General features: G+C 47.5%; 58 protein-coding genes (1 of these 58 cut by a window edge). 31 read left to right on the forward strand and 27 right to left on the reverse strand.

The genetic code is table 11. The features are described 5' to 3' along the window. Nucleotides 1-26 precede the first annotated feature (26 nt). Nucleotides 27-983, forward strand: coding sequence for an IS110 family RNA-guided transposase (locus HMPREF2865_RS05360; protein ID WP_070646175.1), 957 nt, complete (start codon nt 27-29; stop codon nt 981-983). Nucleotides 984-1137: 154 nt separating this feature from the next. Here the strand turns inward: HMPREF2865_RS05360 and hemN are convergent, their stop codons facing one another. Further along, on the reverse strand, nt 1138-2559 hold the full coding sequence (hemN, locus tag HMPREF2865_RS05365; RefSeq protein ID WP_070646177.1) for an oxygen-independent coproporphyrinogen III oxidase: 1422 nt from the start codon (nt 2557-2559) through the stop codon (nt 1138-1140). Between the two features lie 162 nt (nt 2560-2721). Between hemN and fnr the strand changes: the two genes are divergently transcribed. Next, entirely contained in the window at nt 2722-3456 is a 735-nt protein-coding gene (gene fnr, locus HMPREF2865_RS05370; RefSeq protein WP_039862092.1) for a fumarate/nitrate reduction transcriptional regulator Fnr, read from the forward strand. A gap of 86 nt (nt 3457-3542) precedes the next feature. Here the strand turns inward: fnr and HMPREF2865_RS05375 are convergent, their stop codons facing one another. Then, nucleotides 3543-4493 (reverse strand): CysB family HTH-type transcriptional regulator, encoded by a 951-nt coding sequence (locus HMPREF2865_RS05375; protein WP_070503716.1) that lies wholly within the window; start codon nt 4491-4493, stop codon nt 3543-3545. A 442-nt stretch (nt 4494-4935) separates the two neighbouring features. Between HMPREF2865_RS05375 and HMPREF2865_RS05380 the strand changes: the two genes are divergently transcribed. Next, complete coding sequence (locus HMPREF2865_RS05380; RefSeq protein ID WP_070646180.1) at nt 4936-5697, forward strand: OmpA family protein; 762 nt, start codon at nt 4936-4938, stop codon at nt 5695-5697. Between the two features lie 135 nt (nt 5698-5832). Here HMPREF2865_RS05380 and HMPREF2865_RS05385 read toward each other — a convergent pair whose 3' ends face one another. After that, nucleotides 5833-6261 (reverse strand): DUF4149 domain-containing protein, encoded by a 429-nt coding sequence (locus HMPREF2865_RS05385; RefSeq protein ID WP_070646183.1) that lies wholly within the window; start codon nt 6259-6261, stop codon nt 5833-5835. A gap of 98 nt (nt 6262-6359) precedes the next feature. Then, nucleotides 6360-6836: a transcription elongation factor GreA gene (gene greA, locus HMPREF2865_RS05390; protein WP_003684304.1), complete on the reverse strand. Its 477-nt coding sequence runs from the start codon at nt 6834-6836 to the stop codon at nt 6360-6362. 344 nt (nt 6837-7180) lie between these two features. Between greA and HMPREF2865_RS05395 the strand changes: the two genes are divergently transcribed. Next, the gene (locus tag HMPREF2865_RS05395) at nt 7181-8590 is read left to right on the forward strand and encodes a PepSY-associated TM helix domain-containing protein (RefSeq protein ID WP_070646185.1); all 1410 of its coding nucleotides are present in this window, start codon (nt 7181-7183) and stop codon (nt 8588-8590) included. A gap of 212 nt (nt 8591-8802) precedes the next feature. Here the strand turns inward: HMPREF2865_RS05395 and rplS are convergent, their stop codons facing one another. From rplS to HMPREF2865_RS05445, 9 genes are all read right to left on the reverse strand, one after another. Then, a complete protein-coding gene (gene rplS, locus HMPREF2865_RS05405; protein ID WP_003679470.1) occupies nt 8803-9168 on the reverse strand; it encodes a 50S ribosomal protein L19 in 366 nt (121 codons plus the stop codon). Between the two features lie 14 nt (nt 9169-9182). Further along, entirely contained in the window at nt 9183-9932 is a 750-nt protein-coding gene (trmD, locus tag HMPREF2865_RS05410; RefSeq protein ID WP_070646191.1) for a tRNA (guanosine(37)-N1)-methyltransferase TrmD, read from the reverse strand. Next, the gene (gene rimM, locus HMPREF2865_RS05415) at nt 9932-10441 is read right to left on the reverse strand and encodes a ribosome maturation factor RimM (protein ID WP_049329569.1); all 510 of its coding nucleotides are present in this window, start codon (nt 10439-10441) and stop codon (nt 9932-9934) included. The genes trmD and rimM overlap by 1 nt, the downstream gene beginning before the upstream one ends. A 15-nt stretch (nt 10442-10456) precedes the next feature. Next, nucleotides 10457-10705, reverse strand: a complete 249-nt coding sequence (gene rpsP / locus HMPREF2865_RS05420; RefSeq protein ID WP_003684452.1) for a 30S ribosomal protein S16 — start codon at nt 10703-10705, stop codon at nt 10457-10459. A 75-nt stretch (nt 10706-10780) separates the two neighbouring features. After that, nucleotides 10781-13171 (reverse strand): bifunctional acetate--CoA ligase family protein/GNAT family N-acetyltransferase, encoded by a 2391-nt coding sequence (locus tag HMPREF2865_RS05425; protein ID WP_070646194.1) that lies wholly within the window; start codon nt 13169-13171, stop codon nt 10781-10783. Nucleotides 13172-13226: 55 nt separating this feature from the next. Then, nucleotides 13227-14624, reverse strand: a complete 1398-nt coding sequence (locus HMPREF2865_RS05430) for a HAMP domain-containing sensor histidine kinase (RefSeq protein WP_049331159.1) — start codon at nt 14622-14624, stop codon at nt 13227-13229. Nucleotides 14625-14639: 15 nt separating this feature from the next. After that, on the reverse strand, nt 14640-15317 hold the full coding sequence (gene misR, locus HMPREF2865_RS05435; RefSeq protein WP_003748666.1) for a two-component system response regulator MisR: 678 nt from the start codon (nt 15315-15317) through the stop codon (nt 14640-14642). Nucleotides 15318-15523: 206 nt separating this feature from the next. Then, nucleotides 15524-17356 (reverse strand): PglL family O-oligosaccharyltransferase, encoded by a 1833-nt coding sequence (locus HMPREF2865_RS05440; RefSeq protein ID WP_070646197.1) that lies wholly within the window; start codon nt 17354-17356, stop codon nt 15524-15526. Further along, nucleotides 17353-17709, reverse strand: coding sequence for a DUF2069 domain-containing protein (locus HMPREF2865_RS05445; protein WP_049336736.1), 357 nt, complete (start codon nt 17707-17709; stop codon nt 17353-17355). Before HMPREF2865_RS05445 ends, HMPREF2865_RS05440 begins: the two co-directional genes overlap by 4 nt. Nucleotides 17710-17925: 216 nt before the next feature. On the opposite strand from HMPREF2865_RS05445, the gene hisC reads away from it, so the two are divergent. The 15 genes from hisC (at nt 17926) to HMPREF2865_RS05520 (ending at nt 28398) form a co-directional block, all read left to right on the forward strand. Further along, nucleotides 17926-19011: a histidinol-phosphate transaminase gene (gene hisC, locus HMPREF2865_RS05450; RefSeq protein ID WP_070646200.1), complete on the forward strand. Its 1086-nt coding sequence runs from the start codon at nt 17926-17928 to the stop codon at nt 19009-19011. Between the two features lie 19 nt (nt 19012-19030). Further along, nucleotides 19031-19984, forward strand: a complete 954-nt coding sequence (gene hisB / locus HMPREF2865_RS05455) for an imidazoleglycerol-phosphate dehydratase HisB (protein ID WP_070646203.1) — start codon at nt 19031-19033, stop codon at nt 19982-19984. A 169-nt stretch (nt 19985-20153) separates the two neighbouring features. Next, nucleotides 20154-20798, forward strand: a complete 645-nt coding sequence (gene hisH / locus HMPREF2865_RS05460; protein ID WP_049331165.1) for an imidazole glycerol phosphate synthase subunit HisH — start codon at nt 20154-20156, stop codon at nt 20796-20798. A gap of 73 nt (nt 20799-20871) precedes the next feature. Next, nucleotides 20872-21609 carry a 1-(5-phosphoribosyl)-5-[(5-phosphoribosylamino)methylideneamino]imidazole-4-carboxamide isomerase gene (gene hisA / locus HMPREF2865_RS05465; RefSeq protein ID WP_070460189.1) on the forward strand — a complete coding sequence of 246 codons (738 nt, stop codon included), beginning with the start codon at nt 20872-20874 and terminating at the stop codon, nt 21607-21609. Between the two features lie 164 nt (nt 21610-21773). Continuing rightward, complete coding sequence (locus HMPREF2865_RS05470; RefSeq protein ID WP_070460191.1) at nt 21774-22091, forward strand: multidrug transporter MatE; 318 nt, start codon at nt 21774-21776, stop codon at nt 22089-22091. Between the two features lie 40 nt (nt 22092-22131). Then, complete coding sequence (gene hisF / locus HMPREF2865_RS05475) at nt 22132-22899, forward strand: imidazole glycerol phosphate synthase subunit HisF (RefSeq protein WP_070460193.1); 768 nt, start codon at nt 22132-22134, stop codon at nt 22897-22899. A gap of 52 nt (nt 22900-22951) precedes the next feature. Then, nucleotides 22952-23350 carry a phosphoribosyl-AMP cyclohydrolase gene (gene hisI, locus HMPREF2865_RS05480; protein ID WP_107724171.1) on the forward strand — a complete coding sequence of 133 codons (399 nt, stop codon included), beginning with the start codon at nt 22952-22954 and terminating at the stop codon, nt 23348-23350. 32 nt (nt 23351-23382) lie between these two features. Beyond that, entirely contained in the window at nt 23383-23706 is a 324-nt protein-coding gene (locus HMPREF2865_RS05485) for a phosphoribosyl-ATP diphosphatase (protein ID WP_070646209.1), read from the forward strand. A 117-nt stretch (nt 23707-23823) separates the two neighbouring features. Further along, nucleotides 23824-24147, forward strand: coding sequence for a histidine triad nucleotide-binding protein (locus HMPREF2865_RS05490; protein ID WP_070646212.1), 324 nt, complete (start codon nt 23824-23826; stop codon nt 24145-24147). 35 nt (nt 24148-24182) lie between these two features. After that, on the forward strand, nt 24183-24386 hold the full coding sequence (gene tatA, locus HMPREF2865_RS05495) for a Sec-independent protein translocase subunit TatA (protein WP_003679438.1): 204 nt from the start codon (nt 24183-24185) through the stop codon (nt 24384-24386). A gap of 3 nt (nt 24387-24389) precedes the next feature. Further along, a complete protein-coding gene (tatB, locus tag HMPREF2865_RS05500; protein WP_070646215.1) occupies nt 24390-25052 on the forward strand; it encodes a Sec-independent protein translocase protein TatB in 663 nt (220 codons plus the stop codon). A 15-nt stretch (nt 25053-25067) separates the two neighbouring features. Continuing rightward, complete coding sequence (gene tatC / locus HMPREF2865_RS05505) at nt 25068-25844, forward strand: twin-arginine translocase subunit TatC (protein ID WP_070646218.1); 777 nt, start codon at nt 25068-25070, stop codon at nt 25842-25844. A gap of 43 nt (nt 25845-25887) precedes the next feature. Then, nucleotides 25888-26109 carry a hypothetical protein gene (locus HMPREF2865_RS05510; protein ID WP_070646221.1) on the forward strand — a complete coding sequence of 74 codons (222 nt, stop codon included), beginning with the start codon at nt 25888-25890 and terminating at the stop codon, nt 26107-26109. A 293-nt stretch (nt 26110-26402) separates the two neighbouring features. Then, the gene (locus tag HMPREF2865_RS05515) at nt 26403-27788 is read left to right on the forward strand and encodes a GntP family permease (RefSeq protein WP_070646224.1); all 1386 of its coding nucleotides are present in this window, start codon (nt 26403-26405) and stop codon (nt 27786-27788) included. 91 nt (nt 27789-27879) lie between these two features. Continuing rightward, nucleotides 27880-28398 carry a gluconokinase, GntK/IdnK-type gene (locus HMPREF2865_RS05520; RefSeq protein ID WP_004519659.1) on the forward strand — a complete coding sequence of 173 codons (519 nt, stop codon included), beginning with the start codon at nt 27880-27882 and terminating at the stop codon, nt 28396-28398. Nucleotides 28399-28457: 59 nt separating this feature from the next. On the opposite strand, the gene dtd is transcribed toward HMPREF2865_RS05520, so the two are convergent. The 6 genes from dtd to HMPREF2865_RS05550 all read right to left on the reverse strand — a co-directional run bounded on the left by dtd (nt 28458) and on the right by HMPREF2865_RS05550 (nt 31859). Beyond that, the gene (dtd, locus tag HMPREF2865_RS05525) at nt 28458-28919 is read right to left on the reverse strand and encodes a D-aminoacyl-tRNA deacylase (RefSeq protein ID WP_070646227.1); all 462 of its coding nucleotides are present in this window, start codon (nt 28917-28919) and stop codon (nt 28458-28460) included. Nucleotides 28920-29015: 96 nt separating this feature from the next. Then, complete coding sequence (locus HMPREF2865_RS05530) at nt 29016-29780, reverse strand: peptidyl-prolyl cis-trans isomerase (RefSeq protein WP_070646230.1); 765 nt, start codon at nt 29778-29780, stop codon at nt 29016-29018. Between the two features lie 44 nt (nt 29781-29824). Beyond that, entirely contained in the window at nt 29825-30697 is an 873-nt protein-coding gene (locus HMPREF2865_RS05535; protein WP_070646233.1) for a peptidylprolyl isomerase, read from the reverse strand. 69 nt (nt 30698-30766) lie between these two features. Continuing rightward, nucleotides 30767-31039: a BolA family protein gene (locus HMPREF2865_RS05540; protein WP_070646235.1), complete on the reverse strand. Its 273-nt coding sequence runs from the start codon at nt 31037-31039 to the stop codon at nt 30767-30769. Next, on the reverse strand, nt 31036-31326 hold the full coding sequence (locus HMPREF2865_RS05545) for a YciI family protein (RefSeq protein WP_004519663.1): 291 nt from the start codon (nt 31324-31326) through the stop codon (nt 31036-31038). The genes HMPREF2865_RS05540 and HMPREF2865_RS05545 overlap by 4 nt, the downstream gene beginning before the upstream one ends. Continuing rightward, nucleotides 31326-31859, reverse strand: coding sequence for a septation protein A (locus HMPREF2865_RS05550; protein ID WP_070646238.1), 534 nt, complete (start codon nt 31857-31859; stop codon nt 31326-31328). Before HMPREF2865_RS05550 ends, HMPREF2865_RS05545 begins: the two co-directional genes overlap by 1 nt. A gap of 353 nt (nt 31860-32212) precedes the next feature. Between HMPREF2865_RS05550 and HMPREF2865_RS05555 the strand changes: the two genes are divergently transcribed. The 10 genes from HMPREF2865_RS05555 to HMPREF2865_RS05600 all read left to right on the forward strand — a co-directional run bounded on the left by HMPREF2865_RS05555 (nt 32213) and on the right by HMPREF2865_RS05600 (nt 46495). Further along, nucleotides 32213-34198 (forward strand): FimV/HubP family polar landmark protein, encoded by a 1986-nt coding sequence (locus HMPREF2865_RS05555; RefSeq protein ID WP_083309568.1) that lies wholly within the window; start codon nt 32213-32215, stop codon nt 34196-34198. Nucleotides 34199-34423: 225 nt separating this feature from the next. Beyond that, nucleotides 34424-35269, forward strand: coding sequence for a tRNA pseudouridine(38-40) synthase TruA (gene truA / locus HMPREF2865_RS05560; protein ID WP_070646244.1), 846 nt, complete (start codon nt 34424-34426; stop codon nt 35267-35269). Between the two features lie 313 nt (nt 35270-35582). Continuing rightward, on the forward strand, nt 35583-36659 hold the full coding sequence (gene porB, locus HMPREF2865_RS05565) for a trimeric porin PorB (RefSeq protein WP_070646247.1): 1077 nt from the start codon (nt 35583-35585) through the stop codon (nt 36657-36659). A 414-nt stretch (nt 36660-37073) separates the two neighbouring features. Beyond that, on the forward strand, nt 37074-39422 hold the full coding sequence (locus HMPREF2865_RS05570; protein WP_168163632.1) for a NosR/NirI family protein: 2349 nt from the start codon (nt 37074-37076) through the stop codon (nt 39420-39422). Between the two features lie 108 nt (nt 39423-39530). Next, nucleotides 39531-41498, forward strand: coding sequence for a TAT-dependent nitrous-oxide reductase (nosZ, locus tag HMPREF2865_RS05575; RefSeq protein WP_070646250.1), 1968 nt, complete (start codon nt 39531-39533; stop codon nt 41496-41498). Between the two features lie 192 nt (nt 41499-41690). Further along, nucleotides 41691-43076, forward strand: coding sequence for a nitrous oxide reductase family maturation protein NosD (locus HMPREF2865_RS05580; protein ID WP_070646252.1), 1386 nt, complete (start codon nt 41691-41693; stop codon nt 43074-43076). Nucleotides 43077-43132: 56 nt separating this feature from the next. Beyond that, nucleotides 43133-44032 carry an ABC transporter ATP-binding protein gene (locus tag HMPREF2865_RS05585; protein WP_070646255.1) on the forward strand — a complete coding sequence of 300 codons (900 nt, stop codon included), beginning with the start codon at nt 43133-43135 and terminating at the stop codon, nt 44030-44032. Beyond that, entirely contained in the window at nt 44029-44859 is an 831-nt protein-coding gene (locus HMPREF2865_RS05590) for an ABC transporter permease (protein WP_070646258.1), read from the forward strand. The genes HMPREF2865_RS05585 and HMPREF2865_RS05590 overlap by 4 nt, the downstream gene beginning before the upstream one ends. Further along, nucleotides 44856-45350, forward strand: a complete 495-nt coding sequence (locus HMPREF2865_RS05595) for a nitrous oxide reductase accessory protein NosL (protein WP_070646263.1) — start codon at nt 44856-44858, stop codon at nt 45348-45350. Before HMPREF2865_RS05590 ends, HMPREF2865_RS05595 begins: the two co-directional genes overlap by 4 nt. A 119-nt stretch (nt 45351-45469) precedes the next feature. Further along, entirely contained in the window at nt 45470-46495 is a 1026-nt protein-coding gene (locus HMPREF2865_RS05600) for an FAD:protein FMN transferase (protein ID WP_070646266.1), read from the forward strand. A gap of 591 nt (nt 46496-47086) precedes the next feature. Here HMPREF2865_RS05600 and HMPREF2865_RS05605 read toward each other — a convergent pair. The 5 genes from HMPREF2865_RS05605 to ybeY form a co-directional block, all read right to left on the reverse strand. Continuing rightward, complete coding sequence (locus HMPREF2865_RS05605) at nt 47087-47998, reverse strand: MetQ/NlpA family ABC transporter substrate-binding protein (protein WP_003684378.1); 912 nt, start codon at nt 47996-47998, stop codon at nt 47087-47089. A 198-nt stretch (nt 47999-48196) separates the two neighbouring features. Continuing rightward, complete coding sequence (locus HMPREF2865_RS05610) at nt 48197-48883, reverse strand: methionine ABC transporter permease (protein WP_070587440.1); 687 nt, start codon at nt 48881-48883, stop codon at nt 48197-48199. A 1-nt stretch (nt 48884) separates the two neighbouring features. Then, nucleotides 48885-49622, reverse strand: coding sequence for a methionine ABC transporter ATP-binding protein (locus HMPREF2865_RS05615; protein WP_070646269.1), 738 nt, complete (start codon nt 49620-49622; stop codon nt 48885-48887). Further along, on the reverse strand, nt 49619-50461 hold the full coding sequence (locus HMPREF2865_RS05620) for an HlyC/CorC family transporter (protein WP_070646272.1): 843 nt from the start codon (nt 50459-50461) through the stop codon (nt 49619-49621). Before HMPREF2865_RS05620 ends, HMPREF2865_RS05615 begins: the two co-directional genes overlap by 4 nt. Nucleotide 50462: 1 nt before the next feature. Further along, nucleotides 50463-50978 carry an rRNA maturation RNase YbeY gene (gene ybeY / locus HMPREF2865_RS05625; protein WP_070646276.1) on the reverse strand — a complete coding sequence of 172 codons (516 nt, stop codon included), beginning with the start codon at nt 50976-50978 and terminating at the stop codon, nt 50463-50465. Nucleotides 50979-51096: 118 nt separating this feature from the next. On the opposite strand from ybeY, the gene hemC reads away from it, so the two are divergent. Then, the gene (hemC, locus tag HMPREF2865_RS05630) at nt 51097-52032 is read left to right on the forward strand and encodes a hydroxymethylbilane synthase (RefSeq protein ID WP_141752522.1); all 936 of its coding nucleotides are present in this window, start codon (nt 51097-51099) and stop codon (nt 52030-52032) included. Nucleotides 52033-52095: 63 nt separating this feature from the next. Here the strand turns inward: hemC and yegQ are convergent, their stop codons facing one another. Next, the gene (gene yegQ / locus HMPREF2865_RS05635; protein ID WP_070646281.1) at nt 52096-53451 is read right to left on the reverse strand and encodes a prephenate-dependent tRNA uridine(34) hydroxylase TrhP; all 1356 of its coding nucleotides are present in this window, start codon (nt 53449-53451) and stop codon (nt 52096-52098) included. 327 nt (nt 53452-53778) lie between these two features. Here yegQ and HMPREF2865_RS05640 point away from each other — a divergent pair, with 327 nt between their 5' ends. Beyond that, entirely contained in the window at nt 53779-54525 is a 747-nt protein-coding gene (locus HMPREF2865_RS05640; protein ID WP_003684370.1) for an amino acid ABC transporter permease, read from the forward strand. Between the two features lie 77 nt (nt 54526-54602). Here the strand turns inward: HMPREF2865_RS05640 and nagZ are convergent, their stop codons facing one another. Both nagZ and HMPREF2865_RS05650 read right to left on the reverse strand, forming a co-directional pair. After that, the gene (nagZ, locus tag HMPREF2865_RS05645) at nt 54603-55688 is read right to left on the reverse strand and encodes a beta-N-acetylhexosaminidase (RefSeq protein ID WP_070646284.1); all 1086 of its coding nucleotides are present in this window, start codon (nt 55686-55688) and stop codon (nt 54603-54605) included. Between the two features lie 97 nt (nt 55689-55785). Further along, nucleotides 55786-56287, reverse strand: the end of a protein-coding gene (locus HMPREF2865_RS05650) for a Na+/H+ antiporter NhaC family protein (protein ID WP_070646287.1). The gene runs 1019 nt beyond the window's last position; the window shows 502 of its 1521 coding nt (coding positions 1020-1521); the start codon falls outside the window, past its right edge; it ends in the stop codon at nt 55786-55788.

The following is a 56287-nucleotide window of genomic DNA, read 5'->3' on the forward strand; positions in this document are numbered from 1 at the left end:
CAGGCTGAATAAATAAGGAAAATGAAATGAATGTCATAGGGTTGGACGTATCTAAAGACACGATAGACGCAACATTGATTACAACTAAAGGAAGCAAAGACTATATAAAAATATACAACAATACAGAAGGATTTGAGAATCTGATTAATTGGATAAAAACAAAACGAATTAGAAAAATTGCCATAAGTATGGAAGCAACGGGTATTTACTACGAACAGGCGGCAGAATATTTGAGCGCGCTATATACGATTTTTGTTATTAATCCCTTGAAAATCAAAGAATACGCAAAAAGTCAGTTTAGCCATACCAAAACAGATAAAGCAGATTCAAAACTTATCGCCGAATTTGCAAACCGCCATTTAGACAAACTGACACCTTTTAGGCCGTCTGAAAATCCAACACTCTACAAACTGATAAATCTGCTACAACAACTCAAGGAACATCAAAAAGAAACACAAAACAGGTTGCATACCGCAACAGACATCTACATAAAATCAACCCATGAAGCAATCATAGAACTACTTGAAGAAAAAATAGATCAGACATCAAAGCGGATAGAAGGCATGATAAAGCAGAAAGAAAGCCTAAATATCGAATATCAAAACCTGCAAACCATCCCGGCAATAGGAAAAGAAACCGCAGTGATCTTGCTAAGACACCTGACAGATAAAAATTTTGAAACAGCGAATAAATTTGTAGCCTTTGCCGGCCTAAGTCCAAAAATTGAACAATCAGGGACAAGTGTCAATAAAAAAGGTAGATTGAGTCGATACGGACACCGGCAATTAAAACGCGCCTTGTTTATGCCTGCCCTTGTTGCCTATCGCATGAATGCATTTCCTCAACTTGTCAGAAATTTGGAAGAGGCAAAAAAGCCTAAGATGATAATCATCGTTGCATTAATGCGAAAATTGGCAAAAATTGCCTTTTATATACACAAGACTAAAAAGCCGTTTGATAAAGCGCGCCATCAGACGGTTTAACGAATTTATACAAAACAAAACGGCTGTAAAAACAGCCGTTCTTTGTCGTTTCTGTTGAAAATGCAATAACAAAATACCTATTGAAAACAGAAACATAAGAAATTAACTTATTTTAATAATTGACAGGTCAATATATCATCTTTTCCATTTCTGTTTATACGGTTTGCGAGTATTTGGCTTTGGTTTCTTTATGGCGCAGATGGTAGTCGAACACCATAGCGATGTTGCGGATCAGGAAACGGCCCTTCGGCGTAACGGTCAGGCCGTGCGGTTTGAGACGAACCAGACCGAGGGTTTCCAGTTGCTTCATATCTTCCAGTTCCGCTACAAAATAGCGGCTAAACGGAATGCCGAACACGCTTTCGTAAATTTGATAATCAAGCGAGAAGCGGCACATTAAATCCTGAATGATGTTGCGGCGCAAAATATCGTCTTGATTGAGCTGGTAGCCGCGCATAATCGGCAGATGTCCGGCATTGAGTGCGGCGTAATAGGCATCGATGTCGCGCTCGTTTTGGGAGTAGGTGCTGCCGATTTTGCCGATAGAGGACACGCCGATCGCCACCAAGTCGCAGTCGGCATAGGTCGAGTAGCCTTGGAAGTTGCGTTGCAGGAAGCCTTCTTTGAGGGCGATGGAGAGCTCGTCGTCAGGTTTGGCAAAATGGTCCATGCCGATGAAAACGTAGCCGCGCTCAGTCAGGGTTTGGACGCAATATTGCAGCATATCGAGTTTTTCTTCGCTGCTGGGAACGACATTAGTGTCGATACGGCGTTGCGGTTTGAAGATATGCGGCAGGTGGGCGTAGTGGTAAAGGGCGAGGCGGTCGGGATCGAGGGATAAGACCGTATCGATGGTAGTTTTGATGCTTTCGGTGTTTTGGTGCGGCAGGCCGTAAATCAAATCGACGCTGACCGATTTAAATCCGGCTTCACGCGCGGCATCAATTACTTCTTTAGTTTCTTCATAACTTTGAATGCGGTTGACCGCTTCCTGCACTTTAGGGTCAAAGTCTTGAATGCCGACACTCATGCGGTTGAAACCGAGTTTGCCCAGTTTGAGGACGGTTTCGCGGCTGACTTTGCGCGGGTCGATTTCGATGGAGTATTCGCCGTTGGGGATGAGCTGGAAGTATTTTCGGATCATTTCGAAGACGCGTTCGAGTTGGTCGTCGCTTAGGAATGTCGGCGTGCCGCCGCCGAAGTGGAGTTGTGCAAGCTGGTGTCGTCCGCCTAAATGTGGTGCCAGCAACTCCATTTCTTTTTCCAGATATTGGATATAGGCATCGGCACGGCTTTTGTCTTTGGTAATGATTTTATTGCAGCCGCAGTAATAGCAGATGGTATTGCAGAAGGGAATGTGGATGTAGAGCGAAAGGGGTTTGTTGAGCGCGCCCATGTTGCGCAGGTTTAAAGCTTGGATATATTCGGCTTCTTTAAAGCCTTCATGGAAGCGGTCGGCGGTCGGATAGGATGTATAACGTGGACCGCTTGACGGCAAACTGGCAATCAGTTCACGGTCGAATTCCGGTAATTCATTGTTTGTGTTCGTATTATTTGAGATAGGGATGATTTTCATGGTCGGGGCTTGTAGTATGAAGTAAGGAAATTAGGGAAAATTTTAGTCAAAATTTCGATAGTTTGGTAGAATGCCTCATAATGATATGCCGACTTTGACATGGGTCAATAGTTATTCGGCTTAATCAGGGATTGAGAGAACTAAGCAAATTAAAGGTGCGTTATGGCTACACACAATGCAACACATCAAATGAAAACCTTGTGTTCCACATGTTCTTTACGCGAGCTGTGTTTGCCTGTCGGACTGATGCCTAACGAATTTTCACAATTAGACGCGGTTATTCGTCAAAGCCGCCGTCTGAAAAAAGGTGAATACCTGTTCCGTGCCGGCGAGCCGTTTACCTCTTTGTTTGCCATCCGTGCGGGCTTCTTTAAGACAACAGTCGCCAGCCAAGATGGACGAGATCAGGTAACCGGCTTTTTTATGTCGGGCGAGCTGATCGGTATGGATGGGATTTGTTCCCATATTCACAGCTGTGATGCTGTGGCTTTGGAAGACAGCGAGGTATGCGAGCTTCCGTTTACACATATTGAAGAACTCGGTCAGGATATTCCCAGCCTCCGTTCTCACTTTTTCCGCTTGATGAGCCGCGAAATTGTTCGAGATCAGGGCGTTATGTTGCTTTTGGGCAATATGCGCGCTGAAGAGCGATTGGCGGCATTCTTGCTCAACTTGTCCCAGCGTCTCTATTCACGAGGTTTTGCCGCCAATGATTTTATCTTGCGAATGTCGCGTGAGGAAATTGGCAGCTATTTGGGGCTGAAACTGGAAACAGTCAGCCGCACCTTGTCTAAATTCCATCATGAAGGCTTGATTTCGGTTGAACACAAGCACATCAAAATCCTAGATGCGACGACTTTGAAGAAAATGGTTTCCGGTTGTTCGCACGCTATCTGAATCTTAGGCCGTCTGAAATATTTCAGACGGCCTTTTTAACAAGAATTAAAGAATAATTGTTAAGTTACGAAAGTGATAGTCAGATTTTAAATTGAAAAATCTTCAACAACCGGCGTGTACAGAATGCGATCGACTACTTCTCTGGTCAGTTTCGGTGCAAACATCTGGATAAAGTCATACGCGTAACCGCGCAGGTAGGTATCGGTGCGTAAGGCTATCCAAGTGGGCGACGGTTCAAATAAGTGTGCCGCATCAATCAGCTGTAAATCTTGATCGACAACGGGATCGTACGCCATTTTCGCCATCAAACCAACGCCCAAGCCTAAGCGGACATACGTCTTCAATACATCTGTATCGGCAGCCGATAAGGCAACATCAGGTTGCTCAATATGCGCTTTATTAAATGTACGCGCAATGCTACTGCCGGAATTAAAAGCAAATTCGTAAGTAACCAGCGGAAAAGAAGCTAAATCTTCAAGGCTTAAAGGATTGCGGCAGTCCAAAAGAGGGTGGTCGTGCGGAACAATGACGGCATGGTTCCATTCATAGCAGGGTAGTTTGCCCAACTCGGGGTGATCGTCAATGCGTTCGGTAATAATTGCCAAATCCGCTTCGCCGCTGCTGACCATTTGCGCAATGGCAGAAGGGCTGCCTTGTTTGATGGTCAAATTGACTTTAGGATAGTTTTTCACAAATTCCGCAACGATTTTAGGTAATGCATAACGCGCTTGGGTGTGCGTCGTGGCAATGGTCAGGGAGCCACTGTCATGATCGGTAAATTCGCTGCCGATATTTTTAATGTTCTGTACATCACGCAAAATTCGTTCCGAAATTTCTAACACGGCTTTGCCCGGTTGCGAAACGGAAACCACACGCTTGCCGCTGCGGATAAAAATTTGGATACCCAATTCTTCTTCAAGCAGGCGGATTTGTTTGGAAATGCCGGGCTGGGATGTAAAAAGCGCATCGGCAGCCTCGGAGACATTCAGATTGTGCCGGTAAACTTCAAGGGCATAACGTAATTGTTGTAGTTTCATGGTAGCAGTACCGAATACGTTGTTATTGTGGATTTTGTGCGACAAACGGCATGTAATTTAACATATTTTGCCCAGTTTTGCCCCGAGTTTTGAAAATGGTTGTTTTTAATGAAAATATCTTTTAATGATATGAAAACAGGAAATTCAGGAAAGAAGAGGGAAAGGGGTTTTGTTGTTTTTGTACAACTTTAGGTGGGTGAATTGTCTGATTTTGCCCTAAATTAATGACACAAGATTGATTTTTCGGCATGATTAACTACTAGGAAGCAGGCACTTCATGATTGTTTGAAGGCATCGAGTATTGACAGTTTGCCTTGCGCTTCTTTATAGTGCAACCTGATATATCCGATTTGCCGCTGTTTTGATACTGCGGCCTGTATATTGGTACTTTGCAGCGGTTGCTTTCCTAGTCCGCCGCATAACAATTTGATGAGGGAATAAAATGACCAAACAGCTGAAATTAAGCGCATTGTTCGTTGCCTTGGTTGCCTCTGGCACCGCTATGGCCAGCGAAGCGCACACCAAACACGGTTACACCGTAAGCAGCCAATCTCAAGAAATCGTCCGTAACAACTACGGCGAATGCTGGAAAAACAGCTACTTCGACAAAGCTACCGAAGGCCGTGTTGAATGTGGTGACCGCGAAGCAGTTGCTCCTGTACAACAAGCTCCTGAGTATGTTGATGAAACTGTTTCTCTGTCTACTAAAACTCTGTTCGGCTTCGACAAAGACAACCTGCGTCCTGAAGCTCAAGAAAACCTGGACTCTTTGGCTCAACGCCTGAGCAACGAAAGCGTACAAACTGTACGTGTTGAAGGTCACACTGACTTCATGGGTTCTGAGCAATACAACCAAGCTCTGTCTGAGCGTCGTGCTAACGTAGTTGCTAACTACTTGGTAGGTCGTGGCGTTGCTTCTAGCAAAATCTCTGCAGTAGGTCTGGGCGAATCTCAAGCTCGCATGACTGCTACTTGTGAAGCTGAAGTTGCTAAACTGGGCAAAAAAGTTTCTAAAGCTAAGAAACGTGCTGCTCTTATCGCTTGTATCGAACCTGACCGTCGCGTTGATGTTAAAATCCGCAGCGTTGTTACTCGTCAAGTTGCTCCAGGCCAAACTATCGAAGGTCAAGGCGAATTGCCTGCTACTGATGAAGGTTGGATCCCAGCTCCTTACAATGGCGTTCACGGTTACGCTAAACCTTAATCGGTTTTTGAAAAATGCCCTGCAATATGCAGGGCATTTTTTTATGGTTTATATTTGAAGAGTCGGGGAATTCATGATTCAAAATAAAAGGCCGTCTGAAAGACTTATTTTCAGACGGCCTTTTATTAAGACAGATTAGTTTGACTTGGGCCATTTCCATACGCAAACAGCGGCGAGTATTGTACAAATCAAAAAGATGATACTGGATAAGCCGTGCCAAACGCCGAATGTTCCACCTACTAGGGACAGTAACCAGTTATCTAGTCCGTACTTGTGTGCCTCGATAACCGGCGTAACCAAAAGATGATTACAGGCTAAGAGTAGCCAAAGTACCAATATCCACCAAGAAAGTGAGGCCAGCTGTTTTCTGAAAAAGGCATAGGCTGCGCCAAAAATAACTAAGCCACATATCGCTGTAATGGCAAACAAAATGCCGGCAATTTCTCCTGCCTGCATTTTAGGCAGAAGGCGGAATAGGATCGGGACGGTAACATAGCCTGCGGTCAGTTGCATACCGAGCCACATAGCGGCAGCGGTTTGGATAATTTTGTACGGTAGATTCATTATGTTTCTCCTGGGAGGATTTCACTTTCTTTGATTATGGTGTTTTTAGGTACAACAAAAGGCCGTCTGAAAATGTTTTCAGACGGCCTTTTGTTTATTTAAATATATTGCACGGCAATGATGTCATATTCACGTACGCCGCCGGGTGCTTGAACTTCTGCAACGTCGCCTTCTTCTTTGCCGATCAGGGCGCGGGCAATGGGGGAACCAACGTAGATTTTGCGTTCTTTAATGTCTGCTTCATCTTCACCGACGATCTGGTAGGTAACTTGTTCTTCAGTTTCCAAATCTTCCAGTGTCACAGTTGTGCCGAATACGATTTTGCCTTCGGCGTGGATTTCGGCAGGGTTGATGATGTGCGCCATAGAGAGTTTGTGTTCCAACTCGGCGATGCGGCCTTCGATAAAGCCTTGACGCTCTTTGGCGGCTTCGTATTCTGCGTTTTCAGACAAGTCGCCGTGCGAACGTGCTTCGGCGATGGCTTCAATGACTTCTGGACGTGCTACGCTTTTGAGGTGTTGAAGTTCTTGTTTCAATAATTCTGCACCACGGACGGTCAAAGGGATTTTTTGCATTGAGTTCTCCATGAAAGCATGATGATGCTTTTAAAATTTTATCCGGCCACGCGCGGTAGCCGGATTGAAAATAAAAATACAAGCCGCCAAAGCTTGGCGGCTTGATAAATAAATAAGTAATGCTCGTATTCTACCAAATTTTGCCGAAACCGCAATGATTAAAACGGATTTTCAGTAAAGTGTTGTTTTCTGTCTATTTTGTTTTTTCAGACGGCCTGAAAACTAAATATTGAAGTATTTCAAAGCTGCATTGGAAAAACGATTTCTTAAATGAATGTTTTTGATTAAAATACCTGATGCTAATCCGTAGTGATTAGTCTTCTTTAACTATATGAAGAGAAAATATGGAAAAAAAACCAACTTCCCAAAATGAACAACGAGCTAACCGCCGTTATTTGACTGTTTGGCGATGGCATTTTTATGCCGGACTTTTGGTTGCGCCGTTTTTAACCCTGCTGGCTGTTACAGGGTTGGGAATGCTGCTATTTGCCAATATCACCGGTAAAGAAGGCGAACGCATACATGTTGCGCCGCAGGCGCAAGTGCAGCCTTTGTCGGCTCAGGCTGAAGCTGCCAGACAGTTTGTGAATCCGGAAACTGCCTCTGTGGTGCAATATATTGCGCCGCGCGCAGATGATATGGTTGCCGTATTCCGCGTGAACAATGACGATAAAGCTGCTATGGTTGCCATTGATCCCTATACGGCGAAGGTCGTCAATTCAACGCCGCGCAATGAAGGCTGGTATCACATCATGGACGAAATCCATGGCGATATGATGATCGGTCCGGTAGGCGACTATCTGCTGGAAACTGCCGCGTCGCTGACCATCCTGCTGATAATCACGGGGATTTATTTGTGGTGGGCGAAACAGCGCAGCCTGAAATCCATGCTTGTGCCGAAAGCAGGCAAAGGACGCACATGGTGGCGTAGCATGCACGGCGCATTCGGCACTTGGGTTTCTTTGCTTCTATTACTGTTCTGCCTGTCGGGCGTTGCTTGGGCGGGAATTTGGGGTGGTAAGTTGGTTCAGTCTTGGAGCCAATTCCCTGCCGGTAAATGGGGCGTCGAACCGAACCCTGTATCTACCGTGCCGACCCACGGCGATGTGTTGAACGACGGTAAAATCAAAGAAGTGCCATGGGTTCTGGAGCTTACGCCTATGCCTGTTTCTGGTACGACGAAGGGCGAAAACGGCATCAATCCGAGCGAACCGATGACTTTGGAAACGGTTGACCGCTTTGCCCGCGAAATCGGTTTTGAAGGCCGCTACAAGCTTAATTTGCCTAAAGGCGAAACGGGCGTGTGGACGCTGTCTCAGGACTCGATGAGCTACGATATGCCCAGTCCGACCGCCGACCGCACGGTACACATCGATCAATACAGCGGCAAAGTCCTTGCCGACATCCATTACGACGATTACAACTTTTTCGGTAAATTCATGGCGGTCAGCATTGCGCTGCATATCGGCACGATGGGTTGGTGGAGCGTGCTGGCGAACGTTTTGTTCTGTTTGGCGGTCATCTTCATCTGCGTCAGCGGCTGTGTGATGTGGTGGAAACGCCGTCCTTCGGAAGCACGTGGTTTGGTTCCTCCTGCGCAGAAAATAAAATTGCCGGTATGGTGGGCAATGGCTGTACCACTTCTGATTTTGGCTGTGATTTTCCCAACAGCCATAGCCGCAATCGCTGTGATTTGGATTTTGGATACACTGTTGTTGTCGCGTATTCCAGCATTGGCAAGATGGTTTAAATAACCGTCCGATATGATTAAAGGCCGTCTGAATCTTTTGTTTCAGACGGCCTTTTGTATAAAGGTTAAAAGAGGTAGGGAAGTTACGATTCTGTTTAAGTTTATATGTGAAATGGAGATGGTGGTTGGCTTGCAGGATTGGTGTAAGAAAGACAAGGAGTTTTTGTATAAAAACAAAAAACCCACTTCATTGAAGTGGGTTTTTGATGAAGGCTATTAACCTTTGCGAGCAGGCAATTTTTCTTTAATGCGAGCTGCTTTACCGGTCAGACCACGCAAGTAGTACAGTTTGGCGCGACGTACGTCACCACGGCGTTTAACTTCGATTTTTTCTACGGTAGGAGAGTACAGTTGGAAAGTACGTTCTACACCTTCGCCGCTAGAGATTTTGCGAACGATGAAGTTGCTGTTCAGGCCACGGTTGCGGCGAGCGATAACAACACCTTCGTATGCTTGCAGACGGCTGCGAGAACCCTCAACCACGCGTACAGATACGACAACGGTGTCGCCTGGAGCGAATTCAGGGATTTCTTTGTTCAAGCGAGCGATTTCTTCTTGCTCTAATTGTTGAATCAAGTTCATTTGTTTTTCCTAAGTTATGATTGGATTTCCTGTTGCTCTTGCAAGATTTCTTTTAAGAGGCGGGATTCCTTTGGGATTAAACTGCGCTTTTCCAATAAATCGGGTCGGCGCTCTAAAGTGCGTTGTAGAGATTGTTTCAATCGCCACTCGGCAATCAAGCCATGATTTCCTGAACGTAAGACATCAGGAACCATCATGCCTTGGAATTCTACGGGTTTGGTGTAATGAGGACAATCTAAAAGGCCGTCTGAAAATGAGTCTTGTTCAGCTGACTGTATATCGCCCAATACACCCGGTACCAATCTTAAGACGGCATCCATCAACATCATAGCGGGTAATTCACCGCCCGAGACGACAAAGTCGCCAATGCTGATTTCTTCGTCCACACTGCTTTGCAGCAGTCTTTCATCTATGCCTTCATAGCGTCCGCATAGAAGAATAAGATGGGGCAGTTCGGCAAGTTCTGCGGCCTTTTTATGCGTCAGCGGCCGACCTTGCGGACTGAGATAAATTACTTTGGCAGGTTTTTGCGAGTTTGCTTTGGCTTCTTCGATTGCAGATTGAAGCGGCGGCGCCATCATAATCATTCCCGGACCACCTCCGAAGGGGCGATCGTCGATATAGCCAAGTTTGTTGTCGGCAAATTTTCGGGGATTGATGGCTTGAAACTGCCAAAGATTTTGTTTTCTTGCTCTGCCTGTAACGCCATATTCGACAATGCTGTCGAACATCTCCGGGAAAATGGTGATGGCTTGAATCAGCATCAGTAGTCCAAACCCCAGTCGGCAATAATGGTTTTGCTGTCGGTATCGACAGATTCGATATAGTTGGAGACAAAGGGAATCAGGATTTGTCCATGTTCGCCTTTAATCATCAAAACATCATTTGCACCGGTTTCCATCAGGTTGCTGACTTTGCCGAGAACGATGTTTTCTTTGTTGATGACGGTCATGCCGACTAAATCTGCCCAGTAGTATTCGTCTTCCTCAGTAGGGGCGAATGACTCTCTGGGGATTTCGATGGTATAGCCGCGCAAGGCAAAGGCTTGGTCGCGATCGTCTATACCTTCAAATTTGACCTGAAGTTCGCCATTGACAATTTTACCTGCCTCAAGCACAACATTCAGGGTTTTGCCATCCTTGCACAACTGCCACTCGGGGTAGTCCAGCAGGCTGTCGGTATATTCGGTATTGGCGGCAATTTTAAGCCAGCCTTTAATGCCGAATACACCTTTGATGTAGCCCATGGCTACCCGTTTTTGAGTGTCTGTCATGGTCGTTTCGGCTGATTAAGCAGCGATTTTTTGCTCTTTAATCAGTTTGGCAACTGCGTCGCTAACTTTCGCGCCTTGAGCAACCCAATGGTTGATGCGGTCTGCGTCGAAACGTACGCGTTCTTGTTTTTCGTTGGCAACGGGGTTGTAGAAACCTACGCGCTCGATGAAGCGGCCGTCACGACGGTTGCGAGAGTCAGTTACGACTACGTTGAAGAAAGGGCGGTGTTTTGAGCCGCCGCGAGCCAAACGGATAACTACCATTTTGAGTCCTTTTGAAAAATGCGGATATATAGAAACCGCTAATTTTAGGATATTTCACACGGGTTATGCAAGTTTTTATTTGTTTTTGTTGCTGTTTTGCCATTCATTCAAATCGAGGTTGGCTTGATACAGGCCGCGGTCGGTTTCCGATGGGGTAACGGTAAATCCTGATTTTTCAGCGAGTTTGAGCATCGGTGTGTTTTCTTTGAGGATTTCCGCATTCATGGTTTGGTAACCTTGCTGTGTGGCAGTTTGGATAATAAGGCTCATCATTTTGCCAGCTAAGCCGGTTTTGCGTGCTTCAGGCGCTAAAGTAATGCCGAACTCGCACTCATTGCGATTGATGCGGCTGTAGCGGCTGACTGCGACGATACGGCCGTCTGAAGCGAAGGCTGCCCACGCGCATTCGGTATGGAAATCAGGGCGAGTAAGCCGTGCGAGTGTGGGCAGCGGCAACTCGTTGGTATGGGTCATGAAGCGCGTATAGCGGTCGGCCGCGGGTAATTGGCGGACAAATTTTTGTTTGGCTTCGGCATCTTCAGGCTCTAGTGCGCGGATGTGCAGTGTGTTGCCGTCGGGCAGGGTAAAGGTATCGGTTTGGCTCGGATAGGGTGCGAGTACGTTTTGTATCTCGGGCGTTTCGGTTTTAGGGTGCAGCAGTTCGGAAGCGGCTTCGCCGGTGTTGCGTAGGAATTCGGCTGCGGCCGGATTTTTTTGTTGGAGATAGGCGGCGGCGCTTTGCATTTTGGCGGCGGCCTGTTCCAAGGTTTGGACGGCTTTTTTTGGGATTTTGGTTGTTGGTGCAACAGGTTTTTCCACGATTTCGGGAATGATGGTACTGCTGTATTGGCTGCCGTTGTAGTTGAGGATAATGTTGCCGATATGCTGGTTGTTGTGGATAAGCGTGTTTAGGGAGTGCAGGAATTGATTGAGAACGGAAGTGTTGTCGAGTTCTGCAAACTGGCTTAAACGCTGGATATCGAGTGTGGTAAAGGGAGGTAATGCGGCTTCGGCTTTGCCATTGTAATGGGCGGTAAGGATGTTGCCGTAAATGGCATGGCGGCTGGACCGGAACTGGACGGCATTGTGTTTTTGGGTTTGGCACGGAGGCAGGTATAGGGCCTCCGCCATCAGTTCAGTTTGGCTGGATGCAATGGCTTTATCAATATTTTTGCTTTTAGGTGTTTTCAGACGGCCTGTTTTGGCTGGGGCAGGGGTATTTTGTACTTGTTGCAAATAGGCGGTTTGATTGCGGAAATAAAGTGTCAGTAAGGCCTCTTCCGGCGTGTTAAACCGAGTCAGACCGTCTGAAAAACGATAGCTGACGAGAATGGGCTTGCTGGTTTTTTGTGCCAAATTATCTAGAGTTTGATGAATGCTGTACGCATCCGGCGTATCTGGCGAAATAATGCCGAGCAGGGCTTGAGTATGCGGATTTTGTAATTGTTCTAGCGCCAGACGGTGGATGCGTGCAGGTGTGGGGTTGCTGCCGATGCAGCCTTGTCGGATGGATGGTGCATCGGTTGGGAGGTCGAGGGTCAATTCGCAGGCATTGGCGGTACTTCGCAGCCATTCTATCGGCGTGTCGGACAGAATGGTGGGGTTGGTAATGACGGGAATGCCGGAAAGGTGGGCTTTTAGGGCTGCTTCCAGTTCGGCGGTATTGAATACCGGTTGGAAATTGCAATGGCGGCTGAGGCTGCGCAGGATGGCTTTGTCTGTGTCGTCGGTATGGTGTGTGGACAACAGGATAAGCGGGGTGTGGCGTGTAAAGTGGCGGATGGCACTGAACAGCTCGCGTTGGTTTTCGGCCGGATTGTAGTGGATCACGGCAACTTTGGTATGGCGGTTGTGGCCGAAGCGGTTGAGCCAGTCGGCAGACGTGGTAGGACTTAGGTCATAGTTGAGGCTGATGTGGCGTGATACGCCTTGGTGCAGCGTGTTCAGCAGGTGGTTGATGTTGCGGCTGACGGTGCTGTGGCCGGTCAGTAACGCGATATGGCCGGCCGGATAGTCAGTTTGGGTGCCGATGTTGAGGTTGAGTGAGGGGAGTTGGATGCCTGCGCTGTTACACACGGTGATATTCAATTTATCGCCGTGATATTTTTGAATGATGGAACGGGCGTTTTTACAGGATTCGGGTGGCAGGTTTTCCCAATCTTGAATCAGGATAATGTGGCGCAGGTCTTTTTTACGGCAGGCTTTGAACAGCGAGTCATAATGGTCGGGCGGGATAACGGCAACAACCAAATCGGCTTGGCCCGGGATTTTGCTGAGGTTGGAGTAGGAGGGAATACCTGCGACACTGCTGTGTCGAAGATTGACGGGGGTGATTTTGCCTTGATATGAGGAACCGAGCAGATGGCTGAAAATGCGTTCGCCAAGGCTGTGCGGACGTTCGCTGGCGCCGACGAGGATGATGTGTTCAGGCATGAAGAAGTAGCCGGTTTGGACGGTTGCACTCATGATGGTTCCTTATTTGTGTTTTTGGCCGTCTGAAAAGTTTCAGACGGCCTTATTTTTAGACTTCTTTTTTGTCTCCGGCTTTCTTTTTGGGAAGGATAAAACGCATCCTCAGGCCGTTGGGTTTGACATTTTCAGCAATGATTTTACCGCAGTGCTGTTCCATAATGTGCTGCGTCAAGGCAAGCCCTAAACCTGTACCGGGTTTGTGCGCGCTGGAGTCGGCGCGATAAAAGGCAGTGAAAATATGCGGAAGTTGCATTTCGTCCACGCCAGGCCCGTTGTCGGTAACATCGATAATCCAGTTTTTGCCGTCTTGTCCGATATGGGTTTGAATGGTGCTGCCTTCCGGACTGTAATTGATGGCATTGCGGATAACGTTGTCAAAGGCGCGGTATAGATAGCCTTCGTTGGCGCTGACTACGGCATTTTCGGGGATTTTTGGATCAATGCTCAGGGTAACGCTTTGGTTGTTTTGGTGGGCAATGCTTTGGTTGTCCTCAATCAAGTTGGTTAAGAACGGAACGAGTTTGAGGTTTTCTTTTTCCAAAGGAATATTGGAAGTTTCCAAGCGGGATAGGGTCAACAATTCGCCGACCAGAGTATCCATGCGTACCAATTCGCCTTCAAGGCGCTTGAGGTATTGCTCTTGTTTTTGCGGCTGAGATTGAATCAGGCCGACAATCGCCTGCATACGTGCCAGCGGCGAGCGCATTTCATGAGAAACGTGGTGAAGCAGGTGGCGCTCTTTGGCAACAAGTTTTTCCAGTTTCTCGGCCATTTTGTCGAACTGCACGGCAAGGTGGGACAATTCGTCGTCACGGTCGTCAACTTGCTGGGAAATGCGGGTTTCGAGTTCGCCATTGGCTACCCTGTCCATGCCGCCACCAAGAATTTTAATGGGCTTGGTGATGTTGTTGGCAAGGATATATGCCATCAAGAGGCCGACGATGATGATGAAAGACAGAATGATAAATTCGTGCCAAATCGGTGAGAGCGGCAGGCCGGGAATGAAAAGCGGGCTGGGCAGGCGTTGGGCTTGATGGTTGTCCCAGCCTTTAATGAAGAAGAGGTATTCTTCGCCGAAACGGTCGTATTCGATGTGGGCTAAATCGGATTCGGGATTGTTGATGGCAAAGATGCGGGCGCGTTCGATGGACAGGCTGTCGATATTGCGGCCTAAAATATCTTTTTTATCGTCGCCGGTAATCACATAAACGGCATTGGAAACCGGATTGTTTTTCCATTCGGAAAGAATTTCACGCGCACCGCTGTCTCCGCGTGAGTTGAACGCGGAGATGATGCTGCTCATCAATGTGGTTTCGATGGTGCGGCGTTGGTTGAATTGGTTTTCGGCGAGGGTGTTTTGTACCAGCCAAAATGAAAAACTCGCCACAAAGATTGCGCAGACGATAACTGCGCAAAATGTGGCGAAGATGCGTTGAAACAGTTTCATTGATCTGTTTAATCTTTAGTTTTTAACAAACAGGTAGCCTAAGCCACGTACAGTTTGAATCAGGGAAGCATCGCCCAATTTGTGGCGGATGCTGGAGATGTGTACGTCGATGCTGCGGTCAAATTTAGCTAGTTTGCGGTCGAGTGCCTCGATAGACAGGGTCTCTTTGCTGACGACTTGTCCGGCGTGGCGCATCAAAACTTCGAGCAGGTTGAATTCGGTGCTGGTCAACTCGAGCGGAGTGTCTTTGATGCTGGCTTGGCGTTTGGCCGGGTACAAAACGACGTCGCTGACAGAAATGCTGTTAGGCGCGTTGTTTTGTTCGTTGCTGTGTTGCGCACGGCGCAGGATGGCGTTGATGCGGGCCAAGAGTTCGCGCGGTGTGCATGGTTTCGGTACGTAATCGTCCGCACCCATTTCCAGACCGATAATGCGGTCGATGTCGTCGCCTTTCGCGGTCAGCATGATGATGGGCACGGTGCTTTGGGTGCGTACGTTTTTCAGTACGTCCAAACCGTTCATTTTAGGCATCATGGAGTCTAATACGACGACATCGTATTGTCCGGTCAGAATTTCTTGAACGCCGGCTTCGCCGTCGGGAACGCTATGAACGTTGAGGCCTTCGGCAGTCAGGTATTCGGTCAGCAATTCGGTCAAGAGGGCATCGTCATCTACGAGTAATACGCGACTCATGGAATTTCCTTTTCGTGATTGTATGCGCCGCGGTACTAAATGGCAGTACGGCGCTTAAAATAGAGTTGTGTTCAATCTTAACATGCAATCTGCTTTTGTTGATAGCGTAATTTTCTGTGCTTTTGCGCTTTTTTGCATAGAAACTTGTCGCTCTTTACATTTTCAGACGGCCTGTAAGGACAAACTGACAATTGAGTGAGTTTTGTTTAGGGTTTATCACATGATTTGGCAGTTTGGTGTTTCGGTGCATTGATGAAATCTTTGCAATCGGACAAAAGTTTGGGCAGCAGAGGGGCGAATACCGGATGGCTGCGTATTTTGTCGGCGTAGAAATACATCATATAGGGATAATAATATTGCACTGCCTGCATCCATTGCGCACCTTCTTCTTTTTTGCCTTGTCGGTAGAGGTAGAGGCCGACTTGATAGGCGTTGGAGTAGGGGCGGTAGGTCAGGGCTTTGAGTGCGGCCTCTTCCGCCCATGGGCGGATGTAGGCATCGGTCGGGTCTGCACGTTTGCTCAAACTTAAATCGGCGTAATAGGCAAGCATGGGGCTTTCTTTGGAAAGCTGCTGCAAGCCGTCGATTTTGTTTTGGACTGTTTGCGGATCGTCGGTTTTCCCTACACGGCTATATTGGGTCAGATTTTGATATTCCCAGCTGAGGTTTGCCATGCCGATTAAGATCGATAAAGCGGCTATACCGCCTGCCCACTGCCTGATTTGAGTAGATAAAGGGCCGTCTGAAACATCTTTTGGATAAGAAGGTGTCAGCGACAGAATCAGGCTGAATACGGTGAGGAAATAAATATACCAAAGTGGATATTCGAGCATGCTGTGGCAGAGGCTGACGGCGGCGGCGGTTAGTAAAAACAGGGAAGCCGGCGTTTGGTTGCGGCCCAACAGTCGCCATACGGCTGCAAGCAGGGTTAAGGTTGCAAGCAAGGTGCCGGCAATGCCCATTTCGGACAATAACTGCATGACGATATTGTGCGAATGGGTAAACAGTACGCCAAGGATATTGTTGGGGAAGTATTGTTGTTGGGCATTGATCAGGAAGGTTTGCTGGGCAAAACTGTTCCAGCCGTGACCGAACCAAGGTGCGGATTGAAAAGCAATCCATGCCTTGCTCCATTCGATTTGGCGCATGGAGCCTTCAAAACCGCTGGTGCCTGCGCGTTCGACAGCGGTTTCGTATTTGATGTTGCCAAACAAATCCAACAGGCTGCCCATACCGAATTGGAAAGCGGCGGCCAGGATGGCGGTCAGAAGGAAAATGCACAGTGCGCGTTTGTGTTGGAAACGGGTACGCCAAAACCATAACGGCGTAATCAGGAATAGGGCGGCAATGTAGCCTAAGATGGTGCGCGAGTTGACAAGGCCGAGGGTCGCAGTCAAAGCCAATACGAACAGAAAACCTGCTGCATTGGACATTTTGCGCGCCGTCCATAAATAGGATGCCGCCAAAATGCCCCACATTAAATAATGTCCCAAATGGTTTCGTTGGCCGAGTTGGCCGTTTACGGTGCCGTTGCTTCGGGCAATAATGCCGTTCAACCACTCTACGTTGGACCAGCCTTTAAATTGCAGCCAGACGATGGCAGCCTGTATGGTTGCACCTATCAATAAAGACCAAGCAAAGATGCTGACGACGCGTTCCTGTCCGTAAGCTGCTACCCAGCCCCGCACCGACCATGCGCCCAGTGCCAAAATGACAAATGTCCAGGCGGTGATGTCACTCATGCCGGGGTAGATCGAATGCATGAGGCGCGCTTGGAGCGACCAAAATACGGCCATGGCAAACAAGCCGATACTGAGTGCAGGAAGGCGGATATTCAGCAGGCCTTTGTGTGCGCTAATCAATGTCAGTACCAATGAGCCGCTCAGTGAGATGGCTTCCAAATAAAAGCTGGGCAGTGGGCCGACTCGGTAGAGTGAGAGAAAAGGGACGGCGCAAATCCAAAGAAAACTGAGCCATAAAGGCCAAAAGGTTTTCACTGAAGATTCAGTCAGGCCGTCTGAAAGTGTGTGGTAGGTCATTTTGATGTGTGTTTTTGTTGTTTGATAAATGCAAGGCAGCCGAGGAAAAAGGCAATACACAATAATACGGAAACGGCGGCGCAAATCCGGCTGGCGACGGCTGTGTCTGCCAGGCGCATACAGGCTTCGGCAAAGTAAATCAGAATCAGCATGGAGCTGTATTGATAAGTGTAGATGCGTTTTTTCAAAATGCCGGTCAACGGCAGGCACAGCGGCAGGGCTTTCAGTGCCAGCCATGAGCCGCCTTCGCGCAATGGCGCGATCCACAATTCCCATGACAAGGAAAGCAGAATCAGCAGGATAAGGCTTATGGAAGTTGCAAGATAAGGTAATGGGGAGCGTGTATTGTTCACAATATTGAGGGCGTAAAGCCGTACTGGAAAACTTAAAATTATACCGCTAAAAAGGCGGGATAAGCCAAGAATATTGCTTAAAGGTACTGAAGAAAGGATTTATTGTTTTTTTCAAACGAATGAAACTTTATCTTGTTTTATAGTCTTATTAATATATATATTTAATAAAGATTGTGCTACTATTATAAATACTTTATCTCAGGAGGATAGAAAACCATGAATCGCGTTGCTGATGTTATCCGTGATGATATTAAAGTAATGACAGCCTATCAGGTTGCTGATTTGCCGGAAGGTTTTATTAAGTTGGACGCCATGGAATGTCCGCATCATCCTTTCGCCGGGTATGAATCTTTATTGTCAGAATGGGCGAATTTGGCAAAGCAGGCACCGATTCATTTGTATCCCCATACTGCCAAGAGCGGTATTTATGAAGAATTGAGGGAGGTTTTCGCTATTCCCGATAAAGCGGAAATCGCATTGGGTAACGGCTCCGACGAGCTTATCCAATTTTTGACTATGCTGGTTGCCAAACCAAATGCGCGTGTATTGGGTATTGAGCCAAGTTTCGTTATGTATCGTCATAATGCCGCGCTTTATGGCATGGAATATGTCGGTGTTCCCTTAAATCCGGATTTCTCTTTAAATCTTCCTACCGTTTTGTCTGCGATTGAGCAACATCAGCCGTCATTAATTTTTATTGCCTATCCCAATAATCCTACCGGCGTGTGCTTTAAGCGAGAAGAAGTAGAGGCGGTCATTCGTGCGGCTACCGGCATTGTGGTTGTCGATGAGGCATATGGTGCGTTTCATCATGACAGCTTCCTTCCGTGGGCGGGTGAAGTCGAAAACCTGGTTGTAATGCGCACCATCAGTAAAATCGGCTTTGCAGGCTTGCGGATGGGATATGCGGCGGCAAGTCCAAGTATTATGGGTGAATTGGCCAAAATCCTTCCGCCTTACAATATGAATCAATTAAGCTTGGCGGCGGCAAAATTCTCATTGAAACATCATCCAATCATTCAGCAAAACATTGATACATTAAAAAACGAGCGTTCGCGCGTGATGAATGAATTGTTGAAATTAAACCGTTTGGAAGTTTTTCCGAGCGAAGCCAACTTTATTACTGTTCGCGTTCCTGATGCGAACGAGCTGTTTGAAATATTGAAGCAAAACCGCATACTGATTAAAAAACTGCATGGCAGCCATCCGCTTTTGGATCAGTGTGTCCGCATAACCATAGGCTCGGCAGCGCAAAATGATGCCATCTTGGCCGTTATTAAAAACCTTTACCCCAATCTTTGATTCCAAGGAAACTACCATTATGAACAAAGCTCAACTGCATTTGACCAATTTTCTGTTACTGGTTGAAGAAGCCGGTTCATTGACCAAGCTTGCACGCGCGTGCGGTTATGAAAACTCCGCCTCTTTGTCTCAGCTCAAACGCCGTTTGGAACAACAAGCAGGCGATGAGTCTGCGCGCGGCATCCGTCCGAGCCTGGCTGCGAAGTTGGAATCTGGTATGCACAAACGCAAAGGCTGGCTGAACCGTGATCACAGCAAAGATCAAGAAAAAGCAGTAGTTGAAGCGGCGCGTTTGGAAAAACAAACTGTCGAAGTGGCCGAAGCTGGTGTTCCAACCGAAGGCCGTTTTGTTACCGTTACCCGCAATACCTGCGAAACCCAAATCACCGTCAGCCTCAATCTTGACGGTACCGGTAAATACCGCTTGGATACCGGCGTTCCTTTTCTTGAGCATATGCTTGCCCAAGTGGCGCGTCATGGTTTGATTGACTTGGATATTACCTGCAAAGGCGATTTGCACATTGACGACCATCACACGGTTGAAGACATCGGTATCGTGGTGGGTCAGGCCCTGAAACAAGCGCTTGGCAATAAAGCCGGCATTACCCGTTATGGCCATGCCTATGTTCCGCTGGATGAAGCGTTGAGCCGTGTAGTCATCGACCTTTCCGGTCGCCCCGGTTTGGTGTACAACATCGACTTTACCCGCGCCCTGATCGGCCGTTTTGACGTTGATTTGTTTGAAGAATTTTTCCACGGTCTTGTGAACCACAGCATGATGACCTTGCACATCGATAACTTGAGCGGCCGTAATGCACATCATCAAGCCGAGACTGTTTTCAAAGCCTTCGGTCGCGCCTTGCGCATGGCGGTCGAATACGATCCGCGCATGATGGGTCAAACGCCTTCTACCAAAGGCACGTTGAGCGAAGAGTCTGTTCAGGAAGAAGCAGAAGCCGCGTCTGAAGAATAAGGCATCGTGTGAATGAATAAAGGCCGTCTGAAACCGATCAGGATTTCAGACGGCCTTTTATTATTTGTCTTGTATAGTGGCAATATTTTGTTTTAAACCATCTTTTGCTACAATCATTCTTATTATTATATTAATCATTAAATGTTTTCAGACGGCCTGAGGAGAAACAATGAAAGTAGCGATTGTCGATTATGGAATGGGAAACCTGCACTCAGTATTGAAATCTGTTCAGGCGGCGCAGGTCTTGTCCAATCAAAATGCCGAGGTTTATCTGACTTCGCGGCCCGAAGAGGTGATGGCGGCAGATAAGGTTATCTTTCCAGGGCAGGGTGCCATGCCGGATTGTATGTCGGCGCTGAAGGCAAGCGATTTGGGCGAGGCGGTTTCAGACGGCCTGAAAAACAAGCCGTTTTTTGGAATTTGCGTAGGTGCGCAATTATTGTTTGAACACAGTGAAGAAGGCGATACAGATGGTTTGGGTTGGTTTGAAGGTCAAGTAAAACGGTTTTTGCCCAATCAAACCGATGAGCAAGGAGGCCGTCTGAAAGTGCCGCATATGGGTTGGAATACAGTGCGCCAAACCCGTCCGCATCCTTTATTTCAAGACATTGGGCAAAACGAGTATTTCTATTTTGTTCACAGCTATTATTTTGCACCGAAAAATGAAGAGATTGTTTTAGGCGTTAGCGAATATCCGAATGAATTTGCCTGCATTGTCGGTAAGGACAATGTGTTTGCCACACAGTTCCACACGGAGAAAAGCCATCAGGCAGGATTGCTGCTGCTGCGTAATTTTTTAAATTGGCAGATTTGAGGCTTTTAACATAAATCTGCTAAAAATCGCTAATTTGTGTAAAATATACTGAAATTGAATAGAGGAGAAGAAAATGCTGTTGATACCTGCCATTGATTTGAAAGAAGGACGCTGTGTTCGCTTAAAACAAGGCTTGATGGAGCAGGCGACGGTGTTTTCCGATTCACCGGCAGAGATGGCTTTGCATTGGCGCAATCAAGGCGCACGCCGTTTGCATTTGGTTGATTTGAACGGCGCATTCGCAGGCGTTCCTCAAAATTTTCCGGCGATTAAAGAAATTTTGGCCGCCGTAGCCAAAGATATTCCGGTACAGCTTGGCGGCGGTATCCGTGATTTGGGCACCATCGAAAAGTATTTGGATTTGGGTCTGACCGATGTGATTATCGGTACGGCCGCGGTAAAAAATCCTGAATTTGTGCGCGAAGCATGTAAGGCCTTTCCGGGTCAGATTATCGTCGGCTTGGATGCCAAAGACGGTATGGTGGCGATAGACGGTTGGGCAACGGTAACGGAGCATCATGTCGTCGATTTGGCCAAGCGTTTTGAAGACGATGGCGTCAACAGCATTATTTATACCGATATCGGCCGCGACGGCATGATGAGCGGCGTGAATATCGAAGCTACCGTCAAATTGGCCCAATCCGTGAATATTCCGATTATCGCTTCCGGCGGTTTGACGAATTTGGATGATATCCGTGCATTGTGTGCCGTTGAAAACGAAGGCGTGAGCGGTGCAATTACCGGCCGTGCAATTTATGAGGGAAGCATTGATTTTGCACAGGCGCAAAAACTGGCCGATTCTTTGGCTTAAGTGTGTCAGATTATGCGGATAAGACCTTGCAGGCCATTAAAACGCAGCGGCTGACGCAGCACACAAAAATGCACTCAAAGGGATTGCCTGTATAGGTCATGGGTTTATATCTGTTTGAAATAATTATAAAAACAACCCAATCGATATTTTATTAAGGGATTAGTATGCTTGAAGCGTTTGTTTTGGGTTTTTGGATTATCTGGTCATCCGACCGCGAAGTGTATCCACTAAGTGAAAGTTTGTGGTTTACACTGATTGCAGTGATATTGCGGCAGCTGACGGCGTTTGATTTACCGATTATCGATACCTATTGGATGATTTTCAACGGGATAATATGGGCATTTGCCGGTTTGATTTTTTCCATCGTCGGTCGCATCGACAGCAATTTCATTATTTCCTGCGTTTTGGCGATGATGGCGGGGATTGGTTATTTTCAGCTGTTGCAACATTTGCCGGATTGGTTGAGCAAATTTTTGGCCTGACGGTTTCAGACGGCCTGAGAACGGATAAGAGGTATTGAGTATGACATTGGCAAAACGAATTATTCCTTGTCTGGATGTAAAAGACGGTCGCGTGGTAAAAGGTGTCAACTTTTTGGGTTTACGCGATGCAGGCAATCCGGTTGACGTTGCCAAACGCTACAACGATGAAGGCGCGGATGAATTGACCTTTTTGGACATTACTGCCTCCAGCGACAATCGCGATACTATTTTGCACGTTATTGAGGCAGTCGCATCACAAGTTTTTATTCCATTGACGGTCGGCGGCGGTGTGCGTACGGTTGCCGATATCCGTCGCCTGCTTAATGCCGGTGCCGATAAGGCCAGCATCAATACGGCCGCTGTAACCAATCCTGATTTGGTAAATGAAGCGGCCGGTTTTTTTGGTTCACAAGCGATTGTCGTTGCCGTGGATGCCAAAGCGGTCAACCCTGAAAATACCCGTTGGGAAATCTTTACCCACGGCGGACGTAATCCGACCGGTTTGGATGCGGTGGAATGGGCTGTCGAAATGCAGCGGCGCGGTGCGGGCGAGATTTTGCTGACCAGTATGGATCGGGACGGCACCAAGCAAGGTTTTAACCTGCCTTTGACACGCGCGGTCAGTGAAGCGGTCGATATTCCGGTCATTGCTTCCGGTGGCGTCGGTTCGGTACAACACTTGGTGGACGGCATTAAAGACGGAAAGGCAGATGCGGTATTGGCCGCCAGTATTTTCCACTTTGGCGAAGCGAGTATCCGCGAAGCGAAACTGGCCATGCGTGAAGCAGGAATTGAAGTGCGTTTGTGATTGCTATCTAAAGGCCGTCTGAAAATATGGGAGAAAGGCGCGAATGTCGAACATAAACGAAACGCTGCTGAATGCCGTAAAATTTGATGAAAAAGGTTTGGTTTGCGCGATTGCCCAAGATTGGCAGACACGCCGTGTGCTGATGGTTGCCTGGATGAACGCCGAAGCCCTACAAAAAACCGTAGAAACCGGTTTTGCCCACTATTACAGCCGTTCCCGCCAAAAACAATGGATGAAGGGCGAAGAGTCCGGACATACGCAAAAAGTACACGAATTGCGCCTGGATTGCGATGGCGACGCAGTGGTTATGCTGATTGAACAAAACGGCGGCATTGCCTGCCATACAGGGCGCGAAAGCTGTTTTTACAAAGTTTGGCAAGAGGGCGCATGGCAGGCAGTTGATGCCGTGTTGAAAGATGAAGAAGCGATTTACGGACATAAACATCCTTAAGGCCGTCTGAAAGAAAATAAGAGAAACCGACCATGACCGATACTATCCTTACCCAAATTCAAAACGTCATCGATTCGCGCAAAGGCAGCGATCCTGATGCTTCTTATGTCGCCCAACTGCTGCACAAAGGCGAAGACAAGATTCTGAAAAAAGTCATCGAGGAAGCGGGTGAAACCTTGATGGCTTCTAAAGATGGCGGTGGCGAACATTTGGTTTACGAAGTGGCGGATTTGTGGTTTCATACCATGGTTTTATTGGCGCATCACGGATTGCGCGCTGAAGATGTGGTAAACGAGCTTGCGCGCCGTCAAGGTTTGTCGGGGTTAGTGGAAAAAGCTTCTCGCAAAGAATCTTGAATTTATATTACAATCTCGTATTTGACCTGTTTCAGAATCCGTCTCTTGGGGCAAAACGATTTCACTTTTTGGGTTGAAACCCGTTACGCTCGTTTTCAGACGGCCATTGGAGCCATTATGGATAATTGTATTTTCTGCAAAATCGCAACCAAAGATATTCCGGCGCAAACCGTTTATGAAGACGATGAGATGCTTTGTTTCAAAGACATCCGTCCTGCCGCGCCGGTGCATCTGCTGCTGATTCCGAAAGTGCACTTCGATTCACTGGCACACGCAACTGCCGAATATCAAACCCTGTTGGGCAAAATGATGTTAAAAGTTCCTCAAATCGCCCATGAGGCAGGTTTGACCGACGGTTTCAAAACCCTGATCAACACAGGCAAAGGCGGCGGACAAGAAGTCTTCCACCTGCATATCCATATCATGGGTACGCCTGCATAACTATTATCTATTTTTAACAAATTCAAGGATTTATCATGGGTAGCTTCTCTCTCTGGCACTGGATTATCGTACTGATTATTGTCGTTTTGGTATTCGGTACCAAAAAATTGCGCAACGTCGGCAAAGACCTCGGCGGTGCGGTACATGACTTCAAACAAGGCCTGAACGAAGGTACAGACGGCAAAGATGCCAAAAAAGACGAAGTCATCGAACACAAAAAAGACGAAGACAAAGCATAATCCATGTTTGATTTCGGTTTGGGCGAATTGCTGCTGGTCGGCGTTGTCGCCCTGATAGTGCTTGGCCCCGAACGTCTGCCGCAAGCCGCGCGCACGGCCGGGCGTTTGGTCGGCAAATTGCAAGGATTCGTCAACAACGTCAAGCAGGAGCTCAACACTCAGGCTGAGTTGGACGAATTGCGCAAGGTGAAGCAGGAATTTGAAACCGCCGCATCTGAGTTTCGCGACGGTATCAAAGACTTGGGCAACGATGCACAAAAAAATCTGAGCGATATTTCAGACGGCCTCAAGCCGTGGGAACGCCTGCCTGAACAGAAAACGCCTGCCGATTTCGGTGTGGATGAATTTGGCAATCCTTTGCCTGATCTGGCTTCAAACAGCACTGAGCATGAAAGCGCAATCCAAGCTTCTGAGCAGGGTGGGGCAGTGCAAACCCAAGAGCTTGTCGAAGCTGAAAATGCTGAATCCGAGCAAGACCGCGCTTGGCGTGAGTATTTGACCGCATCGGTTTCCCCCGCACCGGCGGTTGAAGTCAGCTATGTCGAAGCTCCTGCCGCCGATGTTCCTCCGCTGCATACGACATCTCTGCGTAAGCAGGCGATGAGCCGCAAACGCGATATGCGCCCGAAATTCCACGCCAAGCCCAAACTGCGTGTTCGTAAGTAAAAAGTGAGTCAACCGGTGTCCGAACCTCAACACGAACAACCCGTCCAACCGCTTATCGAGCATCTTCTCGAGCTGCGCCGCCGTATGATGTGGATCGTCATCGGTATTGTTGTCTGCTTTTTGGGTATGATGCCGTTTGCCCAGCAGCTCTATACCTTTGTTGCCGAACCATTGATGGCCAATCTGCCTAAAGATACCAGCATGATTGCGACCGATGTGATCGCGCCGTTTTTTGTGCCGGTAAAGGTTACCTTGATGGCGGCGTTTCTGCTGTCGTTGCCGCACACGCTGTATCAAGTCTGGGCGTTTGTCGCCCCGGCTTTATACCAAAACGAAAAGCGTTTGATTACGCCGCTGGTGTTGTCCAGCGTGACGCTCTTCTTCGTCGGTATGGCATTTGCCTATTTCCTGGTGTTTCCCGTTATTTTCAAATTCTTGGCCGGTGTAACCCCTGTCGGTGTCAATATGGCGACCGATATCGACAAATACCTGTCCTTTATTTTGGGCATGTTTGTTGCATTCGGTACGACGTTCGAAGTTCCCGTCGTTGTGGTGTTACTTGCAAAAATGGGCATTGTTTCGACTGAACAGCTTAAGAATGCGCGTCCGTATGTGATTGTCGGTGCGTTTGTCGTGGCTGCAATCATCACGCCGCCGGACGTAATTTCTCAAACCCTGCTTGCTGTTCCGCTGATTCTGCTCTATGAAGCAGGTATTTGGTTCAGCCGCTTTATCAAAGCGAAAACGCAGCAGGAAGATAAAGATACACCGCAACCACCGTCAGAAGTTTAAGAATCAAGGCCGTCTGAAGAATTTTTCAGACGGCCTTTGTATCATGGCACTTTCAGTTTTTAAGAAAAAGCATGATGGATGTTTGGGGAATCGTAAAACATTGCCGCCCCAGATTCTTTTGATGCGACTAAAAATTTCGACTGAGGATTTTGTCGAAATCGAAGCAGTAATGCGTAACAGTCCCTCATGCCTCAATGGGCTGGATTTTAATACCAAACTTCCGGAATTAAGTTTGGGAAATGGGGTGATTTTTACCAATACATAAGCTGAAAATACTTGATTTTAGGTAATTGAAAAAATATTCGTTTCTATTTTATTAAAAAGCATGATGTCAGGCCGTCTGAAAATTAACTACGTTTCAGACGGCCTTTTTGTCACCTTTCTTTTTCTTTGTAATCCTTATTTTTCAAGCATCTTACAAAAAGAGTTTGGAAAAATAGGTGCTTATATTTTGGCTGGATTCAGCCGTACGATTTCATGGATAAATGTGTTATCGTATTCATATATGTTAAAAAATATTAATAAATTTGTATTTTTCTTACAGAGAAAGGCTTCAAAATGGATGATTGGACTCAAACGTTGAGTGCCGGCACTTTGCTCGGTATTGCGGCGGCAGCAATTTTGCTGATTTTGATTTTAATTGTGAAACTGCGTGTTCATGCTTTGCTGACGTTGGTATTGGTCAGCTTGCTGACTGCTATCGTAACAGGCCTGCCTATGGGCAATATCGTCAATGATGTGTTGGTCAAAAACTTTGGCGGCACGCTCGGCAGCGTGGCGTTGCTGGTCGGTTTGGGCGCAATGCTCGGCCGTTTGGTGGAAACTTCCGGCGGTGCCCAATCTTTGGCGGATGCGCTGATTCGGATTTTTGGTGAAAAACGTGCGCCGTTTGCCTTAGGCGTGGCTTCTTTGATTTTCGGTTTTCCGATTTTCTTTGATGCCGGTTTGGTGGTGATGTTGCCGATTGTGTTTGCAACAGCACGCCGCATGAAGCAAACTGTTTTGCCCTATGCGTTGGCATCTATTGGCGCATTTTCCGTCATGCACGTTTTCCTGCCGCCACATCCCGGCCCGATTGCAGCTTCTGAATTTTATGGCGCAAATATTGGTCAACTGCTGATTTTGGGTTTGCCTGTTACCTTGATTACTTGGTATTTCAGCGGCTATTTATTGGGTAAAGTTTTGGGTCGCAGCATTCATGTCCCCGTTCCTGATCTGATCAGTGGCGGTACGCAAGATAACGACCAACCGAAAGCGCCTGCAAAAGCATCTACCGTCGTCGGTATTATGCTGATTCCTATGCTGTTGATTTTCTTGAATACCGGTTTGTCCACTTTGATCAGTGAAAAAATCGTCAGTGCGGATGAAGGCTGGGTGCAGTTTGCACGAATGCTCGGTTCGACACCGATTGCTTTGCTGATTTCCGTTTTGGTAGCCCTGTATGTATTGGGTGGCAAACGTGGTGAAAAAGCCAGCGCATTGGAGAAAACCATCGATGGTGCATTGGGTCCGGTTTGCTCGGTCATTTTGATTACCGGTGCAGGCGGTATGTTCGGCGGCGTGTTGCGTGCCTCCGGTATCGGTAAGGCTTTGGCCGACAGTATGGCGGACTTGGGTATCCCTGTTTTGCTGGGTTGTTTCTTGGTGGCTTTGGCTTTGCGTATTGCGCAAGGTTCTGCGACTGTTGCCCTGACTACCGCTGCCGCGTTGATGGCACCGGCTGTTGCAGCGGCAGGTTTCAGCGATTGGCAGATTACTTGCGTGGTATTGGCTACGGCGGCAGGCTCCGTCGGTTGCAGCCACTTTAACGACTCCGGCTTCTGGCTTGTCGGCCGTCTGTTGAATATGGATGTACCGACGACCTTGAAGACGTGGACGGTCAACCAAACACTTATCGCACTCATCGGTTTTGCTTTATCGTCAGTGTTGTTTATCTTGGTTTAATCGAAAACGGCCGACGGATAGTGTTTTTGAGATAACACAATCCTCCTGTTTTCAAATACCGTTAAAATCTAGATAAACAAGGAGTAGAAAAATGACGACACATTTTGTCATGATGGGCGTGTGCGGTTGCGGTAAAACCACTGCCGCGCTGTCTTTGCAAAAACATCTCAACCAATGTCCGTATGCCGAAGGCGATGATTTCCATACACAAGCCAATCGCGACAAGATGGGTGCCGGTATTCCGTTGACGGATGAAGACCGCTATCCATGGCTGGGCAACTTGCGTGATTGGATGACGGAGCAGGCAAAAAATGGGGAAAAATATTCCATCGTTACTTGTTCCGCACTCAAACGCCAATACCGCGATATTCTGCGTGGCGCAGAAGGGAAGGTGGCTTTTATCCATCTGACTCCGCCTCAAGCAATTAATCTCGAGCGTATGTTGTCGCGTCAGGGGCATTATATGAAAGCCGGAATGCTGGATTCGCAGCTGGAGATTTTGGAAGAGCTGGGTGCGGATGAGTACGGCGTTAAAATTGACAATCCGGGTTCGCCTGAAGCCGTTGAGGCAGATATTGTGAACTGGGTGAAAGCGCAAGGCTTGATTTAGTAATGATCAGAAATGGAAAGGCCGTCTGAAATATTTCAGACGGCCTTTTTCGATGGGATTTAGAATGTTTTTTGTGAATCGAGCAGTAAGGTAACCGGCCCGTCATTGCAAAGGGAGACCTGCATATGGGTTTGGAATCTGCCGGTTTCGACTGTTAAGCCATGTTCGCGTAGAAGTTGTGCGGTGTATTGATAAAGTTTATCCGCTTGTTCTGCGGGTGCGGCATTGGAGAAAGATGGGCGGCGGCCGCTGCGCGCATCGGCGTAAAGGGTAAACTGAGAAACCAATAATATCGAGCCGCCGACATCTTTGAGCGATAAATTTAATTTGCCGTTTTCGTCTTCAAAGATACGCAGATTGGAGATTTTGTCTGCAATGTATTTGGCGTCCGCTTCTGTATCGGTGTGGGTAACGCCGAGCAATATCATAAATCCGTTGTTGATTTCGCCGCAGGTTTCGCAGGAGTTTTCGGACAAAACGTCAACTTTAGCTTGGGTAACTTTTTGGATAACAGCGCGCATAATATTTTGTGAATACAAGGAGTTGTAAAAAAGGGCGTAAGATACGCCCTCTGGGTTCAAATATGGTTTCAGACGGCCTGAAACTATTGAATTAATTTACGGATTAATGCCGTTTTCTTTCAAGATACGTTCGATCTGATTCTCGACTTTTTGTCGTTTAACGGCTTGGGCAATCTGATTGCGTACCAGTTCGAAGGGTTCGGCATTGGGATCGCGTTCTACTGCACTGAGTTTAAACAGATAAAAACGGCTTTCCATCTGAATCGGCTCATGCGTTACATCGCCTCGGTTCATGTCGGCAAAAGCGGTAGCCAGTTGAGGAGAGAGCTGTTGTGGAGAGATGAAGCCGTCGAACTCTTGTTCGGGGTTGGGATAGCGTTTCATCAGTTCTTCAAATGACAAGCCTTTGAGCAGCAGTTCTTGCGCGGCGCGTACTTCGTCGGCTGAAGCAAAGCTGACTTGTTGCAGCTTGATAATGCGTGTTTGCTGGTCGTAGAAACGGCGCAACTCAGCATCGTCAACCGCGGTTTGGCGTTCTAGATAGGCAGCGTATTGGTTGGCATAAAACTCAGCTTCAACGTTTTTAAGCTGATTCTGCACTTCCGCATCTTTGTCCAAACCAGCCTTGATGGCTTCATTTTTCAAAATTTCCAAAGTCTGCAAACGTGTAACCACATCTTTGCGGATTGCCTGGCCATCGGGTTTGGCAGTCTGGTTGGGATGTTGATCGGCCTGTCTCAATACTTCGGCGACCATGCTGTCGATACGGGCGGGATCGATTTCAGGCGCTTTGGCGGTTGCTAAGCTCACGGTTGACAAGGCGAGGATAGCCAAAACGGCAGTTTTGGGCTTGATGTTCATGTGAGTTCCTTATTGCCCGCCGCTATCACGGCGGGCACCTTATATTATTTGTTGACTTTGATGCTGGCTTTTTTCAGTAATGATTGAATGGCCGCATCAACACGGGCTGCCTGTAAGTCGCTGCCAATCTCGTTTTTAGCGACTTCGTAAGAAGGTACGGTAACGTTACGGCGGTCATTGACGTAGAAAACGGCGTACAGATTACCGTTTTGCAGTGGAGTTTTAGTGTACGCACCTTTTTTCAGGTCTTTGACTGCAGCGTAAAGCGGAGGCGCTGATTCTTGCAAATCTTTAAGCGGAACATAAGCTTTAGGGATGCCGCCGGCTTTTTTGGCCGCTTCGTCAATTGAGTATTGGTTCAATACCGAAACAAAGCTTTTTTTCGCATCCAAATCGGCAATGGCTTTTTGGGCATTGCTGTTGCTGTCGGTTAAGATTTCGCCCAGTTGGACTTCCTGAGTACCTTTATAGAAGTTGCTGAAATCGTTGTAAGCGGCTTTGACATCTTTTTCTTGAACAGGATTTTGACGGACGATATGTGCTGCAAAAGCTTGGCCCAATAAATCTTTTTCGAAAACTGCCCATTCGGTTTTGAATGTGGCTTTTTTATCTGCGCCTTGTTTGGCGGCATCGGCACGCGCTTGTTCCAATGCTGTTTTGAATTCAGCGCTTTGATCCAGTTTTAATTTTTTGGCTTCTTGGGTAACAACAGTGCTGATAACTTGGCGTTCAGTCAGCATTTGACGCAATTCAGGAGTGTCTTGAACGTTCGGGTTGCTGGCGAGTACGGAAGCAACTTGGTCATCGATAACGCTGCTGTCGATGGCTTGACCGTTGACGGTAACCAAAGTTTGGGCAAACAGGGTGCCGGAAGTCAGAGCAAGCATCAAGGCTGAAGCAAAGTAGGTTTTTTTCATTGTATTTCTCTTTTAAATTAATGATTGGAAATAAATTAATGATTAGAAATCAAAGTTTAAGTAGTAATCTTAATGGAAGTATTCGTTCGGCGTGGCCGCTTTGATACTGAGTGCATGAATCAGGCCGTCTGAAAACAAGTCTTGTAAAAGCTGCTTAATCATACGTTGCCGCTGAAGGCGGCCAATGTTTTCAAATGAGTTGCTGACCACCACTATAGCGTAATGCCCACCGCCTTTATTGCCGGAATGGCCGGCGTGCAGATGGCTTTCATCTTCAAAATCGAAGAACTCAGGCTCAAGCGCCTGCAGGCGTTCCTCGATAATTTGACGCATATTGCTCATTTGAATACGGCTTTAAAGGGTTTAATCAATACTTCTGCGTATACGCCGGCATCGACGTAAGGGTCTTGTTCAGCCCATTCTTGTGCAGCGTCCAAAGATTCAAATTGAGCCACTATCAGGCTGCCGGAAACGCGTTCCGGATTATCTGGTAGAGGATTGGGGCCGGCAGTCAGCAGACGGCCTTGCGCTTTCAATTCTTCTAAGCGTGCTAAATGAGCAGGGCGTGCTGCCATGCGTGCTTCGTGGACATCTTCGGCATCAGTAGCCAAAAGCATGAAATATTCCATTATTGATCCTCCTTAGGCTGGAAACGCATCAGATACATACCCTGTGCGATGGAAAAAATGATTGTGAAACCCAATGTGCCGAACAGTTTGTAATTGACCCATTGGTCTGGAAAATACGTAAAGACAAAGAGGTTGGCCGCACCCATAAAAATTAGGAAGCCAATCCATGCATAAGTCAGGCGCGTCCATACAAAATCAGGGAGCTGCATTTCTTTGCCCATGACGGCTTTAAGCCCGTTTTTACCGGCAAGGTGGCTGAACAGCATGACGATGGCGCCGATCCAAAACAGAACGGTCGGTTTCCACATGATAAAGCGGTTGTCTTTCAGCAGAATCGTTGCGCCGCCAAAAAAGACAATCAAAATCAGGCTGACCCATTGCATGGTATCCAGTTTACGGTGTTTCCAAAAGGTCAGCGTAGCTTGGGCAATGCCGACTATAACCGCAACAGTTGTTGCGGCAATCATGTCTTTGGTGATGATATATGTGATGAAAAATAAGAATACGGCGAATAAGTCGCTCAAAATCTTCATATATTAATGATGAAACTAATTGAGTAAATGCTAATCATACAGGGAGATGTGTTTTTTTGCACCTTTCCCCTTAACTTCAATACCACATATATTTATATAAAATATTTGTTTTGGGTTGGCGAAATTTGTAAAAAAGAAACACAAGCATGCAAAAGTAATAGATTTGCTAAGGAATTTTAGGCTGAATAGCCTCTATTGCTTGGCAGGGATGGGTTAAAAATATATCATGACGTAATATCTAGTAAATATATGGTTAAATGCGCGCACATTGGTTAGTACCATAATTTTCGAACAGGGGATCCGTTTTGAAAAAACATCACAATATTAAATTAATTACAGCTTCTATCGCTTTAATGACATCGCTCAGTGCCTCTGCAGGTTTGGGCGGCTTGAATGTTCAATCTCATTTGGGTGAGCCTTTTACAGGCAGTATCACTGTGACTGGCGAGGAAGCTCAGGCTCTGCTCAATGGCGGTAAGGCCACTATTTCAAATGGCAATTTGCGCGCGGCGGTACGCAAATCAGGCGATAAGGCAGTCGTTACTATCCGCTCTTCTCAAGCCATCAAAGATCCTGTTTTGGTTTTCCAAGTAGGTGTCGGCGCGCAATCGCGTGAATACACCGCCATTATCGATCCGGCCGGATATGATTCTAAAGATGCTGCATCTGTTCGTACCCGTCCGGCTACTGAATCTCAATCCTCCGAGCCAACACGCAATGCCCAACAGCCTGTAACTAAAAACAATAAAGCAGCAGGTAATCAGGCAGCTCAAGCGCGTAAGGATGTGCAGCGTAAGGCTGAGAAAAAACAAGTTCAGACGGCTCCTACTAAAAATGATACGGCCTCACGTTCAGGCAGACAGCATTTGGTGCGTACGGGTGAAACCCTGATTGCCATCGCGTCCAGTATCCGTCCGCAGGGTATGACCTTGGATCAAACCATCCAGGCTTTGGTAAATGCCAATCCGGATGTGTTTATCGATAACAATGCCAACCGTATGTTGGCAGGTAAAGTACTGAATATTCCAAACCGTAGCGAATTGCAACGCTTGGCTGCTTCTGCTCCTGTTAAAACCAATACAGCGACAGAGAAAGGCAATGAAACCGTCAATGCAACAGAAGCTAAAACAGAAAAACCTGTTGTTCAGCCTGAGGCTCAAACTGAAGCCCAGGTTAAAGATGCTGGCGTAAATACACAGCAACAGGAAGAAGTAAAACAAGCTTCAGCGGAACAAACAGAACAAACAGCATCTGCAGCGGTTAATGAAAATGCCGCATCGACTGTTCCTGCGTCCGATGTTCAAGACGTTATGGCTTCTGATGTTCAAGAGAATGTAGTGGCTTCTGAGCCTGTTGCAACCACTGATTCTGTCGCGGAGCAAACAGAAAGCGAATCAGACGGCAATTTATGGAAATGGTTGTTGGCAGGTGGTGCAGCCCTTATTGCTGCTTGGTTGTTGCTGAAAGCTGCCGGTAAACGCAAAGATGAGCCGGAAGAAGCACCTGTAAGCCGTAAGGATGAAGAGAAGGCTGTACAGAAAAATGTTGCTGCTTCAGCTGCTGCGGTTGCTGCAACTAAAGTAATGCCGTCAGAAAAAACTCAAGACGGTCTGTTTATCGAAGATGATTTCGAAGATGATGTGGTTATCAATGAAGTAGAAGAATCTTCCACTATTAATGATGTCAAACTTGATTTGGGTAAGATTGACAATAGTCAGACAGGTATTCTTTCAGGTGCAGTAACGCATGATGCTGAGACAGAGCAACGTCGCTATGCTGATTGGGATAGTATCGAATCAACAGAAAGCGTGTACGAGCCTGAACCAGAAAATCCGTATCAGCCGGTATCTATTGTTATGCCTGAGCGTAAAGAAGAGCAGGTAAATACATTTGATGAGTTTGATTTTGCGACAGAAACAAAAGTCTTCGAGTCGCGAAATGAAGAGCCACTCGAGTTTACGGTAGATACCCCTGAAGATTCAGACGGCCATGTGCTGCCATTCGATATCAAGCAAGATCAAGACTTGCAAATTCAAGAAACCAAAGAAGAAGTAGAGAAAGAAGAAGCTGCTTCTGAGTTTGTGATTGAAGAAGGTGCATTGGAATGGGGATCTGAAGATGTTTCAGTGGCTGCCGATAAAAGCAATAGTGAAAGAGGCTTTGTTTCAGAATCAGTCGGCATGACTGCACCGTTTGAAGCCAAATATGATTTGGCTAAGATGTATATCGAAATTGGTGACCCTGAAGCGGCTCGAGAAACATTGCAAGGGCTGATTGAAGAGGCTGAAGGAGATATTCTGTATAAAGCCCAAAAACTGATGAAAGAACTTGGCGCATAAGTGTCAGTCAAATGAAGATGCCGTTTCAGACGGCATCTTTTTTATGGTAAATTAAAAAGCAAGATTTTGGCTGAGTCTATTGTCAGTTGGGTAAGATTTCAGCTTTATATGATGGTTGAAGATGAAGGCCGTCTGAAATACATGAGAGGCGTGTGTTGATCACGCCTTTTTAATATTTGTTACTTGAGTGTAGGCAATAATATCAATTTACAAGAAGTATAAGAAATGACTGAACAAGGAAATACAACAGGGCATCTGATGCAGCGTTGGGCTTTGACCCTATCTTATGACGGTAGTCGTTTTTATGGTTGGCAAAAACAGGCTGGAGATTTGCCGACTGTTCAGACGGCCTTAGAGCAGGCCTTGTCTTCAATAGCAGGGGAGCAGATTAATACTATTGTTGCGGGAAGGACGGATACGGGTGTGCATGCAACTGCCCAGGTAGTGCATTTTGATACATCAGTAAGTCGTCCTGAGCAAGCATGGGTGCGGGGTGTCAATGCGCATTTGCCTGATGGTGTTGCTGTGTTGGTTGCGCAAAAAGTTGCACCTCATTTTCATGCCCGATTTGATGCTTATGGCCGACATTATCGTTATTTATTGGAATCCTCACCGGTTCGTTCTCCATTATTGGTTGGCAGAGTAGGGTGGACGCATTTGAAATTAGATTTAAATCTGATGAGGCAGGCTGCTGCCCTGTTGGAGGGTGAACATGACTTTTCCAGTTTTCGGGCGGCTGAATGTCAGGCGAAATCCCCTGTAAAAACACTATATAGGACAAGTATTGGTGGAACTTCTCGCTATCTGTGCCTTGATTTGCATGGAAATGCATTCTTGCATCATATGGTGCGCAATATTATGGGTGCATTAGTGTATGTGGGTAGTGGCAGAATCAGTGTGGATGAGTTTGAGTCGGTCTTTCATGCCAAAAGTAGATTGAAGGCTCCGCCAACTTTTATGTCAGATGGTCTGTATTTAACAGGTGTTGACTATCCTGATGAGTTTGGGGTAACGCAACTATCTTTGCCCGAGTGGATGAGCGTTCTAGGTAATGATTTTCAGACGGCCTGACTGCGGATTGTTGGTATAAAAGCAACAAAATAGCGTGATTGATGTGTAAACTGATAAAGTGTTGTAAAAATGCAAATCTTGATTTTGAAGAAATTTATCATTGATTTTAAATAATAAATTTCCATTTTTGGGGTTGTCTCTGCCTTTGTTTGGTTTCTACAGTAGTGGGGGGGAATTGAATAAAGTTTGTTTTTTTAGAAAGGAACAATTATAGTGACAGTCATGGAATCGCTGATTCCAGCGATAAAGTAAGCCTAAGCGGATTGTCCGGTCTGCTTAAGTTATTTCTTCACAATAGAAAAGGAATACAGCAATGAAAAAATCTCTGATTGCTCTGACTTTGGCAGCTCTGCCTGTTGCAGCTATGGCTGATGTGACTCTGTACGGTCAAATCAAAGCCGGCGTGGATATTTCTAAAGTAAAAACTGGAAAATTTAGTAAAGTTCAGGAAGGTAAGAAAACTGCTACTGAAATCGCTGATTACGGTTCTCGCATCGGTTTCAAAGGTCACGAACACTTGGGTAGCAACTTGAATGCTATCTGGCAAGTTGAACAAAAAACTTCTATCGCCGGTGGTGACTCTGGTTTCGCTAACCGTGAATCTTTCTTGGGCTTGGAAGGTGGTTTCGGTAAAGTTCGTGCCGGTAACTTGAATACTGCTCTGAATGACAGCAGCGACAGCTTCGATCCTTGGGAGTCTGGTGCAGCTAACGCAGACGCTCTGCAATTGGATAAAATCAAACGTGTAGATTCTCGTAAAGTATCTGTTCGTTACGATACTCCTGTATTGGGTGGTTTCAGCGCAAGCGTACAATACCAACCACGTGATAATGCTAACCCTGGCGATAAATACGATCACGCTGTGAAAAGCCGCGACTCTTACGACTTGGGTCTGAACTACGAAAACTCTGGCTTCTTCGGTCGCTACGCTGGTTCTTATGCTAAACGTGCAGTTTTGAGTGATGATCACTTAAAAGCATTCAACCACAACCGTACTTTGGCTGCTGGTACTTACAAAGATCACCAAGCACACCGTCTGACTGCTGGTTACGATGCTAATAACCTGATGGTTGCTGTTGTAGGTCAATACGAAGGCTTCAAAGCTGACGTAGTTGGTGCTAAGAAAAACGAACGTACTGAAGTTGGTGCAACTGCTGCTTACCGCTTCGGTAACGTAACTCCTCGTGTTTCTTACGCTCACGGCTTCAAAGCTAAAGAAGAAGGCGTGAAACAAGAGAACAGCGCTTACAACCAAGTTATCGTTGGTGCTGACTACGACTTCTCTAAACGCACTTCTGCACTGCTGTCTGCCGGTTGGTTGAAAGAAGGCAAAGGCGACTACAAATACGAGAAAACTGCTGGTACTGTTGGCCTGCGTCACAAATTCTAATCTGACTTAGAGATTAGTCTGAAAAAGAGCCTGTTTTATACAGGCTCTTTTTGTTTTTATAGGGAATGTATTTTGTCAGTGTAGGGGCAGGTTAAAGTATTTTCGATATTTTTTCAGACGGCCTATGGGAATCTAAGCCAGGTTATATTCTATTAAATATATGCTAAATAAAATCTTGGAAATTGTTTTGAGTATTATTATAAATAAGTTAACAATATAAAGATGGTCATTGGATTAAGTTGATTTTCCTATATTTCATGTCTACTAATAAAAGATTTATTTTTATAGTTCTAAAGTATTATTAGCATGTAGAATTTGGTTTTAAGATTTGTAAATTTGATTTTAATCAAATTATTGCCGATAGATGATTCATATAATATAAGTGTTTAGAGTATCGATATATCGGGAATAACCATGTCCTGTCTTAAAATGAAGTGCTTAAGTGGCATTTGGAAACAAATCCTTGTGCTGTTTGCTGTATTTTCTATGATGATAGTAAGCCTACCTGCTTACGCAGAGCGCTTGCCTGATTTTTTGGCAAAAATTCAGCCTTCTGAAATTTTTCCTGGTGCTGATCGCTACGGCAAACCGGAAGGTAAGCCTTTGGTTGCTCGTGTATATAAAGGCGAAGAGCAACTTGGCTTGGTTTATATCACGACTGATGTGGTTAATACGCGCGGTTATTCGAGTAAGCCGATCGATACGATGATTGCATTGGCCAATGATGGCACTATTGCGGGAGCAAAATTGGTTGAACATCATGAACCAATTATGCTGATTGGTATTCCGCAATCCCGTGTTGATAAATTCATTGATAAATATATTGGCTTAAATTTTATTAAAAATCCTCCGCAGCCTGGCGTGGCTCCTGGTGATATCATCAGTGGTGCGACTGTAACGTTAATGGTGATTAACGACAGTATTCAGCGTTCTGTCAAATCGGTTATTCATCAATATCATTTGGGTACGGATAAAGCGACTCAAGCCGGTGCTGCTGCCGCTTCTGGTGAACAAGCTGCAAATGAGCCTGCGGTTCAAACCCGTCCTCGTCGTGCTGTGAATTCTGATAAACAAGATATTCAGTCTTGGAATGCACTGTTAGAACAAAAAGCTGTTGGTCATCTGCATATTTCTGTTGACGATATCAACAAACTGTTTGAAAAAGGCGGTAAAGCAGGTGTTACAGACCATGCAGAGCAGGGCGATGGTAACGATACATTCGTTGATTTATATGTTGCTTTGGTCAGCCAACCTTCTATCGGTAAAAGCCTTTTAGGTGAAGCCGGTTGGAATAATCTGCAAAAACGTTTGCAACCAGGTCAACAGGCAATTATGGTTGCCGGTGAAGGCCGATACTCTTGGAAAGGCTCAGGCTATGTGCGTGGCGGTATCTTCGACCGTATCGAAATGATTCAGGGCGATACCAGCTTCCGTTTTACCGATGCACAACATGAGCGTGTAGTTGCTTTGGCAGCGGAAGGTGCGCCTGCATTTAAAGAGGTTTCTTGGTTTACTATCCCTGAAGGTGTGGAATTTGATGCTGCCGAGCCATGGCGTTTACAACTGATGATTCAACGTGTGTTGAGCGTTAACGATAAAGCTTTCGTAACTGCAGATTTGGATTACGAATTGCCAAAAGGCTACTATGTCGATGATCCAAAAGCACCACCTGTTGAAATCAGCGCGCCGGTTGAGCAAGTTGCGGCTGCAGCTTCAGCACCTGAAAGTACGGGTATTGCCGAAGATGCGACTGCCGGTGATGATGGTGTTTCCAACCAACTTTGGAAACAAGTTTGGAAAGCCAAACAAGGTCAAATTATTGTTGTCGGTATTGCTTTGACAATTCTCCTGTTGGTATTCTTGTTCCAAGACTGGATTGTACGTTACGAAAAATGGTATGACCGTTTCCGCCTCTGCTTCCTGACATTTACCCTGGTTTATATTGGTTGGTATGCGCAAGCGCAATTATCGGTTGTCAATACATTAACCTTGTTCTCCGCAATTTTGACTGAATTCCACTGGGAATTCTTCCTGATGGATCCGCTGGTGTTCATTCTGTGGCTCTTTACAGCGGCAACTATGCTGTTGTGGAACAGGGGTACGTTCTGTGGCTGGCTGTGTCCTTTCGGTTCATTGCAGGAGTTGACCAATCGCCTTGCTAAAAAACTGGGCGTAAAACAAATTACTGTGCCACATCTGTTGCATACGCGCCTGACAGCCATTAAATATGTTATCTTCTTCGGTTTGCTGGCTATTTCCCTGTACGACTTGGGCACTGCTGAAAAATTTGCAGAAGTTGAACCTTTCAAAACTGCGATTATTCTGAAGTTTATGCGCGAATGGTGGTTTGTATTGTTTGCTGCAGCTTTGTTGATTGCCGGTTTGTTTATCGAACGTTTCTTCTGTCGTTATCTGTGTCCTTTGGGTGCGGGTATCGCATTGCCGGGTCGCTTCCGTGTGTTTGACTGGTTACGCCGCTATAAAATGTGTGGCAACCCTTGTCAGATTTGTACACATGAATGTCCGGTACAGGCCATTGCACCAGAAGGCGATATTCATCCGAACGAATGTATCCAATGTCTGCATTGTCAGGTAATGTATCACCACGATACGCGTTGTCCTCAAGTAGTGGCAACGAATAAGAAAAAACAAAAACAAGCAGCGGCAAAATCTGAGCAGCATGATGTGGCAGCAACGCAAAATGCTCAAGAACAAGTTGTTCAGTTTGTTAAAAAAGAATCGGCAATTAGTGTTGATAAGTAGTTATTTATAAAAAAGAGGGCTGTATCGGCAGCCCAACTTAGAAATTTTTTCATCGGCAGGCCGTCTGAAAAAAAAATCGGCCGCCGGATTTTATCCAAGGAGTGTCGTATGTCAGACGAAAAATTAGAACAAAACGGCTTAAGCCGTCGTTCATTCTTAGGTACTGCCGCTGCTTCCGGTGCAGGTATTGCCGGTGCTGGTTTGTTGGGCTTGGCCGGTTGCTCTAACGGCGAGGGTGATAAAGCTGCTGCTTCCGGTGCTGCACCTGCCGAAAAAGCTGCTGCTCATTCTGCCGAACCGGGCAAACAAACTTCCGAAGTCGGTCCAGGCGAACTTGACCAATACTACGGTTTCTTGTCAGGCGGTCAATCAGGCGAAATGCGCTTGATCGGCGTACCTTCTATGCGTGAATTGATGCGTATCCCTGTGTTCAATATGGACAGCGCTACCGGTTGGGGTCGTACCAACGAGAGCCTGCGTATTTTGAATGAAAAAATTACGCCGGAAACCCGTAAATTTCTGCAAGACAGCGGTCTGCGCTGCTACCCTAACGGCGACTTGCACCACCCGCACTTGTCTTTTACCGATCAAACTTACGACGGCCGCTATGCATATGCCAACGATAAAGCAAATACCCGTGTTTGCCGCGTCCGCTTGGATGTAATGAAAACCGATAAAATCATCGATATTCCTAATGCTTCAGGTATCCACGGTCTGCGTCCGCAACGTTATCCAAAAACCGGTTATGTTTTTGCTAACGGCGAACACATTGTTCCAGTTGACGGCGTAGGCAAATGGGATGATGCGAAAACTTGGAATGCCGTTTATACCGCAATTGATGGCGAAACCATGGAAATCGCATGGCAAGTTCTGGTAGACGGTAACTTGGACAACGGCGATGCCGACTACCAAGGTAAATACTCTTTCTCTACCTGCTATAACTCTGAGCGCGCTCTGACTGTACAAGGTGCATCTTCTAACGAACAAGACTGGTGTGTGGTATTTAACCTGGCCGCCATCGAAGAAGGCATCAAAAAAGGCGACTTCAAAGAGGTTAACGGCGTGAAAATGTTGGACGGTCGTGCGGAAGCCAACTCTCCATACACTCGTTACATCCCGGTTCCTAACTCTCCTCACGGCTGTAATGCAAGCCCTGACGGCAAATACATTATGCTCAACGGTAAACTGTCTCCAACCGTTACCGTATTGGATGTCAGCAAACTGGATGACTTGTTTGCAGGTAAAATCAAAGAGCGCGATGTTGTCGTAGCCGAGCCTCAACTGGGTCTTGGCCCATTACACACTGCATTTGACGGTCGCGGCAATGCCTATACCACATTGTTTATCGACAGCCAAATGGTGAAATGGAACATCGACGATGCGATTAAAGCCTATAAAGGCGAGAAAATCGATCCGATCAAACAAAAACTCGACGTTCACTATCAACCGGGCCACAACCACACTACCATGGGCGAAACCAAAGAAGCCGACGGTAAATGGTTGGTATCTTTGAACAAGTTCTCTAAAGACCGCTTCTTGAATGCCGGTCCTTTGAAACCTGAGTGTGACCAATTGATCGATATCTCCGGCGACGAAATGCGTCTGGTGCATGACAATCCGACTTTTGCCGAACCACACGACTTGTGCTTGGTTGCCGCGTCTAAAGTGAACCCAAGCAAAACTTGGGACCGCAAAGACCCATGGTTCTGGCAAGAAGCTTTGGAACAAGCTCAAAAAGACGGTGTTGAGCTGGAAAAAGCTGCCAAAGTCGTACGTGAAGGCAACAAAGTACGCGTGTACATGACTGCCGTTGCGCCTGCTTACAGCGTTCCTCAATTTGAAGTGAACCAAGGCGACGAAGTTACCGTATATGTAACCAACGTTGAGACCATTGAAGACTTGACTCACGGCTTTACTTTGGAAGGTTATGGCATTGCTATGGAGATTGGCCCGCAAGCTACATCTTCTGTAACCTTCAAGGCTGTCCGTCCAGGTGTACACTGGTACTACTGCCAATGGTTCTGCCACGCATTGCATATGGAAATGTCTGGCCAAATGATTGTTAAACCAAAATAATTTCGGTTTGATGATTTAATTCTTCAGGCCGTCTGAAAAAACATTCTTTCAGACGGCCTTTATAGCAAAGTTGTTTGTCGGCCGATATGGCCACAAAATGAAAGCCATCATCAGACAGCTTTGCTATAACACCAAAATACCTGTTTCCGCATCAGTTTATCATGCGGCAAGCAGGCCGTCTGAAACAGAGATATGATTATGACGCACACACAAATCCATCGTTCCAAATGGCAACGTGCCGCACTCGTATTGCTGCTTGGCAGCATGGTTCAGACGGCCTTTGCTGCAGTCATCAACGTATCCGCACAAGACAATCTCAATGATGCTTTGGCGCGCGCCCAAGCCGGCGATACGCTCAAGCTTGCCTCCGGTACATACAAAACCAAACTCTATATCGACAAACCCATTACCATCGAAGGCCCTGCCGACCGTTCCGCCAAGATTGTTGGCGACCGGAGCGGGAGGACGGTTGCCGTTCATGCGCCTGATGTAACTTTGCGCAATCTGACTGTTTCCCATTCCGGCATGAGTTTGCCGGCAATGGATGCCGGTATCTATTTAGAAGAGACGGCAACGCGCGCGCTGGTGGAGCATAACAACATCATCGACAATTCTGTCGGCGTATATATTCACGGTGCGGCAGAATCCATGGTGCGGGAAAATAAAATCATCGGCGATGCAACCCTGCGCATCAACGAACGCGGCAACGGCGTAACTGTCTGGAATGCGCCCGGTGCGCAAGTGGTCGATAACGATATTTCCAAAGGCCGTGACGGTATTTTTTCAAATACCAGTACCCATAATACCTACAAAGGCAACCGCTTTAGTGACTTGCGCTTTGCCGTCCATTATATGTACACCAATGACAGCGAAGTCAGCAACAATATCTCCGTCGGCAACAACATGGGTTATGTGCTGATGTTTTCCGAACGCCTGAAAGTGTATGGCAACATTGCCGTTGGCAGCCGCGACCAAGGCATTATGCTCAACTACGTCAATTATTCCGAAATTCACGATAATGTGATCAACAAGGCAGGCAAATGCGTGTTTGCCTACAATGCCAACTACAATAAAATTTTCGACAACCATTTTGAAAACTGTCAAATCGGTATTCACTTTACCGCGGCCATTGAAGGCACAAGCCTGTTCAATAATTCGTTTATCAACAACGAAAGCCAAGTCAAATACGTCAGCACCCGTTTCCTTGATTGGGGCGAGGGTGGTCGCGGCAACTATTGGAGTGATAACAGCGCCTTTGACCTTGACGGCGACGGCTTCGGCGACAGTGCCTACCGTCCCAACGGGATTATTGACCAAATCATCTGGCGTGCGCCCGTCGCCCGGTTATTGATGAACAGCCCTGCCATCAGTATTGTCAAATGGGCGCAATCGCAATTTCCCGCCATCCTGCCTGGCGGCGTAATTGACAGCAAGCCTTTGATGAACCCTGTCCGCAATAAAACGACAACCAAATACGAAGCCATGAAGGACGAATTGCTGCATGAAGCAAAAACGCACCAATCCGAATGGGGTAATGCCGAAAACGGTGCGCTGACAGGCGGAAATGCCAATATGTAACCTTTCAGACGGCCCAATATCAAAGGCCGTCTGAAACATTCACTAGAGGAATATCCATGAGCAGTACCAACCACGTTGAATTGAGAAACGTGACCAAGCAGTTTGGCAGCCAAAAGGCCGTCAATCAAGTCGATCTGGTTCTCAAGGCTGGCGAGAGCGTCGGCATGGCAGGACACAACGGTGCAGGCAAATCTACCATTATGAAGCTGATACTCGGCCTGATTACGCCGACCAAGGGCGAAGTGATGCTTTTGGGAGAGCCGACCGGCAGTAAAGCAGGCGCGCAGCGTCGCAGCCAAATCGGTTACCTGCCTGAAACGGTTGCATTGCACCCTTCATTGACCGGTATCGAAACCATGGATTTCTATGCCAAACTTAAAAAACAGCCCCTGAGTAAAAACCGTGAATTGCTCGAGCGTGTCGGCATTTCTCAAGCGGCACGCCGCCGTGTCGGCACTTACTCCAAAGGTATGCGCCAGCGTCTCGCTTTGGCACAGGCCTTGTTGGGTGAGCCTAAAGTCTTATTGTTTGACGAACCGACCACAGGCCTTGACCCGGCTTCACGCCAAATGTTTTATGAAGTTGTGCGCGAACTCAATGGGCGCGGCGCAACCGTATTACTCAGCACCCACGCACTGGCCGAGCTTGACGGCCACGCCGACCGCATCATCGTCATGAAAAACGGCGTGAAAGTTGCCGACGGCAGCATGGATGAGTTGCATGTTCAAAGCGGTCTGCCGCTGACCGTCAATGTCCGTTTGAAAGAAGCGCGCCCGTTGAGCGAGCGTTGGCATCTACTTTCAGACGGCCTGTCATACCAAGCACAATGTAAAGCAGAAGAGCGCATGGCTCTTTTGAGCGAATTGGGTGATTTGGGCAGTCTTGCCTACATCGATATCCACACGCCTACACTTGACGATATGTACGCGCAATTCTTGAAGAGGGAAGACGTATGAACCCCGTTTGGATTATTACCGGCAAAGAAGTCCGCGACAGCCTGCGCAACCGTTGGGTTCTTGCCGCCGCACTTTTGCTTGCCGCATTGGCACTGTCATTAGGCTTTCTCGGTAGCTCACCTACCGGTTCGGTCAAGGTTGATCCCTTGACGGTAACCGTAGTCAGTCTGTCCAGCCTGTCTATCTTCTTGATTCCGCTGATTGCGATGTTGCTCTCTTATGATGCACTGATTGGCGAAATCGAGCGCGGTACAATGGCGTTGCTGCTAAGTTACCCCATCTCGCGCAACCAAATCCTTGCCGGTAAATTTATCGGCCACCTCATCATTCTTGCTCTTGCTACCACGGCAGGCTACGGATTGGCAGGTATTACCCTTCAGCTTGCCAACGGCGGTTTTGATATTGCCGCATGGCAACCTTTCGCTCTTTTGATTGCTGCCAGCGTGATTCTTGGCGCAGCCTTTTTGTCCATGGGCTATTTGATCAGCGCAAAAGTTAAAGAACGCGGTACCGCCGCCGGTATCGCCATCGGCGTATGGCTGTTTTTTGTCGTTATTTTCGATATGGCGCTTTTAGGTGTTTTGGTTGCTGATACCGAACAAGTCATTACCGCGCCTGTAGTGGAAACCATTCTCTTGTTCAATCCTTCCGACATTTACCGTCTGCTCAATCTGACCGGTTATGAAAACACCGCGATGTACGCAGGTATGGCTGGTTTGAGCGAACAAATCAGCCTGAGTATGCCTGTTTTGCTGACGGCTCAGATATTATGGGTTATCATTCCTTTGATTTTAGCCGCCTGGATTTTCGGAAAGCGACAAATATGAGAAAAATATTATTGACAACCTTCACACTCATCGCATTGGCAGCCTGCAGCAAGCAGGACAACAGCCCTCCGCCTGCGCCCCAACAAATCAGCGACAGCGCAGTGGGTCATTACTGCAGCATGAATTTGACTGAACACAACGGCCCTAAAGCGCAAATCTTCTTGAACGGCAAACCTGACAAACCGGTTTGGTTTTCCACCATCAAGCAGATGTTTGGCTACACCAAACTGCCCGAAGAGCCTAAAGGCATTCATGCCATCTATGTTACCGATATGGGCAAAGTCAAAGATTGGGAAAAACCCAATGCCGATGCCGAATGGATAGATGCGAAAAAAGCCTATTACGTTATTGAAAGCAGCTTTATCGGCGGCATGGGTGCGGAAGACGCGCTTCCGTTTGCCGACAAGGCTCAGGCTGAAAAATTCGCCAAAGAAAAAGGCGGCAGAGTAGTCGGTTTTGCAGAGATGCCCGACGAATACATTTTCAAATAAAACAATCAATAAAAGGCCGTCTGAAATAGTTTCAGGCGGCCTTTGTGTTGGAAGCTGTCGATTGCTGATTTAATGAATGCGGCTTTCAATATAAAGATAAAAAATCTAAGGAATACTTTATGTCCACCCCTTTAACGCGCCGCCGTTTCCTTGCCATAGCTGCCACCCTTGCCGCCGGTGTCGGCATTCCTTTTGCCATCAGCCGCAAAACCAATCAGCCGACTCATCCGACCAGCCCAAATCAAGAAGGACAGCCTGTTATCTGGAAAGGGATTGCATTAGGCTCGGGCGCAGAATTGCGGTTGTTCGGCGTTGGGCGCAGGCAGGCGGAGATACTGATCAACAAAGTATTGGCAGAAGTTTCACGGTTGGAAAAAATCTTCAGCCTGTATCGGGACGACAGCTTGATCAGCCGTTTAAACCGAGAAGGCCGTCTGAAGAATCCGCCATCCGATTTTTTACAGCTGCTCAGTATCAGCCGAGATATCCATCAGCTGACGCAAGGTGCATTTGATCCTAGCATTCAGCCTTTGTGGAATCTGTATGCCGACCATTTCAGACGAAATCCGAAAACCGAAACACCGCCATCTGAGCGCAGTATCAAAGACACGCTCAAATTAGTGGATTTCAACAAAGTCGATTTTGATACCAAAGAAATCCGTTTTGCCCAAAAAGGCATGGGCTTGTCGCTTAACGGCATTGCCCAAGGCTATATCACCGACAAAGTAGCCGAATTGTTGAAGCAGCAAGGCGTTTCTCAGGCATTGATTGATATGGGGGAGATTTACGGCTTTGATAATGCCAACCAGCGTGAGTGGAATGTCAGCATCCGCAATCCTGACCAAGAAGACCAAATCCTGACCACCATTGCCATGAAAAATCAAGCGTTTGCCACATCGGGCGGCTATGGCACTGTAATGGACGAGGCAGGCAAATTTACCCATCTGTTTGACCCGCGTACAGGCGGAAGCCAACCGCGTTATAAAAGCATGAGCGTCATGGCGGAGAGTGCGGCGGTTGCCGATGCCTTTTCTACCGCATTCTCCATTATGGATGAAGCAGCCATCCGTACTGCGGCTCAAGTTAAAAAGGCACAGGTTTGGCTGGTGATGCCGAATAATGAATTGAAGAAGATTGGAAGTTGAGGAGAAGGGCAGCCTTGCCTGTGATTTTGACTATGTGCATAGGGCAGGGAAGGTTCGATTACTGAAATAATGGAGGATAAAAAAAGAAGGGCTGCCAAAGGGGGCAACCCTGAAACTCTTGCAGCTGGGAGTAATTAGCAAGAGATTACGACACTTAAAACAAAAATTCACTCATTTCAAAGCATGAAGCTTTAATATCTAAGCAATACGGTTTCAACCGCTCAAACCCCTTCGATACGGAGAAACACAACATACATGGGAAAATCCGACAAAGTGGTTTGAAGCAATTCAGATGAACGGTCTGTAATGCAGATAACCGGATGTCTTTAGATGAACGGTATAATATCAGGATAAACGGAACATTACTAGTGAATATTATAAAAAATTAGAATAATTCATTTAGTAATTGATTTTATTGAATAAAAATATGACTTTTTATTGAACTTTTTTACAACATATTGATTTGGTTTTAAAAAGGGAATTATGTAAGTATTTGGCGTTAATCAAAAAACTTGTTTTGAGCTTTGAGAAGAGATAATCAATAGAAAAAGGCCGTCTGAATGTTCAGACGGCCTTTTTTCAAAAAGTTACTTATTTGGTTGCAGAAGCAGTAGAGGCGGCTTCGGCTTGAGCACCTGCTGCTGCGTTTTCACCCCATGCCGCAGGGTATTTGTAACCGGCAAAGCGTTTTTGTGAGTAGGCTTTGAACTCGTCAGAGTTGTAGGCTTCGGTTACATCTTTCAGCCATTGGCTGTCTTTGTCGGCAGTGCGGACGGCAGACCAGTTAACGTAGGCAAAGCTTGGCTCTTGGAACAGGGCTTCGGTCAGTTTCATGCCGCTGCTCATGGCGTAGTTGCCGTTAACGACGGCAAAGTCAACGTCGGCACGGCTGCGTGGCAGTTGGGCGGCTTCAAGTTCTACGATTTGGATGTTTTTTGGATTTTCGGCAATATCGTTTTTAGAAGCAGTCAGCGGATCAACGTCGGCTTTCAGTTTAATCCAGCCCAATTCGTTCAACATAACCAATGCACGGGCAAAGTTGGATGGGTCGTTAGGTGCAGAAACGCTGACGCCGTCTTTCACTTCGTCCAAAGATTTCAGTTTGCCAGGGTACAGGCCCAAAGGTGCGGTCGGTACTTGGAAGGCCTCAACGATGTCCAGTTTGTGTTCTTTTTTGAAGTCGTCCAGATAAGGTTTGTGTTGGAAGATGTTGATGTCCAACTCGCCTTCAGCCAAAGCAAGGTTGGGGCGCACATAGTCGGTGAACTCGATCAGTTTGACTTTATAGCCTTTTTTCTCCAAAGCCGGTTGGATTTGGTCTTTTACCATATCGCCGAAGTCGCCGACGGTTGTACCGAAGACGATTTCTTTTTTCTCTGCACCGTTGTCGGCAGAAGAAGCGGCAGAAGCAGCAGGCGCGCTGTCTTTTTGACCGCCGCAGGCAGCCAGTACGATAGCCAGCGCAGCGGCTGAAAGGGTTTTGAAGAATGTGTTGATTTGCATATTTTGCTCCTGATGGATGATAAAACGGTTTCAGACGGCCTCAAGCTGCCACCGTCAAAAAAAGAGGGATTGTAAATCTATTTTGGAAATATGAGGATGTTTTTTGTAAATTTATTTGGAATATATATCCTAATATGTTCTAAATAGATAACAGGCCGTCTGAAAAATAGTAAGTCCATTTCAGACGGTCTGGTTTGTTTAACGTTTATCCAGTTTGCGTGCCAGTCTGTTGCCGATACCTTGAATCAGGATAACGAGTAAAACCAGGATGGCAACAATGAAGATGATGACTTCCATTTGATAGCGGTAGTAGCCGTAACGGATGGCAAGGTCGCCCAAACCGCCGCCGCCAATCATGCCTGCTGCCGCGCTGTACGACAGAAGGCCGATAGCCAGTACGGTAATGCTGGAAACCATACCTGCGCGCGCCTCATTCAAAAGCACTTTGCAGATGATGCTCATGGGTGAGGCTCCCATTGCGGAGGCTGCCTCAATCACGCCTCTGGGCACTTCGCGCAGGTTTTGCTCGACCAGACGGGCAAAATAGAACAGGCCGGATACGCTCAATACCAATGAGGCGGCAACCGGGCCGATGGTCGTACCGATGATGGCGCGTGTAACAGGAATCATGGCAATCATCAGGATGACGAAAGGGAATGCGCGCATTAGGTTGACCAGGTTGTCCAAAAATAAATTCAGCTGTTTGTTGTAGTGCAACTGATGACTTGACGTCACAAACAGCAATACGCCCAAAATCGTACCGAAGATAACGGCGAAAGTAGTCGATAGGCCGACCATAATAAAGGTTTCGCCTAAGGCTTGGATAATTTCGCCTTTCATGCTGACGATGGTCTCAACAGCACTTTCAAATGTTAAATCTGCCATATTAGTCCTCTCGAATCAGCTCTTGCCCGATTTCGGATTGGGCATGGATTTGGTTGCCGTGTACTTCAACGATTTCCAGCAGACGGCCTTTGTCCAAGAGGGCGGCGCGGTCGCACAGGCGGCGGATAACGCTCATTTCATGGGTAACGATGACGATGGTTACGTTGAAACGTCGGTTGATATCTTCCAAACACTTCAAAACGCTGCGCGTAGTGGCAGGATCGAGGGCGGAAGTAGGTTCGTCGGCGAGGATGACTTGAGGTTGCGGTGCAAGCGCACGGGCAATGCCGACACGTTGTTTTTGACCACCGGAAAGTTGGGATGGGTAATGGTTGGCACGGTTTTGCAAATCGACGATTTCCAAACATTCTTCAACACGCGCTTGGATTTTTTTAGACGGCCATTTGGCAATTTCTAAAGGAAAGGCGACGTTTTCGGCAACGGTACGGTTGCTTAATAGGTTGAACTGTTGGAATACCATGCCGATGTTTTGTCTGGCGTGGCGCAGTTGCGTGGCGTTGAGCGCGGTCAGTTCTTGGCCGCACACGCTGACTGTACCTGTATCCGGACGTTCCAATAAATTAATCAGGCGCAGCAGGGTAGATTTGCCTGCGCCGGAATAGCCCATCAGGCCAAAGATTTCACCTTGTTTAATTTCGAGGCTGGTCGGCTCAACGGCGACAAAGTCTTTGTTGTCGCGTGTTTGATAGTGTTTGGAGACGTGATCCAGAATAATCATGGTTTATCCGTGTTTTCTTTAATTCGTGTGGCCATCAGGGTGTGCAGACGGCGGTTGTCGGCGCGTGCGACGGTAAATTGCAGGCCGCCGATAATGACTTTTTCGCCGCGCACGGGCAGATGTCCCAACTCTTGAATGACCAGGCCGCCGATGGTATCGGCTTCTTCACTGCTGTATTCCGTACCGAAGAAGGTGTTGATGTCTTCGATTTCGGTTGCGGCGTGGATGCGCCAGCGTTCGGAAGAAACGGCGTGGATATTGTCGGCGCTGTCGTCTTCGTCAAATTCGTCTTCGATTTCGCCGACGATTTGCTCGATGATGTCTTCAAAGGTGACCAGGCCGGATGTGCCGCCGTATTCGTCGATGACAATCGCCATGTGGTTGCGTTGCTCGCGGAATTCTTTTAAAAGGGAGGCCAGCGATTTGCCTTCGGGAACGAAAACGGCAGGGCGCAAGACGGATTTCAGGTGGAACTGCTCGGGGTTAAACATATATTTGAGCAGGTCTTTGGCGTGCAAAATACCCAAAACTTCGTCTTTGTCTTCGCCGATGACGGGGAAACGCGAATGGGCGGTTTCGATGACGTAGGCCGTGATGCGCTCGATGCTGTCGTTTTCTTTCAATACGTTCATGCGGCTGCGCGTAATCATGGCATCGCGCACTTCCAGCTCGGCAAAGTCCAATACTTTTTCCAGCCGGGTCAGTGTGTCGGCATCAAAAACTTCCTGTTCGTGCGCTTGGCGCAACAGGGTCAATACGTCTTCGGCGGAGTCGGGCTCGCCAGCAAGTCGGGAGATCAGGCGTTCGAAAAACTTGGGTTTCGACTGCGTACCGTCCATTTTAATATTCGTCCTCTTGGTAGGGGTTGGGGAAACCTGCCGCCAGCATCAGGCGGATTTCTTCGGCTTCCATTATTTCGGCTTCATCGTCTTCGATGTGGTCGTAGCCCATCAGGTGTAAAGTGCCGTGTATGGTTAGGTGGGCAAAATGCTGCTCGGGTGTTTTGCCTTGTTCGCTGGCTTCTTTCAAAACCACTTGCGGACAAATCACCAAATCGCCATACAGGCCGTCTGAAAACTGGTCGGGCAGGATTTCGCCTTCGTTGAGCGCAAAACTCAATACATTGGTGGCGTAATCTTTGCCGCGGTAGTCGCGGTTGTAGGCGCGGGCTTCTTCTTCGCCCAGAAGAATCAGGCTGATGTCAGCGCGGCGGTATTCGTTTTTTAAGGCAGACCACGCCCAGCGGTAAAAATCGCGTTCGCTCGGAAGATTGGCGGCGGAAGAGGCGTTTTCAAAGTTCAGATGAAAACGTTGCCGCTGTAAGGATAAAAAAGGATATTTTTTGGCGCGTTTCATGTTGTCCGGAAAATTTGGTTTTTAGGTGTAAATATAACATATTCACCCCCATGCCGTCTGAAAAACCGCCCAAAATATGATAGACTTCATGCCGTTTTCCATCTTTCAGGCAACCATTATGAACCCGAAAAAACTCGTTATCGCCAGTCGCGAAAGCCTGCTTGCCATGTGGCAGGCAAAACACATCCAAGGCCGTCTGAAAGCCCTGTATCCCGATTGCGAGGTCGAGATTTTGGGCATGACCACGCGCGGCGACCAGATTTTGGACAGAACTTTGTCAAAGGTCGGCGGTAAAGGCTTGTTTGTCAAAGAGTTGGAACAGGCTTTGTATGACGGCCGGGCTGATTTGGCCGTGCATTCGATTAAAGACGTACCGATGGATTTGCCTGAAGGTTTCGCGCTTGCAGCTATCGGCGAACGCGCCAATCCGTTTGACGCGTTTGTGTCCAACCAATACGCGCGTTTGGAAGAAATGCCCAAAGGCGCCGTCGTCGGCACATCCAGCCTGCGCCGTGAAGCCCAGTTGCGTGCGCGCTATCCGCATTTGGTTATCAAACCTTTGCGCGGCAATGTGCAAACCCGTTTGTCCAAACTTGATAATGGCGAATACGACGCGATTATCTTGGCCGCCGCCGGTTTGCAGCGTCTGGAATTGGACGAACGCATCCGCATGATTTTGTCGGAATCCGACAGTCTGCCTGCCGCCGGACAAGGCGCATTGGGTATTGAAATTGCAGCGCATCGCGAAGATTTGTACGAAGTCTTGAAGCCTTTGAACCACGATACCACACACGCCTGCGTTACGGCCGAACGCGCGTTAGCGCGCGCTTTGGGCGGAAGCTGCCAAGTGCCGCTGGCCGCATATTGCACTGAAGAAAACGGCTTGCTGACTTTGCACGGCTTGGTCGGTCATCCTGATGGTTCGGTCATTTTGCAGGCGGACGCGCAAGCCCCTGCCGAATACGCCGATGCCTTGGGTCGCGCAGTCGCCAAAAAACTGGCAGATGATGGTGCGGAAGAATTGATTGCCGCTGTATTGCAAGAACAGGCTTAAAACAGTATAGATCATTTAAAAAGGCCGTCTGAAACTTTCAGACGGCCTTTATTTTGTTGACGTTTAAGGATTCATAATCCGCGCAACCAAAGCTTTTTCTTTGCCCTGCATATTGGGGATTTTGACCTGAATGCCGTTGCCTGGTGCCACATCGACAGGCTGACCTTTGCGGGTCATTTGTTCCAATTTGATGGTTTGGTTGCCGCTCGGGTGGATAATTTCGAGTGAATCGCCGATGGCAAAGCGGTTTTTGACTTCGATGGTCGCCCAGCCGTTTTCGTCAATTTCGGTAACGTGGCCGACATATTGGCTTTGTTTGGCAATCGAATGGCCACTGAGGTAGTTTTGGTAATCCTGGGTTTGGTGGCGCTCAAGGAAGCCGCTGGTGTAGCCGCGGTTGGCAAGGCCTTCGAGTTCGCTCAACAGGCTGTAATCAAACGGACGGCCTGCGACGGCATCGTCAATCGCTTTGCGGTAGGACTGGGCCACGCGTGCAACATAATAGAGCGATTTGGTACGGCCTTCGACTTTGAGGCTGTCTACGCCGATTTTGGCCAGTTTCTCAACCACTTCAATGCCGCGCAGGTCTTTGGAGTTCATGATGTAGGTGCCGTGTTCGTCTTCCATAATCGGCATCATTTCGCCCGGGCGGTTGGACTCTTCAATCAGGAAAACTTTGTCGGCGTAGGGATGGCGTTTTTGACCGTTGATGCCTTCGAAGTTTTGGTTGGCCTCTTCTTGGGCTTTTTCAAAGTTGAAACCTTGCAGAAGTTGGGCGTCGCCTGCATCGCTTTCAGTGGCGTTGTGAACCTTGTAGTCCCAACGGCAGGAGTTGGTGCAGGTGCCTTGGTTGGGGTCGCGGTGGTTGAAGTAGCCGGAGAGCAGGCAGCGGCCGGAGTAGGCGATGCACAATGCGCCGTGAATGAAGACTTCGAGTTCGATGTCGGGACATTCTTGGCGGATTTCGGCGATTTCTTCCATGCTCAATTCGCGCGACAGAATAATGCGCTCAACGCCGATGTTTTGCCAGAATTTCACGCCCCAGTAGTTGGTGGTGTTTGCCTGTACGGACAGGTGGATCGGCATTTCCGGCCATTTTTCGCGCACGGTCATAATCAAACCCGGGTCCGCCATAATCAGCGCGTCGGGTTTCATGGCAATCAAGGGCTCCATATCGGAAACAAAGGTTTTGAGTTTGGAGTTGTGCGGCAGCGTATTGACGGTCAGGAAGAATTTTTTGTTGCGTTCGTGCGCTTCTTTAATGCCTTGCTCGAGGACGTCGAGTTTGGCAAATTCGTTGTTGCGGGCGCGCAGGGAGTAACGCGGGCTGCCGGCGTAAACGGCATCTGCGCCGTAATCGTAGGCGGCGCGCATACGTTCGAGGCCGCCTGCTGGCAATAAGAGTTCGGGTGCTTTCATGTTTTATGCTTTTTAAAATGTTTTCAGACGGCCTTCAAGGGAAGAGGGAAGGCCGTCTGAAAGATGTTTGAAGAATGGGCGGATTATCCGCTGTTTTTGTATTTCGGTCAATTTTGTCTCGGGTTTGCGCTTTGTTTTTTATACGGAAAATGTCTTATATGATGAAAGGTGAAAAGGGGCTGCAATTCATTGGAAATGTAAAAAAAGCAAGGTTGGGTGGAATAATTTAACAAAAAACCGTTCAAGCAATGTATTTTCTTGTAAAATATCAAGCTTCATTTTAAAAAATATTCGGATTAGTTACCGATTTTGACCGACGGAAGGTTTATGGATTTTCGTTTTGACATTATTTATGAATACCGCTGGATGTTTTTATACGGCGTATTGACGACGCTGGGGCTGACGGTGGTTGCAACGGCAGGCGGCTCGATTTTGGGTTTGCTGTTGGCATTGGCGCGTTTGATCAATCCGGAAAAAGCCGGTGTGCCGATGCGTGCCTTGGCTTGGGTGTTGCGTAAGATTTCTTTTTGGTATGTTACGCTGTTCCGCGGTACGCCATTGTTTGTACAAATTGTGATTTGGGCTTATGTTTGGTTCCCATTTTTCGTTCATCCGGCCGACGGTGTATTGATTAGTGGCGAAGCAGCCATTGATCTGCGCCGTTCTTATGGTGCATTGATTGCCGGCTCTTTGGCGTTGATTGCGAACTCGGGTGCGTATATTTGTGAGATTTTCCGTGCTGGTATCCAGTCGATTGATAAGGGCCAAATGGAAGCTGCGCGTTCTTTGGGTCTGACCTATACTCAGGCGATGCGTTATGTGATTTTGCCGCAAGCTTTGCGCCGTATGTTGCCGCCATTGGCCAGTGAGTTTATTACGTTGTTGAAAGACAGCTCATTGCTTTCTGTTATTGGCGTGGCAGAGTTGGCTTATGTACAAAGCACGATTACCGGACGCTATTCTGTCTATGAAGAGCCGCTTTATACAATCGCGCTGATTTATTTGGTGCTGACAAGCTTTTTGGGTTGGGTATTCCTGCGATTGGAAAGCCGTTACAATCCGCAACACCGCTAATCGGTTTGAATCAAAAAAGGAAGACTTTTTCAAGTCTTCCTTTTTTATTTGCAGTCAATGTTTCAGACGGCCTCGAATCAGAATGCTTCGCCGACTTTGACACCGCCTGCAATGTCTTTTGGCGTTGCCAGTTTGGCAGTAGCCTGTTGGGCGGCTTGGAATTCTTCGGTTGCCATGATGTCGGCAGCTTCTTGTACGGTCAATGTGTTGGCCATGTATTGCCAACGCGTTGCCAAGTCGGCGTTTTCCGGCGCATGGAAACCGTCTCGCAATTCATCTACTAAGTCAGGACGGTTGCACACCAGTACAATATCGCAGCCTGCTTCAAAAGAAAGGCGGGCGCGTTCTTTAATACCGCCGACACCGCATGCGCCTTCCATGGTCAGGTCGTCTGAAAAGATAACGCCGTTAAATCCGATTTCTTGGCGCAGGATTTGTTTCAGCCATTTTTCGGAGAAGCCGGCAGGTTGGCTGTCGATTTGCGGGTATACGACGTGGGCAGGCATGACTGCGGCCATGCCTGCTTGGCTCAATGCTCGGAATGGGATAAGGTCGGCGGCTTCGAGCGCTTCGCGGCTGCGTTCATCGCAAGGCAGGACGTGATGGCTGTCGCCTTCGACAAAGCCGTGGCCAGGGAAGTGTTTGCCGCAAGATTTCATACCGCCTTTGTTCAGACCTTTTTGCAGGGCAAGGGCAAGCTGGGTAACGATGTTGGCATCGCGGTGGAAGCTGCGGTTGCCGATGACGGCGCATTGACCCCAGTCCAAATCCAATACAGGCGTAAAGGATAGGTCGATACCGCAGGCGGAGAGTTCGGTTGCTAAAACCCAGCCGACTTGTTCTGCTTGGGCGCAGGCGGCTTCTTGGCCTTCGTTATCCCAAATTTCGCCCAATACGTTCATGGCCGGCAGGCGGGTGAAGCCGTCAATAAAACGTTGAACCCGTCCACCTTCGTGGTCGACGGCGATGATGAGTTCAGGTGTGCGGACGGCTTTGATTTCTTGAACCAAGGCTTTGAGCTGGGAGACATTTTCAAAGTTGCGGCGGAACAAAATAACGCCACCGACGGCAGGGTCGAGCAGGCGTTGTTTTTCTTCTTCGGTCAGATGATAGGCGGCGACGTCAGCCATGACTGGGCCGCGTGGAAGATGAGGCGTATTCATTGTTTTGTCCTGAATAATGTATATATTGGATAATCGTTATGTTCAGACGGCCTGAGCGTGTAGGAATATCTCAGGCCGTCTGAATATTGGTTTTGAATTAGGCAGTTGCTTTTTTCTTGTCTTTTAAGATGAAAATCAACACAACCATCACGATACCGGTTATCACAAAACCTAAAGGTGCAGAGCCGGTCATGCCCAGTGCGAGGTAGCCTGAGGCAGCAGACGCGGCTACGGTCAGCGCGTAAGGGAATTGCGAGGTAACGTGGTCGATGTGGTTACAGTGAGCGCCGGTAGAAGAGAGGATGGTGGTGTCGGAAATTGGCGAGCAGTGGTCGCCAAATACAGCACCGGCCATTACAGCAGACATGCAAGGGATAATCAGCGAAGGTTCGACTTTGACGGCCATAGCGGCGGCAATCGGCAACATGATGCCGAATGTACCCCAGCTTGTGCCGGTAGCGAAGGCCATCACGCCTGCAAGCATAAACAAAATCACGGGCAGGAAGCCTGCGTGGATATTGCCTGCCACCAAAGTGGAGAGGTATTCGCCGGTGTGCATTTCGCTGACAACAGTGCTGATGATCCATGCCAAAATCAAG

Source organism: Neisseria sp. HMSC073G10 (assembly GCF_001812605.1).
Taxonomy (GTDB): Bacteria; Pseudomonadota; Gammaproteobacteria; order Burkholderiales; family Neisseriaceae; genus Neisseria; species Neisseria subflava_A.

Excerpts from the sequence above, each read along its gene's own strand:
- HMPREF2865_RS05585 (WP_070646255.1), top strand. The coding sequence starts at position 43,133 with ATGAGCAGTACCAACCACGTTGAATTGAGAAACGTGACCAAGCAGTTT.
- HMPREF2865_RS05520 (WP_004519659.1), top strand. The coding sequence starts at position 27,880 with ATGACGACACATTTTGTCATGATGGGCGTGTGCGGTTGCGGTAAAACC.
- HMPREF2865_RS05570 (WP_168163632.1), top strand. The coding sequence starts at position 37,074 with ATGTCCTGTCTTAAAATGAAGTGCTTAAGTGGCATTTGGAAACAAATC.
- HMPREF2865_RS05380 (WP_070646180.1), top strand. The coding sequence starts at position 4,936 with ATGACCAAACAGCTGAAATTAAGCGCATTGTTCGTTGCCTTGGTTGCC.
- HMPREF2865_RS05605 (WP_003684378.1), bottom strand. The coding sequence starts at position 47,998 with ATGCAAATCAACACATTCTTCAAAACCCTTTCAGCCGCTGCGCTGGCT.
- HMPREF2865_RS05375 (WP_070503716.1), bottom strand. The coding sequence starts at position 4,493 with ATGAAACTACAACAATTACGTTATGCCCTTGAAGTTTACCGGCACAAT.
- HMPREF2865_RS05530 (WP_070646230.1), bottom strand. The coding sequence starts at position 29,780 with ATGAACATCAAGCCCAAAACTGCCGTTTTGGCTATCCTCGCCTTGTCA.
- hisH (WP_049331165.1), top strand. The coding sequence starts at position 20,154 with ATGAAAGTAGCGATTGTCGATTATGGAATGGGAAACCTGCACTCAGTA.
- truA (WP_070646244.1), top strand. The coding sequence starts at position 34,424 with ATGACTGAACAAGGAAATACAACAGGGCATCTGATGCAGCGTTGGGCT.
- HMPREF2865_RS05425 (WP_070646194.1), bottom strand. The coding sequence starts at position 13,171 with ATGAGTGCAACCGTCCAAACCGGCTACTTCTTCATGCCTGAACACATC.
- HMPREF2865_RS05510 (WP_070646221.1), top strand. The coding sequence starts at position 25,888 with ATGGCACTTTCAGTTTTTAAGAAAAAGCATGATGGATGTTTGGGGAAT.
- HMPREF2865_RS05430 (WP_049331159.1), bottom strand. The coding sequence starts at position 14,624 with ATGAAACTGTTTCAACGCATCTTCGCCACATTTTGCGCAGTTATCGTC.
- hisC (WP_070646200.1), top strand. The coding sequence starts at position 17,926 with ATGAATCGCGTTGCTGATGTTATCCGTGATGATATTAAAGTAATGACA.
- dtd (WP_070646227.1), bottom strand. The coding sequence starts at position 28,919 with ATGCGCGCTGTTATCCAAAAAGTTACCCAAGCTAAAGTTGACGTTTTG.
- nagZ (WP_070646284.1), bottom strand. The coding sequence starts at position 55,688 with ATGAATACGCCTCATCTTCCACGCGGCCCAGTCATGGCTGACGTCGCC.
- HMPREF2865_RS05385 (WP_070646183.1), bottom strand. The coding sequence starts at position 6,261 with ATGAATCTACCGTACAAAATTATCCAAACCGCTGCCGCTATGTGGCTC.
- nosZ (WP_070646250.1), top strand. The coding sequence starts at position 39,531 with ATGTCAGACGAAAAATTAGAACAAAACGGCTTAAGCCGTCGTTCATTC.
- HMPREF2865_RS05610 (WP_070587440.1), bottom strand. The coding sequence starts at position 48,883 with ATGGCAGATTTAACATTTGAAAGTGCTGTTGAGACCATCGTCAGCATG.
- HMPREF2865_RS05590 (WP_070646258.1), top strand. The coding sequence starts at position 44,029 with ATGAACCCCGTTTGGATTATTACCGGCAAAGAAGTCCGCGACAGCCTG.
- HMPREF2865_RS05485 (WP_070646209.1), top strand. The coding sequence starts at position 23,383 with ATGACCGATACTATCCTTACCCAAATTCAAAACGTCATCGATTCGCGC.
- tatB (WP_070646215.1), top strand. The coding sequence starts at position 24,390 with ATGTTTGATTTCGGTTTGGGCGAATTGCTGCTGGTCGGCGTTGTCGCC.
- hisB (WP_070646203.1), top strand. The coding sequence starts at position 19,031 with ATGAACAAAGCTCAACTGCATTTGACCAATTTTCTGTTACTGGTTGAA.
- HMPREF2865_RS05555 (WP_083309568.1), top strand. The coding sequence starts at position 32,213 with ATGACATCGCTCAGTGCCTCTGCAGGTTTGGGCGGCTTGAATGTTCAA.
- HMPREF2865_RS05515 (WP_070646224.1), top strand. The coding sequence starts at position 26,403 with ATGGATGATTGGACTCAAACGTTGAGTGCCGGCACTTTGCTCGGTATT.
- rimM (WP_049329569.1), bottom strand. The coding sequence starts at position 10,441 with ATGACAGACACTCAAAAACGGGTAGCCATGGGCTACATCAAAGGTGTA.
- hisF (WP_070460193.1), top strand. The coding sequence starts at position 22,132 with ATGACATTGGCAAAACGAATTATTCCTTGTCTGGATGTAAAAGACGGT.
- HMPREF2865_RS05615 (WP_070646269.1), bottom strand. The coding sequence starts at position 49,622 with ATGATTATTCTGGATCACGTCTCCAAACACTATCAAACACGCGACAAC.
- HMPREF2865_RS05580 (WP_070646252.1), top strand. The coding sequence starts at position 41,691 with ATGATTATGACGCACACACAAATCCATCGTTCCAAATGGCAACGTGCC.
- hemC (WP_141752522.1), top strand. The coding sequence starts at position 51,097 with ATGAACCCGAAAAAACTCGTTATCGCCAGTCGCGAAAGCCTGCTTGCC.
- HMPREF2865_RS05640 (WP_003684370.1), top strand. The coding sequence starts at position 53,779 with ATGGATTTTCGTTTTGACATTATTTATGAATACCGCTGGATGTTTTTA.
- rpsP (WP_003684452.1), bottom strand. The coding sequence starts at position 10,705 with ATGGTAGTTATCCGTTTGGCTCGCGGCGGCTCAAAACACCGCCCTTTC.
- HMPREF2865_RS05535 (WP_070646233.1), bottom strand. The coding sequence starts at position 30,697 with ATGAAAAAAACCTACTTTGCTTCAGCCTTGATGCTTGCTCTGACTTCC.
- hisA (WP_070460189.1), top strand. The coding sequence starts at position 20,872 with ATGCTGTTGATACCTGCCATTGATTTGAAAGAAGGACGCTGTGTTCGC.
- HMPREF2865_RS05470 (WP_070460191.1), top strand. The coding sequence starts at position 21,774 with ATGCTTGAAGCGTTTGTTTTGGGTTTTTGGATTATCTGGTCATCCGAC.
- HMPREF2865_RS05545 (WP_004519663.1), bottom strand. The coding sequence starts at position 31,326 with ATGGAATATTTCATGCTTTTGGCTACTGATGCCGAAGATGTCCACGAA.
- HMPREF2865_RS05395 (WP_070646185.1), top strand. The coding sequence starts at position 7,181 with ATGGAAAAAAAACCAACTTCCCAAAATGAACAACGAGCTAACCGCCGT.
- HMPREF2865_RS05550 (WP_070646238.1), bottom strand. The coding sequence starts at position 31,859 with ATGAAGATTTTGAGCGACTTATTCGCCGTATTCTTATTTTTCATCACA.
- HMPREF2865_RS05600 (WP_070646266.1), top strand. The coding sequence starts at position 45,470 with ATGTCCACCCCTTTAACGCGCCGCCGTTTCCTTGCCATAGCTGCCACC.
- HMPREF2865_RS05595 (WP_070646263.1), top strand. The coding sequence starts at position 44,856 with ATGAGAAAAATATTATTGACAACCTTCACACTCATCGCATTGGCAGCC.
- HMPREF2865_RS05490 (WP_070646212.1), top strand. The coding sequence starts at position 23,824 with ATGGATAATTGTATTTTCTGCAAAATCGCAACCAAAGATATTCCGGCG.
- HMPREF2865_RS05620 (WP_070646272.1), bottom strand. The coding sequence starts at position 50,461 with ATGGACGGTACGCAGTCGAAACCCAAGTTTTTCGAACGCCTGATCTCC.
- misR (WP_003748666.1), bottom strand. The coding sequence starts at position 15,317 with ATGAGTCGCGTATTACTCGTAGATGACGATGCCCTCTTGACCGAATTG.
- greA (WP_003684304.1), bottom strand. The coding sequence starts at position 6,836 with ATGCAAAAAATCCCTTTGACCGTCCGTGGTGCAGAATTATTGAAACAA.
- HMPREF2865_RS05360 (WP_070646175.1), top strand. The coding sequence starts at position 27 with ATGAATGTCATAGGGTTGGACGTATCTAAAGACACGATAGACGCAACA.
- tatA (WP_003679438.1), top strand. The coding sequence starts at position 24,183 with ATGGGTAGCTTCTCTCTCTGGCACTGGATTATCGTACTGATTATTGTC.
- yegQ (WP_070646281.1), bottom strand. The coding sequence starts at position 53,451 with ATGAAAGCACCCGAACTCTTATTGCCAGCAGGCGGCCTCGAACGTATG.
- fnr (WP_039862092.1), top strand. The coding sequence starts at position 2,722 with ATGGCTACACACAATGCAACACATCAAATGAAAACCTTGTGTTCCACA.
- porB (WP_070646247.1), top strand. The coding sequence starts at position 35,583 with ATGAAAAAATCTCTGATTGCTCTGACTTTGGCAGCTCTGCCTGTTGCA.
- trmD (WP_070646191.1), bottom strand. The coding sequence starts at position 9,932 with ATGCTGATTCAAGCCATCACCATTTTCCCGGAGATGTTCGACAGCATT.
- HMPREF2865_RS05540 (WP_070646235.1), bottom strand. The coding sequence starts at position 31,039 with ATGAGCAATATGCGTCAAATTATCGAGGAACGCCTGCAGGCGCTTGAG.
- ybeY (WP_070646276.1), bottom strand. The coding sequence starts at position 50,978 with ATGAAACGCGCCAAAAAATATCCTTTTTTATCCTTACAGCGGCAACGT.
- HMPREF2865_RS05440 (WP_070646197.1), bottom strand. The coding sequence starts at position 17,356 with ATGACCTACCACACACTTTCAGACGGCCTGACTGAATCTTCAGTGAAA.
- hemN (WP_070646177.1), bottom strand. The coding sequence starts at position 2,559 with ATGAAAATCATCCCTATCTCAAATAATACGAACACAAACAATGAATTA.
- rplS (WP_003679470.1), bottom strand. The coding sequence starts at position 9,168 with ATGAACTTGATTCAACAATTAGAGCAAGAAGAAATCGCTCGCTTGAAC.